Annotated in this window: 37 protein-coding genes, 1 tRNA gene and 1 pseudogene (1 of these 39 running past the window's edge); 15 read left to right on the forward strand and 24 right to left on the reverse strand. The window is 63.9% G+C overall.

All coding sequences use genetic code 11. The features are described from left to right. Positions 1–178: 178 nt before the first annotated feature. From ACVIGA_RS32630 to ACVIGA_RS32640, 3 genes are read right to left on the reverse strand one after another with little or no spacing between them, the layout of a single operon-like run. Positions 179–736, reverse strand: coding sequence for a DinB family protein (locus tag ACVIGA_RS32630; protein ID WP_456669220.1), 558 nt, complete (start codon positions 734–736; stop codon positions 179–181). Between the two features lie 25 nt (positions 737–761). Beyond that, complete coding sequence (locus ACVIGA_RS32635) at positions 762–1,508, reverse strand: LysR substrate-binding domain-containing protein (RefSeq protein ID WP_456669221.1); 747 nt, start codon at positions 1,506–1,508, stop codon at positions 762–764. Continuing rightward, complete coding sequence (locus ACVIGA_RS32640) at positions 1,505–1,651, reverse strand: LysR family transcriptional regulator (RefSeq protein ID WP_456669222.1); 147 nt, start codon at positions 1,649–1,651, stop codon at positions 1,505–1,507. The genes ACVIGA_RS32635 and ACVIGA_RS32640 overlap by 4 nt, the downstream gene beginning before the upstream one ends. Before the next feature lie 185 nt (positions 1,652–1,836). On the opposite strand from ACVIGA_RS32640, the gene ACVIGA_RS32645 reads away from it, so the two are divergent. The 4 genes and pseudogenes from ACVIGA_RS32645 (at position 1,837) to ACVIGA_RS32660 (ending at position 5,202) form a co-directional block, all read left to right on the forward strand. Then, entirely contained in the window at positions 1,837–2,505 is a 669-nt protein-coding gene (locus ACVIGA_RS32645; RefSeq protein WP_456669223.1) for a hypothetical protein, read from the forward strand. A 41-nt stretch (positions 2,506–2,546) separates the two neighbouring features. Then, on the forward strand, positions 2,547–2,948 hold the full coding sequence (locus ACVIGA_RS32650) for a nuclear transport factor 2 family protein (protein ID WP_456669224.1): 402 nt from the start codon (positions 2,547–2,549) through the stop codon (positions 2,946–2,948). A gap of 41 nt (positions 2,949–2,989) precedes the next feature. Continuing rightward, the gene (locus ACVIGA_RS32655) at positions 2,990–3,682 is read left to right on the forward strand and encodes a VOC family protein (protein WP_456669225.1); all 693 of its coding nucleotides are present in this window, start codon (positions 2,990–2,992) and stop codon (positions 3,680–3,682) included. Between the two features lie 219 nt (positions 3,683–3,901). Further along, positions 3,902–5,202: pseudogene (locus tag ACVIGA_RS32660) on the forward strand (IS1380 family transposase). 166 nt (positions 5,203–5,368) lie between these two features. On the opposite strand, the gene ACVIGA_RS32665 reads toward ACVIGA_RS32660, so the two are convergent. Continuing rightward, positions 5,369–5,602: a DUF6894 family protein gene (locus tag ACVIGA_RS32665; RefSeq protein WP_456669226.1), complete on the reverse strand. Its 234-nt coding sequence runs from the start codon at positions 5,600–5,602 to the stop codon at positions 5,369–5,371. 598 nt (positions 5,603–6,200) lie between these two features. On the opposite strand from ACVIGA_RS32665, the gene rpsU reads away from it, so the two are divergent. Beyond that, positions 6,201–6,497: a 30S ribosomal protein S21 gene (rpsU, locus tag ACVIGA_RS32670; protein ID WP_223969835.1), complete on the forward strand. Its 297-nt coding sequence runs from the start codon at positions 6,201–6,203 to the stop codon at positions 6,495–6,497. A 561-nt stretch (positions 6,498–7,058) separates the two neighbouring features. Here the strand turns inward: rpsU and ACVIGA_RS32675 are convergent. Continuing rightward, the gene (locus ACVIGA_RS32675; protein WP_456669227.1) at positions 7,059–8,837 is read right to left on the reverse strand and encodes an acyl-CoA dehydrogenase; all 1,779 of its coding nucleotides are present in this window, start codon (positions 8,835–8,837) and stop codon (positions 7,059–7,061) included. 234 nt (positions 8,838–9,071) lie between these two features. On the opposite strand from ACVIGA_RS32675, the gene ACVIGA_RS32680 reads away from it, so the two are divergent. Further along, positions 9,072–9,146, forward strand: a tRNA-Gln gene (locus tag ACVIGA_RS32680). Positions 9,147–9,462: 316 nt separating this feature from the next. Here ACVIGA_RS32680 and ACVIGA_RS32685 read toward each other — a convergent pair. From ACVIGA_RS32685 to ACVIGA_RS32710, 6 genes are all read right to left on the reverse strand, one after another. Beyond that, positions 9,463–11,355, reverse strand: coding sequence for an HAD-IIIC family phosphatase (locus ACVIGA_RS32685; RefSeq protein ID WP_456669228.1), 1,893 nt, complete (start codon positions 11,353–11,355; stop codon positions 9,463–9,465). Between the two features lie 21 nt (positions 11,356–11,376). Then, on the reverse strand, positions 11,377–11,805 hold the full coding sequence (locus tag ACVIGA_RS32690; protein ID WP_375779590.1) for a MaoC/PaaZ C-terminal domain-containing protein: 429 nt from the start codon (positions 11,803–11,805) through the stop codon (positions 11,377–11,379). Next, the gene (locus ACVIGA_RS32695) at positions 11,802–12,047 is read right to left on the reverse strand and encodes an acyl carrier protein (RefSeq protein WP_157345131.1); all 246 of its coding nucleotides are present in this window, start codon (positions 12,045–12,047) and stop codon (positions 11,802–11,804) included. The genes ACVIGA_RS32690 and ACVIGA_RS32695 overlap by 4 nt, the downstream gene beginning before the upstream one ends. 146 nt (positions 12,048–12,193) lie before the next feature. Continuing rightward, entirely contained in the window at positions 12,194–13,309 is a 1,116-nt protein-coding gene (locus ACVIGA_RS32700) for a hypothetical protein (RefSeq protein WP_456669229.1), read from the reverse strand. A 116-nt stretch (positions 13,310–13,425) separates the two neighbouring features. Next, positions 13,426–14,643, reverse strand: coding sequence for an MBOAT family O-acyltransferase (locus ACVIGA_RS32705; protein WP_456669230.1), 1,218 nt, complete (start codon positions 14,641–14,643; stop codon positions 13,426–13,428). A 27-nt stretch (positions 14,644–14,670) separates the two neighbouring features. Continuing rightward, the gene (locus ACVIGA_RS32710) at positions 14,671–15,525 is read right to left on the reverse strand and encodes a class I SAM-dependent methyltransferase (RefSeq protein WP_456669231.1); all 855 of its coding nucleotides are present in this window, start codon (positions 15,523–15,525) and stop codon (positions 14,671–14,673) included. A gap of 321 nt (positions 15,526–15,846) precedes the next feature. On the opposite strand from ACVIGA_RS32710, the gene ACVIGA_RS32715 reads away from it, so the two are divergent. The 5 genes from ACVIGA_RS32715 to ACVIGA_RS32735 all read left to right on the forward strand — a co-directional run bounded on the left by ACVIGA_RS32715 (position 15,847) and on the right by ACVIGA_RS32735 (position 22,923). After that, complete coding sequence (locus tag ACVIGA_RS32715; protein WP_223969828.1) at positions 15,847–16,287, forward strand: hypothetical protein; 441 nt, start codon at positions 15,847–15,849, stop codon at positions 16,285–16,287. A 29-nt stretch (positions 16,288–16,316) separates the two neighbouring features. Beyond that, positions 16,317–18,506: a hypothetical protein gene (locus tag ACVIGA_RS32720; protein WP_456669232.1), complete on the forward strand. Its 2,190-nt coding sequence runs from the start codon at positions 16,317–16,319 to the stop codon at positions 18,504–18,506. Beyond that, on the forward strand, positions 18,503–21,223 hold the full coding sequence (locus tag ACVIGA_RS32725; RefSeq protein ID WP_456669233.1) for a carboxypeptidase-like regulatory domain-containing protein: 2,721 nt from the start codon (positions 18,503–18,505) through the stop codon (positions 21,221–21,223). The genes ACVIGA_RS32720 and ACVIGA_RS32725 overlap by 4 nt, the downstream gene beginning before the upstream one ends. Positions 21,224–21,593: 370 nt before the next feature. After that, positions 21,594–21,974, forward strand: a complete 381-nt coding sequence (locus ACVIGA_RS32730; protein ID WP_456669234.1) for a hypothetical protein — start codon at positions 21,594–21,596, stop codon at positions 21,972–21,974. Between the two features lies 1 nt (position 21,975). Then, a complete protein-coding gene (locus tag ACVIGA_RS32735) occupies positions 21,976–22,923 on the forward strand; it encodes a UDP-glucuronic acid decarboxylase family protein (RefSeq protein WP_456669235.1) in 948 nt (315 codons plus the stop codon). Between the two features lie 40 nt (positions 22,924–22,963). Here the strand turns inward: ACVIGA_RS32735 and gspM are convergent, their stop codons facing one another. The 11 genes from gspM to ACVIGA_RS32790 form a co-directional block, all read right to left on the reverse strand. Continuing rightward, positions 22,964–23,536 (reverse strand): type II secretion system protein GspM, encoded by a 573-nt coding sequence (gene gspM / locus ACVIGA_RS32740; RefSeq protein ID WP_456669236.1) that lies wholly within the window; start codon positions 23,534–23,536, stop codon positions 22,964–22,966. A gap of 3 nt (positions 23,537–23,539) precedes the next feature. Beyond that, positions 23,540–24,589, reverse strand: a complete 1,050-nt coding sequence (locus ACVIGA_RS32745; protein ID WP_456669237.1) for a PilN domain-containing protein — start codon at positions 24,587–24,589, stop codon at positions 23,540–23,542. Then, positions 24,589–25,530, reverse strand: a complete 942-nt coding sequence (locus ACVIGA_RS32750) for a general secretion pathway protein GspK (protein ID WP_456669238.1) — start codon at positions 25,528–25,530, stop codon at positions 24,589–24,591. Before ACVIGA_RS32750 ends, ACVIGA_RS32745 begins: the two co-directional genes overlap by 1 nt. Continuing rightward, positions 25,527–26,264, reverse strand: coding sequence for a PulJ/GspJ family protein (locus tag ACVIGA_RS32755; RefSeq protein ID WP_456669239.1), 738 nt, complete (start codon positions 26,262–26,264; stop codon positions 25,527–25,529). The genes ACVIGA_RS32750 and ACVIGA_RS32755 overlap by 4 nt, the downstream gene beginning before the upstream one ends. Continuing rightward, positions 26,261–26,728, reverse strand: a complete 468-nt coding sequence (locus ACVIGA_RS32760; protein WP_456669240.1) for a prepilin-type N-terminal cleavage/methylation domain-containing protein — start codon at positions 26,726–26,728, stop codon at positions 26,261–26,263. Before ACVIGA_RS32760 ends, ACVIGA_RS32755 begins: the two co-directional genes overlap by 4 nt. Beyond that, complete coding sequence (locus ACVIGA_RS32765) at positions 26,700–27,149, reverse strand: prepilin-type N-terminal cleavage/methylation domain-containing protein (RefSeq protein ID WP_456669241.1); 450 nt, start codon at positions 27,147–27,149, stop codon at positions 26,700–26,702. Before ACVIGA_RS32765 ends, ACVIGA_RS32760 begins: the two co-directional genes overlap by 29 nt. A 9-nt stretch (positions 27,150–27,158) precedes the next feature. Beyond that, on the reverse strand, positions 27,159–28,364 hold the full coding sequence (locus ACVIGA_RS32770) for a type II secretion system F family protein (RefSeq protein WP_456669242.1): 1,206 nt from the start codon (positions 28,362–28,364) through the stop codon (positions 27,159–27,161). 7 nt (positions 28,365–28,371) lie between these two features. Further along, on the reverse strand, positions 28,372–30,087 hold the full coding sequence (locus tag ACVIGA_RS32775) for a GspE/PulE family protein (protein WP_456669243.1): 1,716 nt from the start codon (positions 30,085–30,087) through the stop codon (positions 28,372–28,374). Positions 30,088–30,158: 71 nt separating this feature from the next. Continuing rightward, positions 30,159–30,791 carry an RNA polymerase sigma factor gene (locus ACVIGA_RS32780; protein WP_456669244.1) on the reverse strand — a complete coding sequence of 211 codons (633 nt, stop codon included), beginning with the start codon at positions 30,789–30,791 and terminating at the stop codon, positions 30,159–30,161. Between the two features lie 251 nt (positions 30,792–31,042). Beyond that, positions 31,043–33,502 (reverse strand): tetratricopeptide repeat protein, encoded by a 2,460-nt coding sequence (locus ACVIGA_RS32785; protein ID WP_456669245.1) that lies wholly within the window; start codon positions 33,500–33,502, stop codon positions 31,043–31,045. Positions 33,503–33,588: 86 nt separating this feature from the next. Beyond that, positions 33,589–35,775: a tetratricopeptide repeat protein gene (locus ACVIGA_RS32790; protein WP_456669246.1), complete on the reverse strand. Its 2,187-nt coding sequence runs from the start codon at positions 35,773–35,775 to the stop codon at positions 33,589–33,591. A gap of 371 nt (positions 35,776–36,146) precedes the next feature. Between ACVIGA_RS32790 and ACVIGA_RS32795 the strand changes: the two genes are divergently transcribed. Next, complete coding sequence (locus tag ACVIGA_RS32795) at positions 36,147–38,087, forward strand: substrate-binding domain-containing protein (RefSeq protein WP_456669247.1); 1,941 nt, start codon at positions 36,147–36,149, stop codon at positions 38,085–38,087. Positions 38,088–38,238: 151 nt separating this feature from the next. Further along, positions 38,239–38,727 (forward strand): type II secretion system major pseudopilin GspG, encoded by a 489-nt coding sequence (gene gspG / locus ACVIGA_RS32800; RefSeq protein WP_456669248.1) that lies wholly within the window; start codon positions 38,239–38,241, stop codon positions 38,725–38,727. A 33-nt stretch (positions 38,728–38,760) separates the two neighbouring features. On the opposite strand, the gene gspD is transcribed toward gspG, so the two are convergent. Then, entirely contained in the window at positions 38,761–41,820 is a 3,060-nt protein-coding gene (gene gspD / locus ACVIGA_RS32805; RefSeq protein WP_456669249.1) for a type II secretion system secretin GspD, read from the reverse strand. Between the two features lie 109 nt (positions 41,821–41,929). Next, complete coding sequence (locus tag ACVIGA_RS32810) at positions 41,930–44,077, reverse strand: hypothetical protein (RefSeq protein WP_456669250.1); 2,148 nt, start codon at positions 44,075–44,077, stop codon at positions 41,930–41,932. A gap of 405 nt (positions 44,078–44,482) precedes the next feature. Between ACVIGA_RS32810 and ACVIGA_RS32815 the strand changes: the two genes are divergently transcribed. After that, positions 44,483–44,989: a hypothetical protein gene (locus ACVIGA_RS32815; RefSeq protein ID WP_456669251.1), complete on the forward strand. Its 507-nt coding sequence runs from the start codon at positions 44,483–44,485 to the stop codon at positions 44,987–44,989. A gap of 291 nt (positions 44,990–45,280) precedes the next feature. Beyond that, a protein-coding gene (locus ACVIGA_RS32820) for a filamentous haemagglutinin family protein (protein ID WP_456669252.1) crosses the window boundary here: on the forward strand, positions 45,281–57,671 show its 5' portion. It continues 926 nt past the right edge of the window; only the first 12,391 of its 13,317 coding nucleotides appear in the window; it begins with the start codon at positions 45,281–45,283; the stop codon falls past the right edge of the window.

Here is a 57,671-nt window from a genome sequence, read left to right on the forward strand (position 1 = left end):
CGTGGCGGCGGCGGGATTCAAGACCTCGTTCCGGATCGGGAACCGGTCCGCGACGCCCGATCGCGTGCGGAACCTGGCGCTCAAAGCGTTTTCGAGCGAAGTGGATACCGGTTCGCGTAAAGAAAACGCGTCAAAACAAGAATCTAGAGCTTCGTTCCGATTCGATCGGAACGAAGTTCTAGCTGCCCCAGACGGTGGCTTCGCGCCAGCCGAGGTCCTTGAACTCGGCTTCCCGCAGCGGCGCCTCGCCGGCAGCGAAGAATTCGTCGAGCTGCGGCGGCTTGACGGTGGTTTCGGAGAGCATCGCGTGGGCCTGGCCGCGATGATGGATCTGGTGCTGAAACAGATGCATCAGAAGGCGGTCGCGCCGCTCGGTCTGCACGGAAGTGTCGCGGTTGACCTTGACCACTTCATCGAGCCGTTCAGGCGTCAGCGCATCGCAGTGAACGATCAGGCGCTGGTCGATCGCACGTTGCGCAGCCTGCAGCGCCGCGACCGACGGCACTTCATTGGCCCACGCCTTCGGCCCGAGCCAGCCTCCTTCGAGCGCATCGACATAGAAGAGGTCGATGACATGGATGTGGTTCAGCGTCGCCTGCAGGCTCGGGAAGAATCCGGTCCACGCGGCGGCGAACTCCGTCTGGCTGAGCCCGGCGCATGCCGTGAGCAGGCGATGATTAGCCCAGGCATTGTTGTAGGCAAAGGCGCGAAAGGTCTGAACGAGGCCTGCTTGCATATTGGTCCTCACTGGATTGAAGGGATCAGGCCGGCGCTCCGGCCAGGCGGCCGACCCGCGATAGCAACAGCTTCAGGATCGGGGACTTGTTGGCCTTGTGATAGGCGAGCACGAGATCGAGCGTCGGCGGCTCTCCCTGCACCGGGCGGGTGGTGATGCTGTCGGGCAGATAGCGCGCCGTGTAGGCCGGCAGCAGCATCACACCGTGCGTCGAGGTGATCATCGATATCGCGTGCACGACGTTGTGCACCTCGTGCTCCGGCCTTGGATCGATGCCGGCGCGGTTGAAATAGTCGAGCACGACCCGGCGCACCGCCGGCGCGGATTTGGACGGCAGATAGAAGGTCTCTTCTGCGATGTCTTCCGGTGCGACGGCTGACCGCGCGGCCAGCCGATGGCTGCTCGGAAACACGAACACCAGCGGGTCGGTGCGCACGCGCTTGTACGCCAGATCCTCCATGTTCTCGTCGGCGCGCATGAAGGCCGCATCGAGCTTGCGCCGCATCAGGGCTTTGGCGAGCAGAGGCGAGTATTCGCTCGACAGGCGGATGTCGATGCCGGGAAACTCCTCGCGCAACAGGCGGCTCACCTGGGGCAGCAGATCGATTTCGGCGCCCGACAGGAAGCCAAGCGAGAAGACAGGCTTCGGCGGCTGGGCTGCGCGCAGCGCCGCTTCCTTGGCGGCTTCGGCCTGCAGCAGCGCCATGCGGGCATGGTCGAGGAATGCCTTGCCGGCGGCGGTCAGCTCGATGCCCTGCGCGCCGCGATTCAAAGTTGTACGCCGACCTCCTCCTCGAGGTCGCGGATCTGCCGGCTGAGCGAAGGCTGCGAGGTGTGGAGCTTCTGCTCGGCGGCGACCGTCAGGCTGCCGGCATCGGCCACGGCCACGAAATAGCGCAGATGCCGAAGCTCCATCGCAGTCTCCCGATCACGGCCTGCCCATCGCGTTGCCATCTCTCGCAGGCATGTCTCGCAAGCATGGGGCCAGCTTACAAAGTCTTTTTCAAGCCGGCCAGCGCCCTCTATAGCGAAGCGTATTCCCAGTGCGGGCCCTGCCTCACAGGCAGAGGGGCCGCGCGAAGCCAGGCCGGACCTTGCGCATGCGGATGAGCCTCAGAGCATTGCTGTTGCCGCTGCTGGTGCTGACAGCGCCCGGCGGCGCCGCCGCGCAATCACCGGGCAATCAAACGAGGGCAAGCGCCATGGAACAGGACGTCGCAACGATCAAGCAGGCACTTGCCGGAAACTGGGAGAGCATCGCGCCCGAGATCCGGCCGAGCAAGAATCCGGATGGCTCGATCAAGCCGTTCTATCTCAAGCGCGCTTTCACCTATCAGTCCTCCGACCGGTTCGAGCTCGTGGTGGTCAACTCGGCCGATCCATACGGTAAGTTGCCGCTGGCGCGGATCAGGATTGTCGGACACATGCAGTGGCAGGGCGCGCATCCGATCGCACCGGGGGCGCAGAAGGTCGACTTCATCGCCGACGAGGCCTACGAGGTCACGCCGCTGGCACAGGGCTTTGTCGATGTCCTCAACAAGGTCGCTGCTGCCGGCTACGCGCCGTGGGCGGTCGAGGCGCCGCAGAGCATCTTCGGCAAGTCGTTCCTCCCGTTCGGTCTCAAGGAAGGGACGAACTTCATGGAATACGACCTGATCTATCTCAGGGGCGATCAGCTGTTCTGGGGCGCCCGCAATGTCGACGGCCGCGGTTTCGACACCGAGCAGAACAGGCCGACCAATCTGCAGATTCCGCTGGTCCGCAAGTAACCCTGATCAAGTAACCCAGACAGCGTCAAGGGAGCGAAGCCATGAACGCGTCGAACCAGGATCGCCGCGTCCAGTTCGTGCTGGACGCGTTCGATACCCTGTTCAACAAGCGCGATTACGCCGCCGCCGAGCGGCTCTGGTCACAGCGCTACATCCAGCACAGCGCGCACATCGCGCCCGGCCGGGACGGGCTGTTCGATCTCGTCAAGGGCTTGCCCGCGACGCTGCGCTATGAGAACCATGTCGGCGCGGCGAGCGGCGATTTCGTCATTCTGCACGGCCGGTTCAGCGGTCATGGTCTGCCGGCGGCATGGGTCGTCGCCGACATCGTGCGCATCGAGGGTGACGTGCTCGCCGAGCACTGGGACGTCATCCAGGACGAGGCGACGCGCGAACAGTCGCGCAGCGGACTGCCGATGTTTGGCGATCGCTTTCCCGGCTGAGCCGGCCCAGCGAGCGCGTGCGGCGGCTGGGGAGACCGGACATGCAACTCGCGAAGAACGTGATCGACGTCGGCCTTTCCACCAACAATCTGGAGCCGATGCTGCGATTCTGGCAGCAGGATGCCGGGCTTCGCTTCGATCATGTGCAACCGATCCGGCGCGGGCAGAAGCAGTACCGGCACGACGCGCATGGTTCGGTCATCAAGCTCAACCATCATGTCGAGCCGCTGCCGGATGCGGCACCGAGCGGCTATCGCGAATTGATCGTTGCGCGCGACGGCGTTGGAGCGCCGCAGCGCATGGCCGATCCCGACGGCAACAGCGTTTGCCTGGTGCCGCCTGGACATGACGGCATCACCCAAATTGCGGTTGCCGTGGCCGTGCGCGACCTCGCCGCGCATCGCAAATTCTACGGCGAAATTCTCGGCTTCGCCGAGCAATCCTGGTCGGGCGGTCCGGCGTTTCGCCTCGGCGACAGCCTGATCCTGCTCAGGGAAGATCGGGCCGCGGCCGTCGATCCGGTCCGGGGCGCGCGCGGCTGGCGCTACATCACGCTGCAAGTCGCCGATATCGACGCGGTGCATGGCGAACTGCGTGCCAAGGGCGTCCGCGAGGGCCTCGCGCCGGTGACGCTTGGCGAGGTCGCGCGAATTTCCATGATCCTCGATCCGGACGGCAACTGGATCGAACTGTCCCGCCGCGCATCGATCGTCGGCAGCCTGTCCGACCACTAGAGCGTCCTCGCGCGAAGTGGAGGCCGGTTCGCGAGAAGACCGGGGGGCCTTTGCCGGGCAAATTTCTTGACGTTCGGTTGCGCGCCGACGCACCTAACCCGTCTTATTCGTCAGAGGGCGCCTGAGAGGCTGGCGAGCGTGGTGTAAAGCGCTGAAGCGGCGTAGGATTCGGTTGCAAAGCCAACCCCATCACCTTCAGCCGCGAACAGCACGGCCGCCATGACCGATGATACGATCCTGCCCTTCTCGTTTCCAGCCGTTCACGCCAAGAAAGTCACAGCTGCCTTCGATGGCGGTCGGCTGACCTCGAACGGGGGCGTGATGCTTCTGGCGATGGCCGAGCGGCGCCTCGGCTTGGCCGACAATTTGGCCCGCGTGTTCCCGGATCGGCGCGATCCGACGCGGGTCGTGCACAGCCTTGTCGATATGTTCCGCGCGCGCATGTTCGCGATCTGCTGCGGCTACGAGGACGCCGACGACCTCGATCATCTGCGGTCCGATCCCGCATTCAAGCTGGCCTGCGGACGGCTGCCGGACACGGGTCGCGATCTGTGTTCCCAACCGACGCTGTCGCGGCTGGAGAATGCTCCGCGCCTTCGACGCATGGATGGATAGCTACCCGCGCGAGCCGGCATCCGTCACGCTCGACATCGATGATACCTGCGATGTCGTCCACGGCCATCAGCAGCTCTCGCTGTTCAACGCTCATTATGACGAACGCTGCTTCCTGCCGATCCACGTCTACGACACGGAGAAGAGCCGGCCCGTGGCGGTCGTGCTGCGGCCCGGCAAGACGCCGGGCGGCGTCGAGGTGCGTGCCCATCTGCGCCGCCTGATACGGCATATCCGGACGCGGTGGCACAACACGCGAATTACGTTCCGTGGCGACGGGCGCTATGCCCGGCCGGAGGCAATGGCGTGGTGCGAGACCAACGGCATCGACTACATCTTCGGTCTCTCCGGCACCAAGCCGCTCGCCAGAAAAGTCGACGAGGCCGCCGACGGCATCCGCACGCGACGCGCCATCGAGAACCTGCCGGTTCTGCGTGGCTATACCGAGACGCGCCACAAGGCAAAGTCCTGGGATCGCGAACGACGTACCGTCGCCCGTATTGAGGCGACGATGCTCGGCCTCGACATCCGTTTCGTCGTCACCAGCCTCGATGTCGGCTCGGCCGAGTGGATCTACGACAGCCTGTATTGCGCGCGCGGCCAAGCCGAGAATCTGATCAAGCTGCATAAGACGCAGCTCGCCTCCGATCGCACCAGCTGCCGTTCGGCGCTCGCCAATCAAGTCCGCCTCGTTCTCGACACCGCCGCTTATTGGCTGATGCTGACCGTGCGCGACGCGATTCCCAAAGCCCGGGAATTGGCCACAGCCGAGTTCGCGACGCTGCGTCTTCGTCTCTTGAAACTCGCTGCCCGTGTCGTCGAGACCACGAGCCGCGTTTGCCGCGGCATGTCCCGAAGCCGACCTGATCCGCGGCTTGCCAGGCGCGCTGCTGCCGCTCGGTCCTTGACCGGCGGGGCGTCCGCCCCCGTTCGCCCAACCTACACCTCAAGCGCGTTGCAAAGTGCCGGTCGTCAGGCGGTGAAAGGCCGAAGGCAATCCCGCGCGCCTCGTCAGAGCAGATGTGCGGCCACATCAATCGGACCAAAAAAACGCACTCTCACGAATAGGACGGGCTAATGCCGCGTTATGCCCCGATTGAGGCTGACCTGAAACAGCGGCCCCTCGTTCGTGCGGACCTCGAACACCAGCAGACTGTGTTTGTCCGACGGCGGGTTGTCTTTCGCCATGCTGAGCAATGACTGCATCGCTTCGTGGGCAGCAGTCTCCTCGTCGCGCAGCTCGATACCCTGCCTGTCGGCATAGAGCTCTTCGCCGTTGCGGATGTCGAAATAATAGCGGGTTGCCAATTGCGGCTCCCTCTTTGCGATGGGAGCTGCCCAGGCTCTCGAGTGCCGGCGCGCTGAATTCACCCGGCAGCGCCGCACTCTGCGTCAAGAGGTCCGAATTTGCTACTCAACAATGATATCGATTCAAGGAACCGCTCACGCAGTCGCTCGGGTGACCCGCTCTCGTCTTCCGGCTACGATCTCAAACGCTTGAACCGCGAGAGATAAGTTCCGGAACTGGCAATTGCACCTTGCATAGCTGAGATAAGTGTATACTTGTGTCGGATCGACTGGCCTTGAGCCTTGTAGATCGGTCCGTGCGGACCCTTTTCCAAAGACATCGTCGGATGAAGGTGAGAACGCGTGCTTGCAGCACTGCGGCTGAGCTTTCGTCATGTTGTTGATCGGCTGCCGTTTCACGGATGTACTGGAATGGCAGTGCGGCCCGCTCTGTCACCGATAGAGCGGGCTTTCGTATTTGTCCGTTCAATGTACCGAGAGCGTTTTCGAGCGAAGTGGGTACCGGTTCGCGTGAAGAAAACGCGTCAAACGAGAAGCTAGAGCTTCGGTTCTGATTCAATCAGAACTGAAAGGGCTCAGCGCCGCGAGAGGTGATCCATTGCAGGTTCTTGTCAGGGACAACAATATCGACCAGGCGCTGCGCGTTCTGAAGAAGAGGCTGCAGCGTGAGGGCGTCTTCAGGGAGATGAAGCGCCGCCGATCGTTCGAAAAGCCTTCGGAAAAACGGATTCGAGAGAAGGCCGAGGCCGTGCGGCGAGCGCGCAAGCTTGCGCGCAAGCAGGCGATCCGCGAGGGATTGATTGCGGCTCCCCCGAGGAAGCCCAAAGTATTGACGCCGAAATTCTCTGCACCCGGGCAATCGCCACCGCGAACAAGCGGCTCGCCGGAGCGTTAGTCCGTACCGCAATCCGGTTGGAGGGAGCGTGCAAGATGACGCAGCGACCTTATCGAGGCAACGGATGCCTCCAGGAACGTCTCTCCGATGAAATCTGCCGTCGGCGAGACCAGGATCGGTATGTTCGATCGAGGGACGAAAAGCGACGGCAGCGTGCGCAGAATCTGGCCGGCGCGGCCATCAACGCAATGGCCGATCATTCGGCCAGCAGGATCGATCAGTCTGCCCGCAAGCGTGATTTGCTGGACGGCCCCAGGGAGTTTCGCTCGTCTCGCTGGGATCGTTGATCGGCATCCGGCTTCCCTGCGCCCTCCGCTCAAGAGAGGGCGGAACGAGAGCTCGGATTAATCGGGTCACTCGAACGCGAAAGTATGGTCCGCCGGCAGCGCAACGTACTCGCCGTCGTCCTGGCGAAAGCCAGGACCCATCACCCCAAATGCTCATTGTTGTATGACGCCGGGCCACGATCTCGTTCACGATCAAATGCGGTGGCTATGGGTCCTGGCTTTCGCGAGGACGACAACGATGAGTTCCGCCTGTGCCCGGGCGAGATTGCGAGGCCTACCCCGCCAGCACCGCATCCGCACCGGTCACCGCCTCGGCGCTCTCCGTCACGGTCTTTTCCAGTGACGGCGCCTGCACAGAGATGTTCTCGGCGAAGAAGCGCGCCAATGCGACGTAGCGCTGCGGCTCGGCTTCGCCGTTGGCTTTCGCGGCCAGCGCCTCGCCGGCAAGCATGCAGCCGCCGAGCGTGGCGCCGAACAGCCGCAAATAGGGCGTCGCGCCGGCCAGCGCCTCGTTCGGCGCGGAGGTCAGCCGCTCGAGCAGCCATTTGCTGCTGCGCTCCAGCGCGGCATGGGCGTCGCGGAGCTTGGCGCCGCTGGTGCCGAACGCCGGATCGTTGGAGGTCTCGACCTGCTTGATGGTGGCGGCGAGCTCGTCGAGCAGCGCCCACACCGAAGCGCCGCCATTGGCGCCCAGCTTGCGGGTGACGAGGTCGATCGACTGGATGCCGTTGGTGCCTTCATAGATCGAGGTGATGCGGGCATCGCGGTAATGCTGCGCGGCGCCGGTCTCCTCGATGAAGCCCATGCCGCCATGCACCTGCACGCCGAGATAGGCGACCTCGTTGCCGATGTCGGTGGAGAACGCCTTGGCGATCGGGGTCAGCAATGCGCCGCGTGCTGCGGCGTCGGCACGGACCTTGGCGTCCTTGGCGCGCACCGAGACGTCGAGCGCGACCGCGGTCGCGTAGCAGATCGTGCGCGCCGCAGCCGTCATGCTGCGCATCTGCATCAGCATGCGCTTGACGTCGGGATGCACGATGATCGGATCCATCCCGTCGCCCTTGTGGCCGATCGCTTTGCCTTGGCGGCGCTCCTGCGCATAGGCCAGCGCCTGTTGATAGGCGCGGTCGGCAATGCCGACGCCTTCGAGGCCGACGCCGAGGCGGGCCTGGTTCATCATCGTGAACATGCAGCGCATGCCCGCGTTTTCCTCGCCGATCAGAAAGCCGATCGCGCCGCCCTTGTCGCCCATGGTCATGGTGCAGGTCGGCGAGGCGTGCATGCCGAGCTTGTGCTCGACGCCGCTCGCATGGATGTCGTTGCGTTCGCCGAGCGAGCCGTCGGCATTGACCATGAATTTCGGAACCAGGAACAGCGAGATCCCCTTGGTGCCGGCGGGCGCATCGGGCAATCGTGCGAGCACGAAATGCACGATGTTGTCGGTCATGTCGTGCTCGCCATAGGTGATGAAGATCTTGGTGCCCTTGATGCGGTAGGTGCCGTCACCCGCACGTTCGGCGCGGGTGCGCAGCGCGCCGACGTCGGAGCCGGCGTTCGGCTCGGTGAGCTGCATGGTGCCGGTCCATTCGCCGGTGACGAGCTTCTCGAGATAGATTTTCTTCAACTCCTCGCTGCCATGCGCATCGAGCGCCTCGATCGCGGACAGCGTCAGCAAGGGGCAGAGGCCGAAGGCGACGTTCGATGCGCTCCAGATCTCGGTGCAGGCGGCGTTGATCGCGAGCGGCAGGCCCTGGCCGCCGAACGCTTCCGGCCCGGACACCGCGTTCCATCCCGCTGCGGTCCAGCGCTGATAGGCGTCGGGCCAGCCGGGTGCGGTCGTCACCTTGCCGTTGTCGAGCATGATGCCGTGCTCGTCGCCGACCTTGTTCAGTGGCGCCAGCACATCGGAGGCGAACTTGCCGGCTTCTTCCAGCACCGCAGCGGTGATGTCGCCATCGAAATCGCCGTAGTGGCCGGCCGCCACGGCGGCAGCGAGCCCCGCACCATGGTTGAGCGACAGCAGGATATCGTTGATCGGCGCACGGTAGGTCATGGCGTTACTCCCGACGAGGCGTTTGGAAATTGTCTTCCCATGAAACAAGCGGCCTCTCAACTGTCCGAGCGGACATCGCCCGGTCCGTTTCGGCCACCGCAGCGTCGCCCTTATAAGTCGCCCTTATAATAAGGGTGCCCGTATCAACCTGCGGCTTTCGTGCCTTTTCGCACGCCGCCCTGTTGAAAAGGCCGGACTCACCCTATAGACCGGCGTGGCCTTCGATCGGCGCGTTGGGGCGTAGCCAAGCGGTAAGGCAGCGGATTTTGATTCCGCCATTCGGAGGTTCGATCCCTCCCGCCCCAGCCATTCGCGCGACATCAGTTAAGTATCTGAAAAATCACATGTATAGGCCAGAATTGGTCGGCTTCCGCAGGTTGGCGTCAGTCTTCGCCATGTCGACGGCGTCCGGGGCGAAAGCCTTGGAAGTGGTTCGCCCGCCGCTGCAAGTTCCCGTTTTGGCGAGCGATCCCGGGGAGGCCGATTCGATCGCGCCTGCCAGCCGAGACAGTCTTCTTCGTTGACTGTCTTCGGCACGGAGAGTGAGGCGCGGCCAGCCGGCGCGCGATCGGGCTGCCGTGGCTACCGCTCCGGGGTCTGCAGCGCGGCGTACGAACACCGGATCTCAGGCATTCGCGGCGTTGTCGCGAATAACCTCGAACGGCAAGGAGGGGACGTCGTATTCGGTGATGTCCAGCTTCCAGATGCGGTGGTCATCCGTGCCGCCGGCCGGCGCAAATCCGAGCTTCTTGTACAGGTCGCGCACCAACCCGTTCTTGGCGGTGGGCAAGTAGCTTCCCTTGAGCGTGTCGACGCCATTCAAACGGCAATGGCGGACGAGCTCGGCAATGATGGCTTCCTCAACCCGTCGTCCGAGGACCCGGCAGCTCATCAACCAGGTGTCGATGTCGTAGGTCGTGTCCTTCTTTCGCGCGATCACGACGCCGATGACCCCGTTGTCACCAAAGCGGTCGCGAAGCCTGATCTGGAAGGTCAGGCAATCGGGCGAACGCGACATGGTCTCGACTTCGGAATGCGTGTAGCGCCGCGTCGTCAGATTGAACTGATTGGTCTTGTTGATGAGCTGCGCGATCCGCCCCAGATTGACGGCATCGAACGCGTGGAATTCGATCGTCATGCCAAGCGACGCTAGGAATTCTTCCATGTCGCGGGACTTCGCCGACAGCTCCGCGCGCTGGGCATTTGCCTGATAGAGGTCGCCGCGCTGACGATCCTCTTCGGAAAACGTCACGGCTTCGAAATAGCCCGCGTTCAGGAGCGTGCGCGCATAGAGCGAAGGATCGGTGGGCAGCTCGGGCACCGCCACCATCGGCAGCGCCTTTCGGACCTGGCTCCGCTCGGCGGGGTTGTCGTCGAGCAGCACCATGGAATCCAGCCCGATGTTAAGCGTCTTGGCGATGGCTTCGATGTTGGTGGCCTTGTCGCTCCAGTTGGCCTGAAAGACCGCAATATGCTCCAGCTTCAGCGACATCTCGGGATGCTCCCGGAACGGCTGTCGCGCGACTTCATCCGTATTCTTCGAGGATACCGCCAGGATGACGCCGCGATCGCGCAGCTGAAGCGCCGTTCGCTGGATTTCGGTGAAGGCCTCGCCGACCCCGTCGCCCTGACCGAGAACGATCCCTTCCAGTCCGTCGTCGCCGATCGTGCCGCCCCAGAGCGTGTTGTCGAGATCGAGCACGAGGCATTTGCGGGCGTTGCCGCGGATGGCGCCGAGCAGCCGTCCGACATATTCAACGTAGACCGGCACCATCGTCTGCGCGAATGGCAGCTTGTAGAGATTCCATTGAACGGGATTGTGCCAGTTCTGGGTGCCGATCGATTCCGCCAGGGCGGCGACGTCGAGGATGTAGTCACCGCGCTTCGCGGCGAGCTCTCGAAGCCCGTCGTTGAAATCCTGGATCTGGCGGCGCATCGACATGGATACTTGCGCGTCCATGCTTCCGAACAGTGGCTGCGGAGGGCAGGCAACGGTCTGGAAAATGACCGGCACACCGGCGCCGCGCTCAAGACCTTCGCGTATCATGCCCACGTAGTCGAGGGCGGACTGGTTCGACGCGCCGCTGCCGCCGTTGTTGAGGGGCAAGCCGTGGAAATCGAGCGCCAGCAGAATGGCGTCCGGTTTGCAGGAGTTGATCGCGGAGGATGGATCGAGCGCTTCCTGCGCAACCTGATCGTAATCAGCCTGGGTGACGCGGAGCATGACGCCATGACGCGCGGCACCAGCGGCAAGCGCAGGGGTGAACAAGCACGTCGTACCGTTGCCGAGCAATCCAAGATGAAATTCGCGAAGCGGCGAAATCGCCTTCTTCTTGGTTCGCGCGCGTTCGATGCTCTTCGAAAGGCGCGTGAGCTGGTCTGTGTTGAGGTTCTTGGCGGCAAGTGCGGCGATCTCGGCGCCGTTGGGCTCATCGGTTGCGTCAAGCGCGCTGCAAAGCGCCTTGAAGTCCGCCGGCGGCGCCTCTAACCAGGGCAGTTCTTGAAGCTGAAACGTCATGGCGTCGACCCCAGGATGGAATCATTCATCTAGAAGTTTGGATCCGGCGGTGCCGCTGGCGATCAATTTCTCACCCGCGTACACCCGAAACTTAAGGCTGACGGTATGAGTGGATTGCGACACATGAGTGAGCTCGCCGTTAAAGGTCGCTTCCTCGTCGATGTAGAGCGGCTTGTTGAAGTCGATCCGCCAGCTCGTCGCCAGCCCGAGGTCACCCGGCAAGTGCATTCCGACCAGATACGAAAGTCTGGCGACCGTGAGCGCGCCGTACACCACGGGCCCTGCGAATCCGCGGCTTCGCGCGAATTCGGAATCGATATGAATGCGGCTCGAATCTCCCGACAGCTTCCGGAAGGTATCCATCTCGCTCTGACCGATCCGGAACGGAAGCGAGACGGTCATGCCTTCCTTAAGCTCGTTCCACAGCAGCACTCGTGGCTGTTCGCTCAACGCGCAGCTCTTTGACGAATGACGTTGACGAACTCGCCGACGTTCTTCAGGGCAGCAACCTCGCCAGTCGAGAACTGGATCTTGAACTCCACCTCGACAGCGACGACCAGCCGAATATTGCTGAGGCTGTCCCACGCCGGCACTTCTGCCGCAGTCATTTCCGGATGCGGCGTTAGCGTGTCGTCGTCGAAGACGTCCCGGAAAATCGGCGTGAGGCGGGAATAGATTTCCTCGTCAGTCATCACAATCATCCCATGATTTGGGTGAGACGGCGGCGTCGAAATTGCCGAGCAAGCCCCGTAAAATCCGCCTTTTCGGCGCGAGAACTAGCAGATGGCTCCGCCATTCACGAGAACTAGCAGATGGCTCCGCCATTCACAAGGCTCCCTCATCGTCTTCCGATCATGGCGTCCAGGGGCGGGCCCAGTTCCGCGCTCAGTTGGGCGTAGCCGGCCTTATCGAGATGGACGTGATCGAGGAATTCGGACGCTGGAAGGGTAGCGAGCGGCCCGACGTAAACGCGCTCCGGAGGTCGCGGTGAGATGATTTGCACGAGTTGAGCCTGCAGCTCGGCAAACTTTTGCTTCGGAAGCAGGTCGGGCAATACTTTGGGATTCTCGGTCGCGTAGAAGATCAGCGTGCGCTGCTTTGCCTCCGACACGCGGCGCAGGATCCGATCCAGGGCTTGTCGTTGCGGGTTGTCCGGGGCCAGATCGATCTTCTCGTACCGCGCTCGTGCCCGCATCAGCAGCACGACATCGCCAAGGTCATCGCTCGTGGCCCCGGTCGAGCCTTGCAGCCATTTGTCCGCGGCATCTCGCAGGCCCACCAGGAAGTTGAAGGGACTGCCGTCGAACCACAGGGCTTGGAGATAATCGCGAGACCGGTACAGAAACCACCAGTTGGCGAGTGCGTCGTGGCTCCATCGCGTGATTCCGCCATCCTTGCCGGTGGAATAGGTACCGTTGGCATCCACGGAGAGGGTGTCCAACCAGAGACGGGTTCTGGTTTCACCTTCCCGATCGAAATCCCGGGAGAAAGACCGCAGGCTCAGATCGAACACGATGGCATCCGGCTTCGAGGGCAGCACGATGCGCACAAGGTTCTCAAGGTCGGTCGGAAGCGTTCCGTTCATGCCGAAGTTGGCGACGAGTACCTTTTGACCGGGATGCTTTTCGGCAAGCCAATTCTGCAACTGGTTCGACAAGGTATGCGCCTGCCAGGCAGCATCGCCCTTGTCCCGCATGGCGCGGCCGAAGATCAAGGAGTCGCCCAGGACGGCAACCTTCAATCCGTCGAACTTTCGAAACTCTTCGAGCTTGGCGTAAAGAGCTGTCGGTGACTGGACGTCGATCGTTGCCCGAAAGATGCCGCTGGCTGGAGCGGCCATTCGCAGGACAACATCCAGACAGGCCAGTATCGCGATCAGCGCGACAACCGTCACTCCCAACCGGGAGAGAACGTCGCGGCCCCGGGATCCCTTTGTTTTTGGAGTCTCGACCATCAGCGTTCAGAAATTCTGGTAAACGAACAGGGCTTGGCCGGTGTTCGACAGCAGCACGATGATGGCGATCTTCGCGGCCAGCCACACGATCTTGAGAATGTCGTCGCGTCCCAATGTCATGGATACAGCCCCAGCATCTTGCCGTAGATCGCGCCCCACTCCGAGTAGGATTTGAGCCAAAGGATCAGCGTTGTCGAGACGAATGCGTAGACGAGAAAGCGGCGAAGATAGATCGAAGGCCCGGTGGCGACCGGCCCCTTCTTGACGCCGACATATTTGCGGACGAGCTGGCTCGCAACCAGCGCTCCGCCGTGCACGGTGCCGAAGGCCAGAAAGCCCCACGTCACCCCATGCCAAAGCGCGATCAGGATCATCGAGAGGAAGTACACGGCCGATATCAGGGCAAACTGAATACTGCGGGGCGCCTTCTTGATGACAATGAAGTTGAGCGGCGTGAAGACGTAGTCCCTCACCAGCGTGCTGAGCGAGATATGCCACCGATTCCAGAATTCCTGGATCGTCGTTGAATCGAACGGCCGATTGAAGTTTTCAATCAACCTGAAGCCCATCAGCGAGGCCGTGCCGATCACGATGTCGCAGTAGCCGCTAAAATCGAGATAGATCAGGCCGAGCTGAGCCAGGGCCCCCACCCACAACATCGGCCCCGACATTTGCGTGGCATTGTCGAATGAAAAGATGCCGAACGCCGAGAGATTGTCGGCGATGACGAACTTCTTGATCATCCCGTTGGCGATGCGATGAAGCGCAGGGATGACGGCCTTGGAATCGAAGGCAGGAGATGCCAGCTGCTGCTCGAAGCTCCGATAACGCTCGATCGGGCCGGCCAGCAATGCGGGAAAGAACAGCACGTAGGTGCAAAATCGAAGGAAGCTCGGCCGTTCGATGAATTCCACTTCCATCAGGTAGCTCACGCAACGGAACACCATGTAGGAAATGCCGATGATGTGGACCGGCATGTAATGGAACGGGTTGGCCCCTCCCAACAGTCGGGGGTCTCGCGCGAGAAACAGGAAGATCCAGAGCAACGCTACGACGAGCAGTTGCGCTTCCATGGTAAAGCGCGCGCCGCGTTGCTTGCGAAACAGGCCGATCCCGTATGAAGCGGCAAGGAAGCCCGCCAGGACGATGATCGACGCCGGATCGAATCCGAAGCTGACGAAGAACGCGAAGCTCAGGAGCAGCAGGGCGATACTGCGCGCCATCTGCAGATTGACGGCGCAGCAGATGACGATGGCGGCCGCCGATATGTACAGAAACTCGAAGCTGTTCAGGGAGGGCCCGCTAACGACGGCGGCCGCTGATTGGAAAAGCATGGCATCCCTTCTCGACGCAACGAGTCCCTAGCGGGGCCGCCGTCCAACAGCCACGCAATTGATCGTCAGGCGGTCCTTCAGGCACCGCTCCAGGCGATAGCCTGTCATCGGGAACAGCTCGCTCTTCTCGATCTCGAAACCCGCCGACGTCATGAGGTCGATCATCTCCGACGGCTTATCGATGAGATAGAGATGATCGGGAGCAGGGCTGTTGGCGGGCATATTCACGAGAATCCGTCCGCCGGGCTTCAGATAGCGGATCAGGGATCGCAGAGCCTTGAGCGGGTCCTCAAGATGCTCGAGCAACTCGCTCACGACGATGCTGTCGAAGGTGTCACGTTGATCGGGTGCGTCGAACATGTCCTGGCGGACCAACTCGATCTCGTCACTGACGCCGATCACTTCCAGCGTGCGCCGCGTGGCCGCGATGGCGCCTTCGCTGACGTCCCACCCCACGATCGAGCCGGATCGGGGATCTGTTGCCGTCAGGTAGAGAAGCGCGCCATGACCGGGCCCGACCTCGAGATGACGATACCCTTCCGGGAGCATCGGCAGATACTGGCTGCGATAGAAGGTCAGCGCGCAGGCGTGGTTGTGCCAGAACACGCCCGACAGCAGCAGCCCGTTCATGTATTTTTCCATGACGTCGGGCTTCGAATAGACGTCGCGAACGGCCTCACTGAATTTGGAGCGCTCATAGCGTCCGTTGCGCCGGAAGAACAATTCGGCTTCCAGGATCATGTTCTCGCAGAAGTACCGGTAGTCGTGGCAAATCTTGTCGATGGTTCCGAAGTGATGCAGCGCGATCTTGGTGACGAGTTGCGACGATGCCTCGGTGTCGCGCATGACCTCGAGCGACCTGTTGCCGAGACTGGTCGCCAAGGTAGCCTCGTGCTGCGGCCACGCGGCAATCTGTCGCTCAACAAGTGCTGTAAGGTAGGGATACGCAGCAATATCGATCTCTGCGATTCTCGACCGCCGCACGATGTCCGTGGAACCAGTCACTTGACCACCCTTTGGTTGAAAACATCGCCCTTCTGACATAGCCGGGCTTGTCCGTGCAAGGCCTTGAACTGGGATAATTCTTCTCGACCGCCAGGCCGTAGGGTATCCCGGCGAGGCAGGGCGGAAGCCGGTGGCCAATTGATAGCTTGACGGAGCCAAAAAGCTCAGCCAGATAGCCCCAAAATCAAGGGCCGGAACATGAAAAGCCGCTTCCGAAGCGCATTTGGCCTGCTGCGTCAGGCCGTCATCATGGGGACGCTGTCGTTGGCAGGAATTTCCTTTGCCTTCGCGGCTGCCGCGCCACTTGTGGTAGAGAAAGAACACCGGGTGGCGGCGGCCAAAGACGACCGCCTCATCCTCGTGTTGGACCTGAAGCCGAACCTTGTCGATTTACAAAAATCCGGCGCGGAGGCTTCCGATCTCATCAGGGCCACCGCCGCCCGCTACGCCAAGGATTACCTCGCGCAACCCGAGTTCAGCTCGAGTCCGAAAGTCGTGGTCTATTTGATCTCGGTCGAAAGCATGGATGAGTACAACCGCGCCAAGTTCGACGGCATGAAGCGGTTTGGCACCATCGCCTTCGAGAAAAAGGGCGACGAGGTCGTGCTAACCGAAGACAAGCTCTCCTTTGGCCCATAAGGGCTACAGCTCTCTCCCTGGGACATCGCTTGCTCAACATGACGAGTTCGAAGCTTAGAAGGACGATTGCCGGTATCATTCTGGTCGTCGCAGTTTGTGGCGGCATAGCGGCAACGGTCGAGAAGACGCGCAGATACATCAATCAGCGGGTCGATCGCATGTTGGCTGAACGCACTCCGCCCAAGCCGGAAATTCCTCCTCCTCCTCCGCCGCCTCCACCTGCTCCAACGCCATCGGCCTTCGACAAGAAGGCGGAGATTGAGCTTCACCAGTTGTCGGCGCGCGTCGCGACGCTGGAGTCGTTGCTGGCCGGCGCCGGAGGCACGCTCGTCGACCAGGCGCCGGATGCGAGTGAGTATCGCGGGCGCGGCGCACCGGTTTTTGCGATGCTTGATGCCGTAGGGCCCTATCGCAAGAACGGGCTCTTCGAGATTTACGGCGGCAACTTTCGCGAAAGGCGCTCTGGCCCAATCAGCGTCACCGAAGCGGATTTCGAGATCACCCATGGACAGGCGTGGCTGATCTGGTCACCCGACTTCACTCCGGCGAGGGATGCCACCCATTTACAGATCAAGTTCGCGGCCCCTCCGACGACAGGTAAGCTGACAGTCGGATTTATTCTCAATGACGGACAATCTCTCGCTTGGGCACTGGATCTGCCCGCCAAGAGCCCGGAGCCGGCAGGTCTGCTTCCGCCGGTTGTTCCCGACGACATCGTCACGCGTGCCAACAACGCGCAGGTGGTCGGAGACATAAAACTTGCCGGGAGCCAGGTGACCGTCCCGCTACCTCCCAACCTCCTCCTGAACCTGAGAAACGGTCAGACGAAGGCGATCTCGCAATGGTTCGTGAAGGTCGATGGTGCGGCCGGAACGACCGTGCGTTTCCAGTCGCTCGCTCTGGTTCGGCCGGCGCCACCGCCAACCAGCAACGGCGTCACGTTGGCAGGCAAGGTCGTCGGGGGCGCCATTGCGCCGAACACGTCGATCGAATTGCTGGACGAATCCGGCACCACGACAAAGGGCGTGCTCGCGACGGACGGTAGCTTCGCGTTCACCGCGGTGGATCCGACGAAGCCGGTATCCCTTCGCCTCAGACGCGAAGAGTTCGAGCATTCCGCGACGCTCGGTCGATGGTTCGTTCCGTCATACGATCGCGGCGATCTCGTCATCGACGTGCGTCCGATCTACGTCAACGAGGACGGCCATGCCCCCGATTCAGCCCGTGCGAAATTCATAGGCGCCCGCAAGCCGTCTCCGTACGCCGCGTTCTACGAACCGCATAGCCGCCAATACTGGCCAGGCGCCGGCACGGTCCAGGAGTACGATTCGACCACATTCGTGAACAATCAGGGTTACGTCGACCGGGACCGCTTTTTCGACAATCCCGATAACTGCATCCGCCTCGCCAGTACGGGTGGCAGCGACATGGTTGCCCTGCAAGTCCGCCCCTTCGAGAAGGTCAATATTCTTCTCGAGGAAAGTCTCGGCGTGGCCATGCATAGATGCGTCGAGGTCATCTCCGCTGCGACCGACAATGGCGACATCGGGACGAACTATCCAAGAATTCGGGACTACACTTCGAAGTTCGGAGTTCAGGGCACTTTGGTATCGATGCTTGCGGGGCTGGTCTCGCAGGTCAGTCCAACGATGCTGCGCGACGGATTGGGATTCGATCCGGAGAACAGCCCGCTTCCGAATTTCCTCCATGATGCAAGCGGTGCATTGACCTTCCGGACCGCCTCGCCGGTTTTTGCGGTATTCACCGTCAAGCCGACTCTGCCGGAATATGTCAAAGGAATTCCATTCGGCACGGCGTTGACAGTGCCTTTCGATGTTATGCCGCAACCCGGCAAGGAGGCATTCCAGTACTGGACCGACATCGTCTCATATATCGAGAAGCACCACCCTGGTCAGAATTTCATATTTCATACCGGGGTCGATCAGGCACAGTGCCGGAACAATTGTGAGATCACGCTGACCTTGGCCGACGGCACCAAAGTTGCCGCGGGCGCAAAGGGCTTTGTCAGAAATATAACAGAGTACTGCGCCAGGAACGGATACACCTGCGTGAACCCCAACTTCTCCGGGAAATACGGGGACGTGCCGAGGCTGCTGACATTTCAACACGACGGACATTACTCGAAACTCGGGCATCAATGGCTTGCGCAGGAGCTGACGGCGCCATTGGCCAAAATCCTTTCCGATACGTCGAGATGAAAAAGCCGGGCGCCTATCTGATTATCCTGCGCCTGATTGTAGCGTTGGGATGCTATGCGCTCGGCCCGGCATCAGCCCTTGCCGATGGCGGGAAACCGGATGCACCGGTTCGCCTGTTGCCGTACCCGTTCTCGCATATCGTCAGCTTTGCCGCAGACACCGACGCGCTTCGCCCCTGGCACGGCGCTGCCATTCATCGCTTCTTCAATGAAGAACTCGGTTTGACGATATCCGACTCGCTTTGGCCGCAGGGTCGCGAGGAAATCTCGGCGTTCTTTGTCGGCCCGGGACAGTTGAATCGATACCCTTCGGGCATCGGCTCAGAACCCACTTTTGCCCTGCTTCTGCGAGAGTGGCATCGCGGAAACATCGATCATTTCCACAGCTGGCACGAGGACTCTCCATTTCCTGTTCGAACGGAGATTCAGCCGGCGCTTTCCATGTCCGCGGCACGATCGAGCCTGAGCATATCTTCTGTTGGCCTGCCTCCTCAGCCAAGCCGTAACGTGAGATTCTATTTCTCTGCGGCTCCGCCCGCCGACCTTTCGATCATGTTACACGATAGCAAAGGCGGATCGAGCATTTTTGGTCCGGGAGACATCGCTCGCGGACAAGACATTCAGTTTGAGGTCGGACCGCTCGGCTGGATCGTCGAGGTGATCGTCCCACTTCAATCGAACAGCGTGGCGCACCCTGTAGATCCGATGTCGCTAGACCGGATTGAATTTATCGCGCCGTCCTGCGCGACCGGCTGTTCCGCTTCCCTCACCAGAGTGGAGCGTGATCACTTCAGCCGGTACACGGTTCTGTCCGAAATCCCGTGGCTGGAAGCGTGGAACGTTCGCCCCGCCATACTGACGTCCCACGGTGGCAACACGCTTATTCAGGACTTCGGCGTTCCAGGACAGGTTGCGAAATTTGTTGCGTTCGACAACCCCGCCCTCGTCGATACGCATGCTCCGCTTGCTGACCAGAAGCAGAGCCATGCCTACCATTCCGACCTTTTGAGAAAGCTTGGTGTGCTCTCGGTCTGGTCCTATTTTCCTGCCGATGTGAAGGACATATTCGCTGTTCCTGACGGACCTGAAGTCCAGCACGGGCTGCTGCCGCTCTCATCGACCTACGAGCAGCTCTACAATTTGCCTCGTGCACAGCCGCCACCGCTCGACACCGACAGCGAAGACAAGTTCGATGCGTCGGCGCGAACCGTGCTCGCGGATATTCCCGAGGACGAAAGGAAGGAGCTCTATTGCGGACCGAGCTGCAACGTGTCCCAGGGCAACGCCCTCGCAATGCTGATTGCATCTCACCTCCAGTCGATCAATCGCGGCAAGAAAGTGAAGGGCCTGATCTACACCCATTTCGGCTCCGAAGAAGGAACGGCGGTTTTTCGGGCCTCGCCGGAGGAGCCGGTGACGCCGGCCGTTCGGAAATGGATGCGACGGTTTGCGAACTACGTCTATGACTTCGACGGCTCGATCGATATCGGCCGACGCATCTGGTCACCTCCGGCGAACACGTGGGTTCGGTACCAGGTGATGCATTCCAACATCGCCTCCCATCTCGCAATCGACAAATCCGCGATCTCGATCACGCCATGGACAGATCCGGTCACGCAAACAACCTGGCCCGATATGCGCGCCGGTACGCGCGACCTTCACGGCCTCACGGTGTATGTTCCGGATGTCGAACATGCCTCGGTGAGGATCGGCGACAAGGAGACGCAATCATTTACCCGCAACCCGCCGGATGAAACCGGCAGGACGTCGATCACATTGGTCGACGATCAGGTGCCGACCCCGATGATCGGCCGGGTACCTTTGAATGACCGCGCAAGCGTCGAAGTCATATCAGGACATTTCACCGACGCATCGGCAGCCAATTCCTACGTCAGTCTTGCAACCGAAAAGTCCGGCGACGCAGGCGTCGTGATCAAACCCTGGCGGCTCGACCTCTGGAACACGAGCCACCTGCAGCTTGCTGTTCGCAAGCGCTGTTCAAGCAAGAATGACGAGAGCTGCCTTGGATCTCGTTTCAAGATCGAACTGCTGATGCAGGACGGCGGCACAGTTTCCATTCTGGAAGATCAGGCGGCGGATCGGCGTGTGCCGTCCAGCACGTGGTCCGTTCCGCGTTTGAAGAAGCTCGACGAGTGGGTGTCGCATACGCTCGATGTGACGCAGTTGGCCTGGTCCAAATTCATCGACGAGGGCGCCGACTGGCGTCGGCCCGGCCTGCCGCTCGGAAGGGTCAAGGAGGTGAGAGTATCGTTGATGAACGCGCCTGCCGGCACGACGCTCGATGTGCAAAATTTCAGGGCCTTGCGGCCCTCCGGGAACGGTCAGGCTTCGGACGGGTCCAAGTTGGTCGCGGGCCGTGTCACCCTGAACGGCTGGACGCCCGCGCCGGGTGTGCAAGTTCGAGTGGCGGCAGAGTCCGGACGCGTCACCTCGACCGCGACCGATCAGGACGGGTACTATTTTTTCCCCGGCCAGCCGAGCGGGCAGATCGTGAGCATCCGCGCCCAACTGGGCGCACGGCAGTGCTTCCCAAGACAGGGGCGCCGCATCGAAATCGGCAAGGACGAGGCCGAGCTCGACATTGAATTGGGGCGGAGCCTGCAATTCTCGAGCAGATCATCTCCGTCTCCGTCCAATACCGTCGTCGATCCACAAGCTTGCGAGGCGATACCTGGGCTTTTGGCGCAAGAGCGGTAGTTGCCCAATATCGCTTGAGCGAGCAGCCCTCCGCTGTGTTGACCTGCGAAATATTTTTGCGGGTTAGGGCACATGAATCGTCGCAGTTCACCGAGCGCTCTCGTGTCGCGCGACGTCGCGTCAACTCATCGCGTGTACCGCAAGCGCAAGCTCTGCCGGATGACCCGCCGCGAACGGTCGGCACTGCGCAGGCATTCACGCATCGCATTGCCGACGAGACAATTACAACGGGAAACGCCACAAAACTGCAATGGCGCGATGCTATCGTTCACCGCCTGCCACGCGGCAGTTGCAATGAATGTACGCAGTGCGTTTGCCTCACATGCATCGCTCATCTTATCAACGGCTCGTTGTGACGGCGATGGCGGCGATGCTCTCGTCCGCGGCGGACGCAGCTGAATTCACCATCGTCAACGCCTCGAACACGCCGCTGCAGCACCTCTACGTCTCGCCGTGCGGCGCAGGGCAATGGGGCCCGGATCAGTTTACCGGGGCATTGCCGCCTTCGCGCTTTCACACGGTCTCGCATATCGAGCCGGGCTGTTACGATATCCAATTCGTGGTTGCTCCCTGGAATAGCTGCGTCCTTGCCGGCGCATCGCTTCGCCGCAACGAAGTCTGGAAGGTGACGCGGTGGACGGTGTTCGGCTCGCAGAGCGGCGATTGCTCGCATGTCGCGGGCTATGTTCCCGCGGCTCGACGTGCGTGGGTCTGGCAACCGGCTTCGAGCTCCGACATGAAGAGAGAGTGACGTGGCAAAGGTGCTGGTGACCGGCGGAGCCGGATTTCTTGGCTCGCATCTGTGCGAGCGGCTGGTCGGGCAGGGCCACGATGTGCTCTGCGTCGACAACTACTTCACCGGCAGCAGGTCCAACATTGCGCATCTGATCGGTAATCCCCGGTTCGAGATCATGCGCCACGATGTGACGTTCCCGCTCTATGTCGAGGTCGACCAGATCTACAATCTGGCGTGCCCCGCTTCGCCGATCCATTACCAGTTCGATCCGGTGCAGACGACCAAGACCAGCGTGCACGGCGCCATCAACATGCTCGGACTTGCCAAGCGCGTGAAGGCGAAGATCCTCCAGGCCTCGACCTCGGAGGTCTATGGCGATCCGGAAATCCATCCGCAGGTCGAATCCTACTGGGGACATGTCAATCCGATCGGGCTGCGCTCCTGCTATGACGAGGGCAAGCGCTGCGCCGAGACGCTGTTCTTCGACTATTGGCGCCAGCACGGCCTGCGGATCAAGGTTGTGCGGATCTTCAATACCTATGGTCCCCGCATGCACCCCAACGATGGTCGGGTGGTGTCGAACTTCATCGTCCAGGCGCTCGGGGGCAACGACATCACCATCTACGGCGATGGCCGCCAGACCCGCAGCTTCTGCTACGTCGACGATCTGATCGAGGCGATGATCCGGACCATGAATACGCCCAACGATTTCACCGGGCCGATCAACATCGGCAATCCCAGGGAGTTCACCATCCGCGAGCTGGCGGAGCAGGTCATTGCCATGACCGGATCAAGAAGCAAGCTGGTGTTCGCGCCGTTGCCGTCTGATGATCCACGTCAGAGGCAGCCGGACATCTCGCTGGCGCGTTCGGTACTCGGCTGGGAGCCGACCATCGATCTCGGCCGTGGCCTCGAGCGAACAATCGATTACTTCCGGGGCCAGTTGAGAGCAGCGGCCGAGTAGCATTCCCAGGGTTCGCCCGCCCTTGCACAGTTGCGACCGATCAAGCCGTCCGGCGGCGCCAGAAAGCGTGCACCGTCAGAGTGACCTTCAAGATCGGATCGCCGGGAGTTCGCTCGGTTGATCCCCCCGGCTGCACCAGCAATGCGTCGACGAACACATAGGGCGCGCCGCTTTCAAGCCGGTAGAGCAAGGTCTGCAATGCCGCCAGCGTGGCATTGAGGGAGATCTGGAGCCTGATGGCGTCGTTCTTGTCGTCGCGATCGGCAGGAATACCGGACGAGACCAGGACCGCGTGCTGGCTCAGCACCAGTTCGGACAGATAAGCCTGAAGCTGCGCGGTGGCGAGGCCCGTGGTCGGTGCATCCAAGAAGGCCGTCGCCGGCGCCGCGAGGCGCTGGGTCTGTGCACGCTTGTTGGCGGCGGGGCGCGAACGCGCCTCGAGCGCCGCCAGCTCGTCGCGCTGTTCGGCCAGGTGCTGCACGGCGCTGGAACGTGCCTGCAGCGCGCCCGCAATCGCGATGGCGCAGATCAGCAGCAGCGCGCAGAAGCCGCCGGCCGCGAAGACTTGCTCGCGGTTGATGTCGAAGTTGAGGTTCAGCTTCGGCTTCAGCACGATTCACTCTCCATCGATCCTGACATGCGGCTCGACGCGTGCCTCGATGTGAAACATGAACCGAGCGCCGTCGGCATTGCGCGTTGTCGGGGCAAAGAAATGCACGTCCTTGAAATGTCCGGAGCGTTCGAGCGGCGCAATCAGTGACGGTGCGTCGCCGGCGAGGCCGACGATGCGCAGCGTCGGGCCATCCAAATTCAGTTCCGTGAGATAGGATGTGTCGGGGAGGGCGCGGGACAGCGCCTCGACGACGACCACCGCGACCGGCGATGTCTCCTTCAGGGCGCGCGCCCGTTCAGCCGGCGCCAGCGAGGCGATCGCCTCTTTCGACGAACTGCCCTTGATTAGGCGCTGCAGCGTCGCAAGGCGCGATCCGATCTCGTCGCTCTCGCCGTCCGCCGATGCCGCACTCATGAAAGCCCAGACGTTGACCACCAGCGTCAGGCAGATCGCTGCGACCAGCAAGCCGACGACCATTCGGCGTGTCCGCGAGAGATTGCCGTCGGACGCCTCAGTGAGGCGGGACCACAGCGTGACCGTTCCATCACCGTGGCCCTTGCCCGCGACGACCCGGTCGACCCGCAGGCCCAACGCGCCGAGCTGGCCGCACGCCTCATCGAGTGTCGCGCGCGAGGTGGCGAGGATCTGCACATTGAGGATATTTGCATCAGCGCTGGTTGCCACGTTGAAGCCGTAGGCGGCCTGGCTCGCCCGCCATGGAAACAGCCGTTCGATCTGATTGCGCACGATGCCGGCCAGCAAGTCTCGCGCCTGCGCCGGAACAGTCATCGCGCGCGAAACGATGTCGGGGGCAGGAAGCTCGAGAATGACGAAGGATTTCTGTGCCGCGCGGATGATCTCATCCGGTAGCCCATTGCCCGCCGACCCCGCCGCGAACGTCGATTTCGCCGATTTCGTCGCGCCTTTAACGACCCAGTCGCTGCCGACCCTGGTTACCTTCAACCAGTGCCTGGCGCGGCGCCGCTCCTGCCAGCCGAGCCACAGGCGGGCGAGGATGTCGATCCAGCGCCGCATGATCATTTCGATGCTCATCAGCGTGCCTCCAGCGATGCGACGACACCTGTCCTTGCGAACCGCGAGATCGGTGTCCAGGCCAGAACCCGATACGGTTGCTTGTCGTCCGGGAGCAGCACGATAAACGCCCTGGCTGCCGCGGTGTATCCGCCGGTCGTGCCGGCGACGAGGTCCACCGCGACCACATGGGTCTGCTGAACCTTCAGGTATTTCTGCGCCGGTCCGAGCAGGAAGGAGAGCCGCTCTGTATCGACGAACGGCGAGCTCCGCATGTCGAGAAAGGCGTCAAGATGCTCCGCATCGAACGACGGCAACGCCCGCAGCACCGCGACCGGCGCGGTGAGCGGGTTGACGCCGTCGCTGCCGAAGACGGTGATCAGGGGCGCCATCGCCGCCATCCATTGCGGCTGCATGCCGGGGATATCAGCGATCTGTCCAATGTCGGTGAACGGAGCCGGAGCGGGCGCTGCCACCGGCTGGTCAGGCGTACCCGGTGCCGATGGCTTCGCCGCATTGTTCGGCCGCGGCTGCGCATCGTTCTGGTGCGCCTGCCCCGCGATGTCGCGAAGCGCCACGATCCGTTGCGCGACGATGCCGGCATCGTCATCCTCGGCACCGACATAGCGGAGCAGTGAGGCGAGCAGTTCGACCGGCGCCTTTCCGATGTCGATGCGGCCGCCCTCATCGCTGACGGTCAGCCGAACGGAGCCGGTCGAGAATGTCAGCGTGGTGCTGCGCTCGGCGAGCGGGGCGTCGCGCAGCACCGCAACGATACCCGCGGCGGTCTCGAGACCCGCGGTCAGCAGTCCGTCGGCTTGCACACGCTCCCGGTCGATCCGAACGATGCCGGCGAGGCTGCGAAACGTCGTCGACGTTGCCATGGCGAGGGCGGCGCACAGCGCGATCGCCCATAACACGGCGAGCAGGACCATACCGCGTTGGGTGCGACGGCTGCTCATCGGCGTGCTCCCGGCGGCGCGTCTTTAGCCGGCGTTTCCTTCGACGACGCGGACTTGCCGGTGACGCAGTCGGCATTGGCTCCAGGCTGGGCACAGCCGATCGGCGCGTCGGCGCGCAGCGTGAACTGCACGCCAGGCAAGAGATCGGCTCCGCTGGCGCGGTCTCGAACGGTCAGCCGCACGAGGCGCGGCAAAAGCGGCTGCCCGATCCATGTCGTGCTCCAGGACAAGGTGCCGTCCGGACCAGGACTTCCGAATGTAAATGCGATGTCGACCTGGCCTTCGATCACACCGACCGGGTCCTGCAGCGCGACGTTCGCGAACGGCGTGCGTTGTCCTCGCGATCGGCCACGGCGCCGGACCAGATGGTTGACGCCATCAGTCTCCTCGACCTGCAGGCTGACCACTTCCTCAGCCCGGCCACCACCCGCGTTGCTTCCGGTGACGAACGTCATCTGGTTGGCATCGCCGTTGAAAGCGGCCGTCGCGTCCGCGCCGTCACCCTGTTTCACCTGCCGGGCGGACCCGATGTCGGCCGCGAGGTGGTCGACCGCGAGCAGCAACTGATCCGTCTTTCCGACCAAACCCGTCCTGCGATCGAAGTTCAGCGCAACGTTGTTAATCAGAACGGCGGTTGCAGTGATCACCGCAGATCCGATCGCAAGCGCGGCCAGCACCTCGATCAGCGTGAAACCGGATGCCGCACGGAGCCCTCTTCGATGCGCTCCGCTCATTCGTCGGCTCCCAATCCGAGCCACAACGTATCCGCGCTGACCATCTGTCCGGGTGCCCACGACACCGTTGCAACGAGGTGGTAGGCGATCCAGTTCGGGCGTTTGGTGCTGGGGTCCTCCTTCTTGTCCGGCGCGGCTGTGGTCGGCATATCCCGCCGCACGGCCATGGCATCGATGAACATAGGCTCCGATGTAACGGACCAGCGCAGACCGGCGGTCTCACCGTCACGCGTTCCATTGGCGAGGACCGAACGGTCGACCGGCGCATCCAGGATCGTGCGCAACATGACCTGTGCCGCAACGCGGCCGTCGATCCGATCCGCGATCCGGCGCGCGTAAAACAGATGCGGACCGAGCACCGACACGAACGCCAGCAGCAACGCCAACGCCACCAGCGCCTCGATCAGGGTGAACCCCGCATTCGCCGAACGAGGTTCAGGGCAGATCGACCGCAACGCGGCCATTATACCAGTTGACGTCCACCTCATAGCGCACATTCTCCCACGAGAATTTCAGCACCGATCCGGTCGAAGCGCCGTCCGGCTCGAACCGCACGACCGCCTGTCGTCCCGACCAGAGCTCGTTCACGCCGATCACATCGACCCGGACGTCGCGAGGGATCGCGATCGTGCCGGCCTGCCCAACGATCGTTCGCGCATTTCCGTCGAGCGACACGCGGCGGCTTTGCCCGGTGAGAATTGCCGCAAGCCGCTCGCGTCGCAGCAGCGCGGCGGTCTGCAGCGTCAACGCCTTCAGGCTGGCGCGCCCGGTGCCTGGAACCATCGTCACCACCAGCGATGCCAACATCGCGATGATCAGCATCACCGCCATCATCTCGATCAGGGTGGAGCCCGCCGTCGAACCGGTGACTGTCGCGCGCGTCATCGACCATCCCTACATCGCAAGCTCGGTGATGCTGAGCAGCGCACTCATGATCGACACCACCAGCGTTCCGATACCGATGCTGACCGCGATGATGGTGATCGGTCCGATCGCACCCATCAGCCGGTCGAGGCCGATCGCGAGCCGCTGCTCATAGAGATCGGCGGCGTGCTGGGCGATGGCCGACAGGTCTCCGGTCTCGTCACCGACCCGGAGCATGCGGACCGCAAGCGGCGGTACCAGGTCGCTCTCGGACAACGCCTCGATGAAACGGCGCCCGTTGCGCACCTGCTCGTGCACCTTTTCGACTGCCGCAGCGTAACGGGGCTCGGTCATGATATCGCGCAGGATCTTCAGCGCGGTCGGCAAGGCGACCCCGTTCTCCACCAGCAGCCCCAGCGTACCGATGAAGCGGGCGGTCCGGCGATCGTGCATCGGGCCGGAGATGCCGGGAATGGTCGCGAGCACCGCCATCAGCGATGCGCGCGCGGCCGGCTGGCGCAGGATCAGCCAACCCAGCACCAGCACCGCGCCACAGCCGCCAAGGAACGTGTCGAGATGGGCGCGCAGCCAGGTGGACAGCGTGAGCGCAAAGGCCGCGCCGGAATTGAGGCGTCCGCGCAGCTCCGTGAATACCGACTCGAATTGCGGCACGACATAGAGCAGGAAGAAAAACAGGATGACGAGCGCCGACCCGACCAGGAACATCGGATAGCGGACCGCCGACGTGATCCGTTGCGACAACTGCTCGCGCCGGGTCCGGTCCTCGACGATCGCCCGCAGCACCACCTCCAGCTTGCCGGACGCTTCGCCGGCACGCACCATCGCGATGTAGATCGGCTCGATGATCTGGTTGTAACGCTCCAGTGCCTCGGCGAAGCCGTCGCCGCCGGAGACCGCGGAGCGCAGACCGCCGGCAAAGCGGGCCACCGCCTTGTTGGTGTCTTCCTCCAGCGTCTGGAGCGCAGCTTCCAGCGTCAGTCCGGAGCGAAGCAACAACGCCAGTAGGCGCAGGAAGGTGGTCAGCTCGCGTTGCCGGGGCAGGCTCCCGCTCGAGACGCTGGCGCGCAGCGCGCTGCGGCCTGCGATCTCGGCCTCGACCGGCAGATGACCGAGATACTCGATTCGCCGCAGCACCTCCTCGCGCGAAGGCGCGTCGACGTCGCCGAGAATGATCTCGCCGGCCTTGGTCAATGCGCGATAACGGTAGTGCGGCATGACCGTCCTACAGGCTCATGGTCAGTCGGAAGATTTCGTCGAGCGTGGTCTGGCCGGCGCGCAATTTTGCGACACCGTCCTCCGTCATCGACGTCATGCCGGCGCGCCGGGCCACGGCTTCGAGATTGGAGGCGTCGGTTTTCGGGCCGATCGACCGTCGCAGCGTCGCGCCGATCTCCATGATCTCGAACACGCCCTTGCGTCCGCGGAAGCCCGTGTTGCTGCACCAATCGCAGCCCCTGGGCCGGCAGACCACTTCGCCTGCCTCGATGCCGAGCGCCGCATAACGTTCGTCTGCCGCGATATCCGCCGCCGACAGGGTGTAACGTTCCTTGCAATGGTCGCACAGGATTCTGACCAGCCGCTGCGCCACGATCACCCGCGCGCACGATGCCAAGAGGAAGCTCTCGATTCCCATGTCGATCAGGCGCGTGACGGCGCCCGCGGCGGTGTTGGTGTGCAGCGTCGTCAGCACCAGATGGCCGGTCAGCGCGGCGTGGACGCCGATATGGGCCGTCTCGGAATCGCGCATCTCGCCAACCATGATGACGTCGGGGTCGAGCCGCATGAAGGAACGCAGCGCGGATGCGAAGGTGAGCCCGATGCCTGGATGCACCTGGGTCTGGGTGATGCCGGGTATCTGATACTCGACGGGGTCCTCGATGGTCAGGATCTTGCGGATGGGCTCGTTGATCACGGCCAGTGATGCCGCGAGCGTTGTCGTCTTGCCGGACCCGGTTGGGCCGGTGACGATGACCATTCCGTAGGGTGCAAGCAACGCCTTGCGCAGAACCGCTTCGTGATGCGCGCTGAGCCCGATCTGGTCGAGCGAGACCAGGCCAGCTCCCTTGCGCAACAGCCGAATGACGGCGCACTCGCCGTGCATCGTCGGCATGGTGGCGACCCGCAGGTCGATCTCGTTGCCGCCGACCTGGATGTGGGCGCGCCCGTCCTGCGCCAGCCGGCGCTCGGTGATGTTCAGGCCGGCCATGATCTTGAGGCGTGACAGGATGCCCTTGGCCATCGCCATCGGCGGTGCCGGCACGTTCTTCAGCATGCCGTCGACGCGCAGGCGAACTTGCAATGTATTGCCGGCCGGCTCGATGTGCAGATCGGTCGCGCGCTGCTCGACGGCCAGGCGGAGCAAATCATCAAGCGCTCGCACCACCGGCGCACCGCGCGCGAGATCGCGCAGATTGTCGAGATCGTCCTCGCCGCCGGCGGTCCCGGGCTGCGCGGCGTCGCTTGTTTGATCGGGCTCGAGCCTTAGCGATAATGCGGCTTCCAGATCGTCGGCGGTCGCCGCCGCAAGTGCGACTGGCTGGCGCAGCATCAGTTCGACCGCGCGCAACGTTTCATCGTCAATCGGGGAGGCCAGTGCGAGACGCAGCGTCCCGGTCGCGCCCTCGTAGGGAAACAGGCGCTCCTCCTTGAGGAAACGGGTCGACATCTCGCCGCCGGCAAAGCGTCCGTCGACCAGATCGTCGCGACGAACCCGGTCGCATCGGTAAAAGTTGGCCAGTTCATCGGCCAGCGCCGATGGTGTCAGCTTGGTGACGGCGCTCCAGTCGACATGGCCGGCCGATCCGTCGGCATGACGCGGCCGAGCGGCCCCTTCATCCTTCTGGCTATCGCGCAACGCGCCCTTGGCGGCGAGATATGTCATGAAGTCGATCGGCGCCGCCGCCGGTGTCGCAGGCGCATCGCTTTCATGCGCTAGCATCGCGCAACTCCGATTGAACCGGCCTGCACAGCTGGTCGATTATGCCGTTCGGGTTGTCGTGCCATTGCGCGTCACCCGCTGCCGCCCAACGGCAATCGCCGGTCGAGCACCGTATCGCCATCGCCGGCTGGATGCAGCGCCGCGCGCTCCCGCTCGGTGAATGGAATTCGGCGCCGAAACGCAGCCCGTGGCATGTGCGCGTTCCGATCGATGCACACTGCGCAATGCACCAGCGCCTGCTTGATCTCGACCTGGACCGTGCGCACGCTGATGCCGAACCGTTTTGCCACGTCTTGCAACGGTACTTCTTCAACACATATCGCCATGAAGATCTCCCGGCGACGGGTCGGTAACTCCTGGATGGCGCGCCGCAGCGCACCGATCTCGGATCGCGCCTCGATGATGCGGTCCGGGCCGGGAGTATCGTCCGGCAGATCGAACAGCGCATCCGCTTGCGGCACCGTGCGACGGCGTCGTTCGGCAACGCGCCGGTTGCTGATGGCGCTCATCGCCACGCGGAACAGATACGCCGGCAAATCGCGAACCGGTCCGATGCCGTCGGCCTTGCTCAAGCGCAGAAACGTATCCTGCAAGGCCTCGTCGGCGAGATCGGCCGACCCGGTCCGGCGCGTCAAACGTTGTTTGAGATCGTCGTAGCTTGTGACGAGGAGCGCGAGCAACGCCGTTCGATTGGTGTCGCTCATTGCAGGGGCCCCATCCCCAACCGCGGCAATCGTCACATTTCAAGTCGGTCGCGACACTTCTATCTGTGGTTGGTGACATGGAAATGAAACCACAACGAGTGCTCACGTCGCGACATGCAGTGCCACAGTCGATGATGCAGAATTGATCTGTGTCCGCGCACGTCACGGCAATGGTCGCGTATCCGCAAGGTCTATTGCAGACGTCGGCTGCGACGTGAGCAGGATCGCGATCACCGGCAACGAAACGCATGTCACGACACTCCGCTGATGACTGTGTTCCGCTGCGTCGTCAGCGACCGTTCAATTCCGTGCAGGGCCGCCGCACTTCCGGCATCAATCGCCAGCGCCTCGCGGAAACTTGCCGATGCTTCATCGGGGCGATCGAGCGTGAGATACACGTCGGCAAGTGCACAATGAGCGGTGACGCGGCGTGGATCGAGCGCGACTGCATGTTTCAGGCTGACTTCGGCGCCCTGCGAATTGCCGCGTGCGGCGCATGCGCGCCCAAGCGCTTCGTAGAATTCCGAAGATTGCTGCTGATTGATCTTCGTCGCTGCCAAAAAATGCAGCATAGCGTTGTCGAGATCGCCAAGCTCGCACAATGCCAGTGCATATTGCGCGTGCAGTGTGTCGCTGGCGGGGGCGAGTTCCAGCGCCTTGCGGTAATGTTGATGAAGTTGGCGCCTCACTATATCGGCATGCATGCCGCTCGCATGCTCATTGCGGCCAAGCTTCCGCAGCGCATTCGCGTATGCCGCGTGAGCGTCGACGCTCGTCGGTGCGAGCTCGATCGCTTTGCGGTACTGAGCAACCGCTTGCTCCGTCCTGTGCGTCGCGATCAGTACATCGGCGAGCGCGATACGCGCCGGCGCCAGGTCCGGCGCGACCGTCACCGCAGTCTGCAACAGCGTGTACGCGCGCTCATGATGGCCGAGGCGGAGCTCGATCGCACCGAGATTGCACAGTGTGTTGACGTGTCCGTGGTCGAGGGAACGGACATGCTCGAACAGTTTCGCCGCGCGATCCAGTTTACCAGCACGATGCTGGCGGCACGCCTCGACGAACAGGGCATCACAGACCAGCGCATCGCCCTCGTCGTGGGCCACCGTCATCTTGAGCGCGGAACTCATGATCGGGTCCGTGATCGCCTCCGCCGGCAACTCAGACCCAGCCCCGGCGAGGGATCTGAGCGCGGAGTTGAGCCGTCCGATCACTTCGGCCCAATCGCCCGGTCTTGTTTGCCGGAATAGCCGGGCTTGTGGATACCACGGTGTATCGTTGCGATCCCGGAGCCAACGCCAATCGCTGCCATTGGCGAGCAGGATCCAGACCGGCTTGCCCATCGCACCGGCCAGATGCGCGATAGCACTGTCGATCGAGATGACGAGGTCGAGATTGCCGATGATCGCGGCCGCGTCGGCGAAGGATGCCGTGTCGATCTGCGCACCGGTATCGAGGATGCGATCGTCGAAGTCGGCGAGCTGCTCACGTCCGCGACCGATCTGCAGGCTGACAAATCGCGCGCCCGGGCAATCGAGCAGGGGGCGCAGCAAATCGAGCCGGATCGAGCGGCGCTGATCATTGAGGTGGCCGGGATTGCCTTGCCACACCAGGCCGACGGACAAGCCGTCGTCGGAGTTGCCGCCGAGACGCTCGCGCCATCGCGCGACCAGATCCGGATCGGAAGTGACATACGGAGTTGCCGCTGGAACCGTGTCGACCTGGGTATCGAAGATCAGCGGCAAGGACAGCAGCGGCAGGTGGACGTCGAATGCCGGCGCCGCGGTCGCGTCGCTGACGACAGCATCAATGCCGGCGACGGTTTGCATCAGGGACAGCAAGACCTGCGGCGTCCGCAGGATCACGCGGCCGCCCCGCGCTTTCACCATCGGCGCGTAGCGCACGAACTGAAGGGTGTCGCCAAAGCCTTGCTCGGATTGCAGCAGGATGGTCCTGCCGGCAAGATCTTCACCCTGCCAACGTGGCCGGTCGGTCGAGATCAAATGCCTGTTGACGCGCGTATCCGACAGCCGCCCTTCATACTCCGCCCAGGCCGCCGACCAGTTGCCGACGCCGAACAAGCAGACGGCAAGCACGGTGCGCAGCTCTGTACGGGTGGGATATCGTTCCAGCGCGTTGTGCAGCAACGCGATGCCTGCGTCGTGCCGGTTGGTGTCGCTGAGCAGCCATCCGAAATCGACGATCGCATCGATGTAATCGGGCGAGCTCGCGATCAGGTCGCGGAATATTTCGTCGGCGAAATCGCTCAGCTCGAGCATCGCCAGCGCGCGGGCGAGGCCGAGCTGTGCCGCCGCATTGTCCGGCCGCAGCGTCAGCGCTGCAGTGTAGGCGGCCAGCGCCTGCGGGTACTGGCGGCCCTTCAGCAGCAGAACACCGAGATTGCCGTGCGCTTCACCGTCGGCGGGATTGAGCCTGACCGCTTCCTCGATCAGCTCTAGCGCGCGCTCGTCCTCGTCCCGCTGCAGCGCGATCACGCCGCGGACATGCAGGACGTGTGACCGCACCTCGGGTTCCTGCTCCATGGTCTCGAGCAGCAGATCGGCGCTGTCAAACTGGCCGTCACGAAACAGCGCGATGGCGCGGTTCATCACCGTCTGGATGAATTCCGCGCGCCGCTCGGACGACGCCTGATTGAGCATCGCCAGCCCCGCACGCATCGTCTGCGCTTCGCTTAACCCGGCCTTCGACATCGACGCACCCTTTGACTGTCGACCTGTGTGTCCTTCGCGATACCGCGGCGGACCCGCACCCTTGTCCGCTTCTTCTGCGATCGCGATTAGGCCGCAGCGTTCGTGCGGGCCTCGCACCACTCCGCCCAGAGCTTCATCAATTCGCGCGAGAGGTTGTCGGCGAAACGGGGCGCGTCGCAGAGCGGCGAGGCGGCTACGCGGTCGCGCAGGGTGCGGCGCAACTCGGCGAGTTCATCGCGCCGGTGCGTCCAGCCGACTGCCATCGCGACGTAGTCGTCGATGCTGTGCGCGCAAAAGTCGCCCAGCCCCGCTGCGGTGAGGTGGGCCGCCGAGTGACGGCCAGCGAAGGTGTCGCCGACGAAAGTCACGGTCGGAACGCCCATCCACATCGCTTCGAGCGTCGTGACGCCAGCAGAATAGGGGAACGGATCGAGCGCGACATCGACCTCGCCATAGGCCACCAGCAGCTTGTCCTGTTCGGTTTCACCGACCAGCTCGATCCGCTCGCGCGAAACGCCGCCCTGGCCGAGCACGTTGTAGACCGCGTCGCGCGTGCTGGTCTCGCCGAGGCCGCCATAAACCATCAGGATGCGCGAGTCCGGCACTTGCGCAAGGATGCGCGCCCAGGCCTTGCCGAGCTCGCTGTTGAGCTTGGCCGGGCGATTGAAGCAGCCGAAAGTGAAGCGACCGCCGCCGAGGCTTGGCAGCGGCGGCACCTCGGGGGCTTTCGCCGGCGGGTGATAGCAGACGTAGCAGTCGGGCATACGGATCGGACGCTCGACGTAGCTCGCGTCATGTTCCGGCGGAATCTCCACCGGATCGGCGATCAGGCCGTCATAGGTATCGAGCCCGACCGTGCCGACATAGCCGGCCCAGCTGAGCTGAATCGGCGCCGCGCGCATTGCGAACAGCGAGAGGCGGTTACCGGCGGTGTGGCCGGCGAGATCGAACAGGACGTCGATACGGTCCTCGGCAATCTGCCGTCCCAGCGCCGGGTCGTCCATCCCGGATACGTCGCGCCAGGAGAGCGAAATCTCCTTGTACCGTTCGCTGAAGTCGTCGTCCTGCCGCTTGCTGTCGGTCTTGTAGCAGAAGATCTCGTAGCCGAGTGCGGCGAGCGCTTCGAAGGCGCGCAGGACGAGGAACGACACCGCATGGCGATGCAGGTCGGCCGACACCAGGCCAAGCCGCGGCTTGCGCGCCGGATCCGGCGCGTTGGCGAACGCAAGACGATTGAGCGGTGCAGTCGGCCGGTAGAGCACGGCCCATCGCCTGTGCTCGCGCAGCAGCTCGGCGCGGGTCACGCCCGGTTTGTGCTGAAGTGCGAACAGCAGGGTTCCGGCGATGCCGGCGCTACCGGGATCGAGCTCGCCTGCGCGCCGATAGGCCGCGACGGCCTCTTCGATGCGCCCCTGTCCGAGCAATCCGAAGCCGCGGCCGACATGATGCTCCGCCTGCAGCGGATCGATTGCGAGCGCGCGATCGACATAAGACAGCCCACGCTCGAACGCGCGATGATTGATCAGGAAGTGACCATAGAGATATTGCGGCAGCGCGACGGTCGGCGCGCTCTCGGCGGCGATCTCGAACAGCCGCGCCGCCTGCTGGTCGCGCGCGGCGATGCCGAAATTCATGCCGAGCTCGATGATCGCCTTGTAATTGTCGCTGTCGATCGTGGAGGCGGCGCGGAGATCGTCGACCGCCTTGTCGAACTGTCCGTCCATCACATAGGCGAGGCCGCGGGTACGGTAGGCTTCGCCATACCCGGCATCGAGCTCGATCGCCTTGTCGAGCGCCGCGAGCGCCTCGCTGCGCCGGTTCTCGGTCAGCAGTGCGAGACCGAGACTGTATTGTGCGAGCGGCATGTTCGGCAGCAGACGCAGTCCATCCTGGAGATAGGGAATGCCGTCCCGGGTGCGTCCGGTGCGGGCGAGGCACGTGCCGATCTCGGCAAGCGCCGGCGCATGCGTCGGTGTCACCCTGAGTTCCGCAGCGAATGCCTCGCGCGCATCGTCGAAACGATCGAACCGGCACAGCGCAACGCCCTTGCAATAATTGAAGCCGGACTGGTCAGGCGCGAGCCGCGCGGCTTCGTTGAATGCGCGCAGTGCCTGGCGCCAGCGGTCCTGTCGTGCGTGCGCCACGCCCTCTTGATGCAGCGCTTGCGCCCGCTTCAGGTTGGTTGATGGATAATTTGCCAGCGGGCGCGCCAAAATTGCATGGCCGCCATGCCCCACACGAATCGCAAGACGTCCGCTCGAGTTGTCTTCCATGTGGGAGGCCTCGCTTGAATGAAAGCCCGCAGAGATTGCTCTATCGATAGTTTGCGATCATACGGCGAGCAGCCGGACGGTGGAGTCCATAGAGCATCCGATGTGGTATTGCCAAGATGTTTTTCGGATGCTGATCGAAAATAATCCCTGCGCAAACCTGATCGTCGAATTGTCTATCAGTCGTGAAGTCAATCATCGGCGGCGGAGACATGACGTCGGCGGGCAGAGATACTTTCCTGATCGTGGATTTGTTCCAACAAATCTTGATTGGGTGGCAAAATAAACTTCTTCTTGTTTGAAGATTACTTTGCGCTCTCATGACGACGCGATGACGATGTGCCGGTGGTGATCAACCCCACAGGAACAGCGCAATGAAAATGCAATCGTCCAGATACATGCTCGGCACCGCCTCGGTGCTCGCCCTGCTCGCGTCCTCGACCATCACGCCCGCGAACGCGCAGGCCTCCACCGCCACGTCCGGCATCTACGCGGGCGGCAGCACGCTCGCCTCGGAAGCCTTCCGGCAGATCTTCGACTGTTACATGGGCGGCATCGTCGGGTCCGGCACCGCCTATCCCGACGGTTTCGCGTTTGACTCCAGCTTCCCGGCCCGGGGCAAATTGCCGACCACCTGCACGCTGGTGAGCGTGCCGGTGCAAGGCATGTATGCCGGTGTCGGCAGCGGCAACGGCGTGCGCGGCTTCATCACCAACAAACCGCAGCAGTGGTACAACGGCACGGTCACGCCGAACGCGTCGGCCAACATCTCGATCTCCACGCCGCTGCCCGCGAACCAGCCCGCGATGATCGACCTCGCCAATCCGGGAAGCCCGGCGACCAAGTTCGGCAGCTATCCCTATCCGCGTGTCGATATCGGCCTGTCGGACTCGCCGCTCGGCAGCACCCTGGCGGCGCTCACGACGTCGTCCGTCAGCTTCACTCCGACGCAGGGCTGGACCACCACCGGCGGTGCGCTGACCCAGATCACGCTGAACAGCACCTCGACGGCCTCGGTCGCCTACAACACCACGGTCTACGGCAATCCGATCCAGATCCCGGCTTTCGAGGTCAACGTCGCGATCGGCGTCAACACCAGCACGATGACGGTGAACTCAGCCGTCTCCGGCACCGGCGCTACGCCCGGCACCCAGGCCAACCAGGGCGCCGCCATCCAGCTCTCGACGGCGCAGATGTGCGCGATCTTCACCGGCCTCGTGACCGACTGGAACAATACGACCCCCAACAACATCCCGTACCTCGACAAGACCGGCGCGCAGCAGCTCGCCGCTTTCGACTACACCAACCCCAACAGCTCGGGCACGGCGCAGGCTTACTCGACTTCGTCGCTGCCGATCAGGATCGTGTATCGCGGCGATGGCAGCGGCACGAGCTTCATCCTGACCAACTATCTCAAGGCGGTCTGCCCGCTGCTCGACACGCCGACCGGCACCTACGGCTACAAGTCGATCTTCAACACCACGACCCTGCCGAGCACCTCCTTCACCAACCTGATCGCCCGTATCGATGCCGTCCGCGGCGCCGGTCCGTGGTCGGTCACCACGACGGTCACGACCAATGCGTGGATCAGCGCAACCGGAAGCGGCGGCGTGGCATCCGCGATCAGCACCGATAGCAGCAAGGCGGGCCGCATCGGATACGTCAGTGCCGACTTCACCCAGCCCTACACCACCCAGGTTGGGACCATCGCCGCGCCGCGTTCGGCGGCTCTGTCGAACGAGCAGCTGCGCGGTGCCGGCACCTATATCCCGCACAACGGGGGATCGACGACCCTGGCGTTCATTGCACCGACGCCGGACGGCGCCGCCGCCGCGTGGAGCGACACCAGGCTCAAGACGCCGGCCACCACCTGGACCTGGAACGACTACAACATCTACGCCAACGTGTTCGGCACTGTGACCCAGTCCGGCGTGACGGTGACCGGCCTGCCGGTGCTGCCGCTCACGAACAAGCTGAACGCCTATCCGCTCAGCGGCACGACGTTCCTCGACCTGTATAGCTGCTACAACGTCCAGGCCGACGCCAACCGCGTGACCAACCTCGTCGGCTCTGCCAGCACGGTCGGCTTCCTGACGTGGTATGTCGCCGGTGCCGATTCCGGCGATGGCAATTTTGATCCGGATGTCTCTGCGGTGGTCCAGAACGCGGGCTTCCACATGGTCCCGGTCAATTATGCCCAGAACATCAAGAAGCAGTACTGGGGCACCCTGACGACCGCCATCTCCGCCGCGGCCGCCACGCAGGCGAACGGCTGCCTGAACGTTGCCAACGGCGCCAGCGGCGGCGCCAAGTAAGTCGACGCATTGCGGAACGGCGCAATTCCGATTGCGCCGTACCGGATGGCGTCACGCACACGACCGGGCGCCTCGATCGAGGCGCCCGGAACTATTCGCGGAGCGTCGACAGTGATGGACCTCCGCTTTGCAGTTCATTGGACGAACAGCGATGTCGAAGCAAAACGCGATCCTCACTTCCGGGCATATCGATGGCACGCGGCAGAGCGAGCGGGGGTTCACGCTTGTCGAGATGCTGGTCGTCATCGCCATCATCGGATTGATCATGGGGTTGGTCGGCCCACGCGTGCTGAGTTACCTGAGTGAATCGAAGGTCAAGGCCGCCAAGATCCAGATGCGGAGCTTCGCGAGCGCGCTCGACCTGTTCCAGCTCGATACCGGCCGTTACCCGTCGACTGCGGAAGGGCTCACGGCGCTGGTGCAGCGGACGTCAGGCGCTGCCAACTGGAACGGCCCCTACCTCAAGGGCGGTATGGTTCCGAATGACCCATGGGCCCATCCTTATCTCTATCGGGCGCCCGGCGAACATGACGCCTACGATATCCTCTCTTACGGCTCCGATGGTCAGGAGGGAGGCAGCGGGACTGCCGGAGACATCTCGTTGGACAAGCTGACGAGTGCCGCCAGCAACGAGCAATGATGTTGCCTGCGATCGCGGGTGAGCGCTTCAGCCTTACTTCTTCTGCCATGGCGATATGTGCTGGCCGGGCTTGCTGGCCTCACGCGAGCGCAGATCGGCCCCTTGCGATCTCGTCGTTCCATCTTCCGGTTGATGATCGAGCCCGGCAAGCCAACGATCGTCAGGCGATATTGGCGGCGGGGCGGGACGTCCCGGCCGATCGGTCATGATGGCGCCCATTGCGCGCAGATCGTCGGGTGTCAGCCACGCGATCTCGTGGGCGTGCGTCGCCAGCATCTGCCCGATGATGCGTGGCGGCACGCCGAACCCGCTTGCGATCCGTGCCATGGCAATGGTCGCCTCTTCGGTTTGCGCAGTCTCGTGACCGAATTTGTCGGACACGCCGTGGACGCCGATCGCGGCCTCGTAGCTTGCGAATTTTTCGTTTCCCGCCGCGAACACGATGAAGCAGGCCGATGCGCAGCGCGATCCGGCCGCGACAATCGTCGGCAGCTTCGCCCTGCGGATCAGGCCGGCGAGCTTGACCGCCTCGGCGAGGCTGCCGCCCGGTGAATCGAGCCGTACCGCCGAGATCAGGCGGTTGCCGTCATTGGCGACCTTGATCAGCGCTTCCGCGGTTTCGGTGTCGCCTTGGGCGACGTCGCCGCTGAGCGCGATGACGGTGACGTCGCCCTTGAGAGTCACGCTGCTCAGCTCGGCGGCGGTCGCGGCCGTGCTGAAGATGGCCGCTCCCAGCACCCTCAGCACGGACGACACCATCGCCATCGCCGGCCTCGGTCTCATTTGCGCGCGACAGGCCGCGGTGCCGCGCCCGGCGCATCGAAGCTCGAAGGTGCGCGTCGCATGCTGTCGAGACGCTCGCGGAATTCCTCGGCAATCACCTGGGCGTCGTGGCCGTTGCGCACCAGCTTCGTCGTTGACGAACACGATGATCTCGGAGCGGAGCTTGGTGTCGCTCTTCTGGCTGAGCAGGTCGCCGAGATATTTGATCTGGTTGAGGCCGGGCAGTCCGGCCACCGAACGCTCGTCGTCCTCCTTGATGAGACCGCCGAGCAGCACGGTCTGGCCGCTGCTGGTGCCGACCGTCGAATGGATCCGCCGCTGCGAGATGGTGGGCGTCAGGTTCTGGGCACTCGCGCCGCCCGGATTGACGACGTTGGAGACCTCCTGCTCGATCTCGAGTTCGATCGATCCGTTCGGATGCACATGCGGCAGCACCTTCAGGATGATGCCGGTGTTCTGCCGGCTGATGCTGCTGACCACATTGAGGCCGGTGACAGTGCTGCCGGTCGAGATCGGCACCTGATCGCCGACCTCGAGGATCGCCGGCTCGTTGTCGGAGACCACGAGCGACGGAGCCGACAGCACCTTGACGGTGGTCAGGGTGGACAGCGCGTTGAGGACCAGCTTGGGATTGGCTTCGGCACCGAGCAGCAGGTTGAATCCGGGCAGCACCCGCGCGAGCAGGGCGGTCTGGGCGGCCGATTGCGCGGCGCCGAACAGGCCCACCGATCCCTTGTCTGGACCGGCGCCAGCGTTGGCGCTGGTCAGATAGGCCTGCACGCCATACTGCAGCTGGTCGGTGAGCGTGACCTCGGCGACCATGGCATCGACGGCGACTTGCAGTCGCGGCCGATCGAGCGACTCGATCGCCCGCTCGATCACGAGATAATCCTCCTGGTTGGAATAGACCATGATCGCGTTGGTCGATTTGTCGGCGGTGACGCGAACGTTCTGAAATATGCCGCGCGGAAGGGAGCCCAGTCCGGTCCCGCCGCCGCCGGGTCCCGCAACCTCCTGGTCGTCGTCCTTGCGGTCGGTGAAGCCGACCTGGGCCGTGCCGCTGCGATTGGTGGTGCCGGAATTGTCGGTGCCGCCCTGGGTGGCCGTCGTCGGATTGTTGCTGTTGCTGAGCGTGCCGGCACCGAGCGAGTCGATCCGCGATGTCGTTCCGCTCTGACCGGGTGCGGTCGGACTGGTCTGGCTGTCACCGGCCGATTGCGAGCCGCGGCCGACGAACATCTCGTTGAGGATGCGGGCAATGCTGCGCGCATTGCCGAAGCGCAGGCTGTAGACCCGCACCGTGGTGCCGGTGGGATCGGAGCGGTCCAGCCGCCGCACCCATTGGGTGGCGCGTTCCAGCACCTTGCTGTTCTTGCTCACCGCCAGCACCGCGTTCATGCGCGACACCGGCTGAAACTTGATCACGCCCTGTCCCTGTCCGCCCTCGGCGGTGTCGAAGACTTTCTCGAGCTCGCGGATCATGGTCTCGGGCGCGGTCGACTTCAGCGGATAGAGCCCGACCGACTGATTGCGCAGCCACTCCACATCGAGCGTGCCGATGACGCCGAGCGCCGCCTGGCGCTCAGAGGCAGTGCCCTGGATCAACAGCACGTTGCGGGCCTGATCGACGCGCACGGCGCCGGGTCGCGACAGGAAACTTTCCGCCGTCTTGCCGATCGCGGCGGCAGAGACAAAGCGCAATGGTACGATCGAGACGCCGTAGCCGGGCTGTCCCGCGCCGACCACCGAAACGCCGGCGCCGGCTGCCTCCGGCAGCGGCACGATGCGGATCAGATTGTCTTCGCGCAGCAGCGCCGCATTCGACATGCGCAGCACGCTCTCGAAGATCGGCAACACGTCCTTGCGCGGAATCCGCTGCGCGGAGGCCAGCGTGATCACGCCCTGCACCCGCGGGTCGACGACGTAGTTCATTCCGAGGGTGTCGCCGATCACGGATTTCACCACCGTCGGAATATCGGCATTGTCGAAGTTCAGCTCGATGCCACCGCCATCGGTAACGACGTCGCTGTCGACGGCATTCGCCAGGCGGGTCGTCGCATTTGTGGCGGCCTCTCGTTGCGTAGGCGTAGGCTCCGGCGCGAGATCCTGATCGGCGCCGGGAAACACCATCGGCTGCGTGCGCGCGGATGGCGTTGCGGCGGAGGTCTCGCCGACCGGGCCGTTCCAGCGCGCCCGCAGATCGGCATCGCGGATCGGGTCGGTCACCTGGTCGCGGCCAGGCAAGTCGATGGCCTTGTCCATCATGCAACCGCCGAGCAGGCCGGCGAACGCAAGCCACGTGCAGGTCACTGCGCCGACCGACGCCATGCGCCGGGGGCAGAACGGTTGCAGACGTCGCTCGACTGGTTCCTCTTGTCCGCCTCGCGGGGATGCCGCGGTGTTACCGGCAGTTCGGTTGTCAATGCGCATCGCTTGCTGCCTTCCAGGGACGATCTGCAGGGGCGAGGCTGCTGCCGGCGAGATCCTCGACCTCGTTGATCAGAGCCTCGGCGCGACCGATCAGTACGCGGGCGTAAGACGGACTGATCGGCCGATGCCCGAAGGCCGCGCCATCGAGTTGCGCGTTGATCTCGCGTGTCAGGGCGCCACGTCTCGTGGTGATCGCGCCGATCGTGTCGAGATAGCGCTGATAGCCGCCGTCGCCGCCCCTGATGGCCTGGGTCGCAAGCGCAAGGCCGTTGCGCCCGAGTTGACCGAGCGGATCGTTGATCGTCTTGGCGGCGCGCGCCAGATCCCTGTACGTCTCTCGATCGTTCGCGAGCTCGGCCGGCAGTGCGTTCGCTTCGAGCGCATCGACAAGCACCACGCCGTCGTGGATGTAGCGGTCGGTCAGGCCCAGCAACGCCAGCACGGTGGGCCGCAGGTCCGCGTGGTGCGAGAGGATGTCCGGTGTCTCGCCGCGGTGAGCGACGCCCGGTCCAGCCATGCCGAACCAGCTGCCGCCGAGAATTTGCGCGATGTCGCCGCGTACCCACGCCGTGTCGGGATCGACCGCAATGCAGGCCGGGGGCCGCGCGCAGTCGGCACGGCTGGTGGCTGTCCGAATGACGTAATCGGGATCGGCGAACATCAGGACATGCGGCGTGCGCGCGGGGCTTGCCGTGACCATGTGCATGAGCTGCATCTGGGCCCGGTCCGCGACCATCGATGTCAGGCGATCGCTTTTGCCGGTGATCGGGTTGACGACGCCAAGCTTGCCGACATCCTGCGCAAGCGTGCGCGTCAGCGGATCGGTGGATAGCGGATTGCCGCGGATGTAGAACGGCGGCGTGTTGCCGGCTTGAACATCGAATGCCGTGACGTTGCGCCATTCGGTCGCGAGCAGCCGATCGATGGCGATGCCGATCGCGCCGATCGGCCCGTAGCTGCACGGTACCGCAACGCCATCGCACGCCGGCGGGCTGGGTGGTCCGCCGACAAAGCGGTCGTTGCCTGTAGGCGCGACGACGAACAGCGTGTTGCGCGTCGTGATCCCGCTTGCCGCGAGCCGGTCGATAAAGGCCTTGAAGGCCGCATCGTCAGCGGCGAGCCTTGCGACATGGTCGCGTTCGCCGGGGCCGAAGGCGCGCCGGCGCGCGGCGGCCCGTCTGTGCGCATTGCCGATTCCGACATAGACCACCGGGACGCCGGCCTCCAGCATCGCCGCGGCATAACCGAGCGATTGGGCGGCCGTTGTCTCCGACGCACCGGGAAAGCCCGGGTGGCCTGTGTCGTCGTCGATGATATCGCCGCCGAGATCCCTGACCGGGCCGTCCGGCGAGATCACCGGCTGTACATTGCGGTTGCCGAACAGCGCGCTGAAGCCGGCGTAGCTACCCGGTTCGTCGGGCAACAGATCGGGACGCGCATTGGCGTTGCTGCACAACGTACTGCCGCGCGCGCAATGGATGGCGATGCCGAGCAGATCGGCGCGCGCCTTGAGCGGATCGCCGGCAGCAGCGCGCGCTTCGGAGGCGCCGAGCGTGGCCGCGACCTCGGAGCCGATCTCCTGCAGCGTCAGACCTGTCATTGCGAACGCGCCGACGTCACAGCCGGCTGATGTGAACGGCACCCACGGCGCGGGCACGGTCTTGCCGGTGTCGGCCAGCATCAGTGGCTTGCCGTCGCTACTGTTCGCGGTCCAGTAGGCGAAGGCGCTGGCATAGCCAACGCTGCCGTCGCTGCGGAACGCAGTGCTGCTGTCGCCGATCGGAACGCCCATGCGGTCGCCATGCAGACCGGTCAGGATCGTGAGCGCGTCCGTGGCCGTCTGGGCCAGCGGCGAGGTCTGGTGATTGCTCCCGATGATGCCGCCGCGCGTGAGGAAATCGCGCAGATGCGGCATCTGCTCGAGGTCCGACGGCACGTTCGGGCTGTCGCGGCGCAGGTGAACGTTGTCGAGCTCGATCTGCACGACGCGCTTGATCGCACCGCCGCGCGAGCGAAGCTCGCACGCCGCGAGCGCCTGTCCGGCCCCGGTGCTGCACGTCACAATGCAATCCAGCGCCAGGAACAGGGCGCCGAGCAGCAGCGGCATGAGGCCGGCACGGATGCGACTCGAACGCATGACGCTACGTCTTTGATACCGGTGTTTCGTCTCGACGATCTTGGTGTCGATGGAAGCCGCCGCATCGGCTGGATGCCGCCTGCTGCACGCCTGGAGTGTGTGCGGCCTGGATGACGCCGTCGTTACACCAGCTCTCGCGCCACGCGCATGGCGACAATGCCCGGCTGTGATTCACGTTCACGGATTTGACGCATACACGCTGCGACGCGCGACACCTTGCGCCGCGTGCAACGAGAAAGCTTGCAACACGCGCGCTGCTGGCGCAGGTTGATTGTCGCACGCGCTGATGACGATCCATCGACGCTGATGCACTCAGACAGGTACAAGCACGCAAATACATACACGCAAATATCCGCACGCAAGTACCCGCCCACAAGCACGCGCAGACAAATGGACGGCCGGCAGATGTCGATCGCATTGCAATCGTTGATGGTCGCTGTGCTTTGTCTTTGCGCGATGTTTGCTCGCGCTGCAGAAGTTCCGGCGGCTGGCGAGGTCATCGTCGACAATCCGGTGGAGCTCCAGCCGCTGCAACAGTTGAGTGCGACCAGGGACAAGCCGCTGTTCTCGCCCGCGCGGCGGCCGCCGGCCAAGCCGGTCGTGTCGGTGGCCCGGCAGGAACCGCCGCCACCGCCACCGCCGCCGCCGAGCGTGGTGGTGCTCGGCATCGTCAGCGAGAACGGCGACGGCCACGCTGCGATCCGGGCCTCGAGCAAAGGCGAAAAGGTGCTGCGCGTCCGCACGGGGGACGACGTGAGCGGCTGGAAAGTCGAGCGGATCGAGCCGCGTCGGCTCGTGCTCAAACAGGGGGAGCGCTCGGTGGATTTCGCCCTGTTCACCGGTGCGGCGAAGCCCCCGAAGCCCGCCGAGCGGCCAATCCGGCAGACCAAGGCCGCAGCGCCAACCAATTGACGCGCCGCTGCTTTTCGCGAGCAGGCGAATTGGCCGGTTCTCGCCGAGGTTGAGTTCCAGCGCAGGGTTAAAACTTTTTTGCGAAATCGCTTCGCGTTAGCCCGTTTCAAACTGTCTTAGAAACAGGAGAGGCGTCCCGAACTGTCGGGCGTGTCCGCTTGGGGGCGGCTGCGCCGGTAGGGTTGCGTGCCTTTCATCGAGTTTGTCGGCATCGGGCCAACTGGTTGCAGGCTGGCCGGTGCCGCGTTGCGTCACGATCGTTCGCATCGCCTGCTGCATTGGAAGGCCCGCATGCATTCGCTTCCTCGCTCGATCTCGCGCCGTGGCCTGTTGCTCGCAGGCGCAAGTTCGATCGCGATCGCAATGGGCTCGCCCGCGGCGGCGCGACCGTTCGGCACGTGGGGTGGCGTCAGCACCGCGGCCACGCAGGCCGCGGTCAGCGCGGCGCAGGCAGCCGCCCAGCAGGCGCAGCAGGCCGCACAGAACACGCAAGCGTCGATGACACGCGCCGCGCAGGCGATCCAGGCATTGCAGGCGGCCCAGAGCGCCGCGCGCGGCCTTGCGGCGAGCGCGCCGAGTACGGTGGCCAACGGTCTCAATGCAGGCGGTCTGGTGCCGAACAGCGGCCTCGCCGCGTCCGGCGTCGCCAATCCCGTCACCACCTGGGTCGGCGCCAACACGCCGACGCAGACCAACAGCGGCGGCCAGACCACGGTCAATATCAACCAGACCCAGGCCCAGGCGGTGTTGAACTGGCAGACGTTCAACGTCGGCAGGGACACCACAGTCAATTTCAACCAGCAGGGCAACGCCAACTGGGCAGCGTTGAACAAGATTGCATCGACCGGCGTGCCGAGCCAGATCCTGGGATCGATCAGGGCTGACGGCGCAGTCTACGTGATCAACCAGAACGGCATCATCTTCGGCGGCACCAGCCAGATCAACGTCCACACCCTGATCGCATCGACGCTGGACCTGCCGTCCAAGCTGAGCGGCAGCAACTATCAGGGTTATCTGCAAAGTGGGCTGTTCTCGCTGCTCAGCGATGTTCCGACCAACCCGAGTGTTACCGTAACAAATGCATCGGGAGCCGCGATCTTCAACCAGGGTAGCGGTGGAAAGGTCGTGGTCCAGCCTGGCGCGATCATTGATACCACGGGCAAGCTGAGCGCGAGTGGCGATGGCGGTTATGTGGCGCTGCTCGCGGATGGCGGCGTCAGCAACGCCGGTGCGATCACCACCAGGAATGGCCAGATCATCTTGGCCTCCGACAGCTCCGTCACGCTCGCTACGCCGCTGTCGACAGCGGTCGGCGTCCAGACGGCAATGCGGGTCCTTGCTGGCGGCGGCTTGGTCACCAGCGAAGCTTCCGGCTTCCTTTCGTCCAGTTCCGGCGCGGTCACGCTGGCGGGCGGATCGATCAATCAGCTCGGTGGCATTGTCGCCACCACCACCACGACGCGCACAGGCTCAATCGGCCTGAGCACGACCTGCGTGCAGGGCGGCTGCGCGGCCGGCGCGAACGGCAATATCGTCCTGGGGGCAGCAAGCTTCACGTCGATCCTGCCGGACGAGACCAGCGGAACCCTGCCGACCGCGACGCTCAATACACCGACGTCGGCGAACGGCGCCAGCAACGCGCCGTACTTCCAGACGGTCCTGCAGCCGCAGATCAACATCACGGCGGTGGGCAGTGTCGACGTGCAGGGCAGCGGCGCGGGCGGTGCCGGAGCCCTGATCAAGGCGCCGGGTGCCGCCCTGACGATCGGCGCCGACAGTGTTATCGGCACGGTCCTGCTCGAGAAGGGCAGCACCATCGATCTCTCCGGCATCGCCGGCGTGACGCTGCCGATGTCGATGAACCAGATCAGCATCCTCGTCACCGCGGCCGAGGTGGCTGACAGCCCGCTCGCCCAGGCCCTGATCGGCAAGACCGTGACCATCGACGCGCGGCTCAGCGGCACACGCGCCGATGGCGTGCAGTGGGTCGGCTCGCCGCTGCTCAACGCGGCCGGCTATGTCGGCCTGATCCCGCAGAGCATCGACCAGATCCTCACCGTCGGCGGCAATTTCACGACGTCGGGAAAGAACGTCGTGCAGCAGCCGGGCGCGAGCATCAACGTATCGGCGGGCTATGTGCAGTACACCAGCGGCCTGATCAGCACCACCCGCCTGCTCGGTGCCGACGGGCGCATCTACGACATCGGCCGTGCCGATCCCACCATCGCCTATGTCGGCGTCGGCAGCGGCTTCACGGTGCTGCACAAGGTCAACGGCGTCGTCGATACGAAGCTGACCGAAATCTACCTCAGCCCTTGGGGCGGCGGCAGCAACACGCACTATGAGGCGAGCTACATCACCGGCGCCAATGCCGGCTCGGTCACCGTCGCGGCCATCAATCCGATCGTCAATGACATCATCGGCAATGTGGTGGCGGGCAGCCGCCAGCGCGCGCTGGCGGGTTCGTCGAATCTCTCGCTGGCCGACCAGATGCCGAAGGGCGCGTCGCTGAACATTACGTTTGCTGTTCCGCCGCAGAGCGACGCCACGCAACATGCGGTGCTCACTCCACAGGCCGATGCTGGATCGGACCCGTACGGCCTGAACGGCTTGAATTTCGCCAACGCATCCAACTGGTCGCCGGCGCTCGCCAACGGCGTATTTCCGATTTTCACCGATGTGCTGTCCAATGCGTCACTCGGCGCGATCTCGATCAAAGGTGCGCGCCGGCTCGACATGGCGACGAACGCCGTTCTGTCGGTCCGGCCCGGCGGCAGCATCACGCTGGACGGGGTTGCCACTATTGACGGTACGCTCAGCGCGCCCGCCGGCCAGATCAGCCTCACCGGCTTCATGTATGCCAGCCAACTGCCGCAGGTGCCGTCGACACCCGCGGTGGTCATCGGGCCGCATGCGGTGCTCGACGTGCGCGGGCGCTGGGTCAACGACACCGGTCTGTCGGAGGATCAGCTCGAGGGGCGCGCCTACGTCAACGGCGGAAGCGTGAGCATCATGACCATCGCCGCCAGCAATGGACCGTCCCAGACCGATGGCATCTTCACCGACGTCACTCAAAGCATTGTGCTATCGCCTGGTAGCGTAATCGATCTGTCCGGCGGTGGTTATGTCGACAGCACCGGAAAGATCAAGATCGGCTCGGATGGTCTGCCGGTCGGCAAGGGCGGCAGCCTGACGATTGTCACCTATTTCGGCGACTTCGGTGGGAAAATCGTCGATCCTAACAATGGCGGCAACAACGGTTTCAATGTTCCCCCTCACGGCACCAATCCCGACGGCACCGTCAACCATCCGGATCAGGCCAGCGTGCTACTGGGTGGTGCGATCTACGCGGGCGGCTTCGATGGCGGAGGGACGCTTGCGCTGAAGGCCTCAACCATCGTGGTCGATGGCGGGACTGCAGAGGTGAAGTCGTATGCTTCGAGTGCGACAGCCAGCGCCGTCGCGAATTACACCGGATCTCCGGTCACGGGTTTCGCCGTATCGGACGCGAAAGCCGGTCAGCTCGTTCTGCCGCCGTCGTTCTTCACCAGTGGCGGCTTCTCTCAATATACTTTGACCGACGCCTATGGCGGCACCACGATCACCGCCGGCACGCAACTATTGTTGCAGCAACAGCCGACCGCACTGCTCTCGGGCCGCGAGGCGCGGATTCCGACCGGGGCCCGCGTGCGCGACTTCGCATCGTTGGGACTGCTGCCGGACGGCCTGCGCAAGCCGGTCAGCCTGTCGCTGGGCGGGACGAATGTCCTGATTGATCGCGGCGCTGCCGTCGTCACCGATCCGCTGGCCACGGTCACACTGAATCCGATTGCAACGGCCGATATTCTCGGCAGCATCGTTGCGCCCGCAGGAACCATTACCGCAACGGGCCAGGAGGTGCGCGTCGGCGCCACCGCCACGCTCGATGTGAGCGGCGTGTTCGTGCCCAATCCGCAGGTGAAAACCTATTCCACCGGCACGGTGCGTGATGGCGGCATCATCTCGCTGTTGGCCACCACCGTGGTGGCGGAGGCGGGCGCACAGTTCAACCTGCAGGGCGCGGCCGTGACCGCGGAAAGCAACCTGATCCAGCTGCCGCAGGGTGGTCTGGTGCCGCGTTTCGTCGGGCAAGCGGCCTGGAGCAACGGCGGCAGCCTGCAGCTGTCCGGCACGACCGTCTATTTTGCCGGTACCGTCGATGCGTCCGGCGGCGCGCCGCTTGCGACCGGCGGCAGCCTGACCATCGGCGTTATCAACAACAATGCGGTTGGAGCCCCGCCGACGCCGGATAGCATCGTCGTGGAGCAGCCCGGCGTGGTCGCAACGAACCTGCCGGCTTCGGGCGCGACGGCGACACCGGGCGCATTCATCGGGGCCGATACGCTGAGCAACAGCGGCTTCGATTCGGTGACGCTCAATGGTCGAACTATTGCGTTCGACGGCTCGCTCAATGTCACGATCCCCGGCGCGCTGACCCTTTATGCGCGCAACGGGCATTTTGCGATTGCGGATGCGTCCGTCGTCAATCTGAACGCCGGCTATGTCCGTGTGGTCGGTGGCACCGGCGCCCTCGGATCGATCGTGCCGGCCGCCGGCGCCGGCGTATTGAACGTGACTGCGCAATGGATCGACCTCGAGCGCGGCATTGGGCTCGACAATGTCGGCAACGCGAACCTCACAAGTGCCGGCGCCATCCGGTTGCTGCCGAACTACTATGGCTTTGTCGACGGCGGTCCAGGCGCAGGAGAGACGATCTTTGGCGGCGCGCTGGTCGTTCCGGGCAATCTGACGCTGCGTGCGGCCGAAATCTATCCGGTCAGCAACACCGCTTTCCTGTTGATGTCGACCGGCACGTTGGCTTCCGCCAGCACCGTCACCATCGCACAGAATGGTGTGCCGACGGCACCGCTCTCGGCCGGCGGAAGCATCGTGGTGAGCGCGCAGACTATCGTGCAGGGCGGCACGCTCTGGGCGCCGCTTGGCAACATCATCCTGGGCTTGCGGACGGCCAGCGACCTCCCGACTCAGATAGGCCGCGCGATCAAGAACGCGACTGGCGTCGACTTTACCCAACAGGCATTAGCGTCGACGGGGAGCGTGAAGTTGACCGCGGGCAGCCTGACCTCGGTCTCGGCGGCGGGCCTTGTGATCCCCGACGGCTACACCATCGATGGCACCACCTGGTACGAGGGCAATAACATCAGCACAGCCATCGTGCCGCCGGTGCTCGCCGCGCCACCCAGCAAATCGATCAGCCTGTTCGGCACCGATGTGGCGACCCAATCCGGCGCCGTTCTCGATCTCAACGGCGGTGGTGATGTCTATGCGACCGAGTTTGTCGCAGGCACCGGCGGCAGCCGCAACGTGCTCGCGACCTATCAGCAGAACCTCGCCAACGGCAGCATCACATCGACCTACGCTGACGGTCGCCAGGTCTACGCCCTGGTCCCGACCTATTCGGCGACTGTTGCCGCCTACGATTCCAATCTTGCCTTCGCTCCATATTATTCCGGCCTCGTGATTCCGGCCGGTGCCAACGCCACGGCCGCAGCCGCTGCCAGGCAGCCGTTCGCGAACGGGATCGCACCGGGCCAGTCGGTGACCATCGGTGCCGGCAGCGGCATTCCCGCCGGCACCTACACGCTGCTGCCGGGAATGTACGCCACGCTGCCCGGCGCCTACCGCGTTGTGCAGGTTGCGAGCAACGTCAATCCGAATGCGGTCGCGAGTACTTCGAGCTCCGACGGCTCGCAATATGTCACCGGCACGCTCGGAAATACGTTGACCGGCGCGCGCTCGTCGCAATCGGCCGCCTTCCAGCTGCAGTCGCAAGCGGTGTGGTCGCGATATTCCCGTATCGACATCACCTCGGGCACCACCTTCTTCCGCAACCAGGCGCTTGCTGCGGGCAAGGCACCGCCGCCGCTGCCGATCGACGGCGGTGTGCTGGTGCTCGGCGCCATCAATTCGCTCGACCTTGCCGGCACCAATCGCTTCGCGCCGGGCACCAGCGATCTCGCGCCCGGCCTCGTCGGCGGCGGCGGACAGGTGCAGATCGGCGGCAGCAACATCCTGATCCGGGCCGCCGACCGGGCAGTGCCGGCGGGCGATTGCCTTGCCGGAAGCGCGCCGGATTGCACCGGTTCGGTCAACTACCTCGTGCTCGATGCCGATCAGATCAGCCGCCTCGGGGCGTCCTCGGTGCTGATCGGCGGCACCGCTCAAGTCGTCAACGGCGTCCAGAACATCACCGCCAGCGCGCTCAATCTCGAGGTCCTGACCGACGCGGCGCATCCGCTGACCGGGCCCGAGCTGCTTCTTGTCTCGCTTGCCGGTGACGGAAATCTTGTTACCGGCAGAGGTCTTGTCATCGGTGACGGCAGCGTCATCAGGGCAATCGGCGCCGTGCCGGGCGGCACCGACCGTGACATCACGATCGGCGCGCTGCCAGTCCAACAGTCCGACGGCAGCTATGTCTTCGCCAGCGGCGACGGCGCGCTGCTGCGTGTCTCGAATGGCGACACGGTGAAGGTCAGCCGGATCTATGTCCCCGGGCAATATGCGGGTAAGGGTCCGCCGCCGAGCAGCCAGACACCGCTCGGTGCCTTCTCGGTCGGCGCCGGCGCGGTCATCGACGGCGGCAATGCGCTGACGCTCGACACCAGCGGCAGCGGCACGCTCGCCTCCGACGCCATCCTGAACGCCAGGAACTACGACATCGCCGGATCGGTCATCAATATCGGCGGCGGCAGCACCGGCATCGTGCTGAATCCTGCGGTGCTGGCGAATTTCAACGATGCGGTCTCGGTCCGGCTGCGGAGCGCGACCGTGATCAATCTGTACGACGCCAACGGGTTGCAGATCGGCGACGCCGTGCATCCGATCGGCACGCTGACCTTCGACAGCGCCGGGCTTTACAGCAAGGGTGGCAGCACCACCGTCAATGCCACCAACATCGATCTCGCCAACACCAGTGGCGCGACCGGCACGGGCATCACCGGCGCCGGCGGTACACTCACGCTCAATGCTTCGCAAGTCATCACCGAGGACGTCGGCGCCAAGCACCTCGGCGGCTTCAGCCAGATCTATTTCAACGCCGGCAGGGCGATCGCATTCAGCGGCAATGGCACGCTCGATACAGGATCGGTTGCGGCTGCTACGCTGACGTTCAATATCGGCGGAGTAACGATCGCGAACCCCGGCACCGGCTATACCAGCGTTCCGGACGTGACCGTCTCGGGCGGCGGCGGATCCGGCGCCCAAGCCACCGCGTTGCTTGGCGTGGTCAGTTTTGCCGTCGTCAGCGGCGGTTCGGGCTACAGCAATGGCGATCCGGTCACGGTGTTCGGGACCGACAATAATGGCAACCCCGTCACGGCGACCGGTACGGCCATCGTCGATGCCAATGGCGCGGTCACCGGCGTCAAGCTCACCGCGGCCGGCTCCGGCTTCCCCGGCTTTGTCGACTCCATCTCCGTCGATAGCGCCACCGGGGACGGCGGTGCCCAGTTGACCGCGTCGCTGGGCGTGGTCGGCGTGACCGTCACCAATCCGGGCTCCGGCTATACCAGCATGCCCACCTTCTCCTTCGCGAACGGCGGGGGAGGCGTGGCCACGACGGCGCAGGCCGTCGTCAACGTGACGGGAATCAATCTGACCAATCCGGGTGACGGTTACCTGAGCACCCCGACCATCAAGATCAGCGGATCCGGCACGACCGCGACAGCCACCGTGTCCGGCGGCGCCGTCACCGGTGTGACGCTGACCAATGCCGGTACCGGCTATTCGAGCCTGCCGACGCTGACGTTTGCGGGCGGCGGCGCTGCGGCCGCGAACATGGTGCTGTCCGCGCCGGCAATCGTCGTCAATAGTGGCGCGACGCAATCGCTGAGCACGCTGGGCAATATCAGCCTCGTCACCGCCGCGGGCACCAAGCCCGCCAGTGTCGCCAGCAATATCGGCGGCGTTCTCGCTGTCGCGGGCGGGTCGATCACGGACAGCGCGACGATCCAGGCGCTGTCCGGCAAGGTCAGCCTGACCGCGACCGCGGGCGACGTTGTGTTGGGTAGCGGCGCTCTCATCGATGCGTCCGGCTCGCGCATCACGATCCTCGACGTGGTCCAGGACGCGCCGGGCGGCAATGTGCAACTCGCGTCGACGACCGGCAATGTGATCGTCGGGCAGGGCGCCACCGTCAGCGTTGCCGGGGCAGGCCGCGGCTTTGCAGGATCGCTGTCGATCCTGGCTGCGAACACCGCCGCACTCGACGGAACGCTCGACGGCAGCGCGGCGTTCAAGGACCTCGGCGGCAGCTTTACGCTGCAGGCCAACAGCGTCGGCGGGGCGGCCGGCCTGCCGCTGACGGCTTTCACTGGCGGCTTCTCGGTGCGGCTCGGCACCGGCGACATCCGCATCGAGGCCGGCCAGACGCTCAATTCCGGCAAGGTGCTGCTGGTAGCCAATAATGGCAGCGTGGTCGTCAACGGCACCATCGATGCGAGCGGGCCGAGCGGCGGCCAGATTTCGCTTTATGGCGCTGGCGTCACCGCGGGCAGCGTGACCACCGGCGGCGTCAGCATCGGCGGCAGCGCAGTCCTCAAGGCGTCGTACGCCGCAGGCGATGCGTCCGATCCGGCCTATGCCGCCGCCAGCCTGGTGCAGACCGGCGGCACAATCACGCTGGGCACCACCGGCACGCCCGATGCAAACGGCGCGGTCAACGCCACCTATGGCTACCAGAACATGTCGACCTCGGGCGCCATCCGCGTCGCCGCGGGCGCCATGTTCGATGTCAGCGGCGGCCCGGGCGGGCCGAACATCAACAATTCCGGCGGCTCGGTCATCATCCGCGCGCCGATCCTCACCAACAATACCGTCAACGTCGATTTCCGCGGCACCGTCATCGGCGTGGTCGATGGCGGCGGCAATCCGATCGGCAAGGGCGTTGTGCTCAATCCCTACGCGGTGTGGAGCACCACCGACAGCTCGACCAGCGCGCAGCATTTCGACGGCATCATCGATCCGGCCGGATGGTTCGACGCCGCCGGCAATCCGTTGCCAGGCACCGATCAGCACGGCAACACGACCGATCAGAACGGCAACACGATCGTGGCGCCGACGCCGCAGGCGCCACTGCCGACCGGTACGATATTCATCGTCACGGCGCCGAATGCCGATCACGTCGGCTTCTACCAGAGCACGCTGGCGAGCTTCGTGCAGAACCTCGCCGTGACGCCGGCAGGAGGCGGAGCGAGCTTCGCCAATATGCATGTGCGGCCCGAGATCGATCTGATCAATCCGAGCCTCGACATCAACAAGGGCAACATCACGGTCGCCAGCAACTGGAATCTGGGCGCAGGCGGTGTCGACGCATCCGGCCACGTCTCGCTGGTGTATCGCACCGCGACCGGCGGCGAGCCCGGGTCGCTGGTCCTGCAAGCGAGGAACAACGTCAACATCAACGCGGCGGTGACCGACGGCTTCTTCGTCAACTACAATCTCGGTGGCACTGACGCGGCCTCTCTGTATGCGAACGAACTCAATTCGAGCCTCTACCAGGCCTATCTCGGCATGTTCCCGGACGGCAACAATCTGTCATACAGCTCAAGCGGCATAGCCGATTATCTCGTCAAGACCAACGGGTCGTGGTCAGGCCTGCCGACGTCTCCGGCTTCGCCCAGCGCCGCATTCTTCGGGCTGTCGGATGCCGCCTATAACGCGCTCGCGCTGCAGTTCAAGCTGGCGCAGCCGGTCGTCATTTCCTCCAGCGACCCGGCGGTGAGCGATCAGTACAATCTGTACTATTCCCAGTATTTGCGGATGTTCCGCGCCTACGAGACCGAGCTGATCGGGGTCAACGTCAACGGGATCAACCCATCAACCGGCGTTTCGGCGCGCGGCGGGATCGTGCTGTCCTATGCCGACTTCGTGGGGTATGCCCAGAGTAGGGGCATTTCGCCGAACTTGTCGACCGTCGTGATCCCGTCGGCGCCCACTACATCGACGGCATACTACAATTTGACGGCCGGTCTCGGCACAATCAGGTTCGTGAATGGCAACGCCGTCGCCTTGACGGGAGATTACGCCACACGGTGGACGGCCTATTTCTACAATGTCATCACCGCAAATCTGCGCGGCAGCAACAAGCAGAGCGTCAACACCTTCGTGCTCCCGGTAAGCCTGGAGACTGCGGCCGGAGCAGACTTCGCAAACGGCGTGCTTGCCGCCATCGCGGTGACGCCACCGGCGCCGCCGCCGGCCTACGACACCTTGCAGAGCACCTACCTGGCGTCCACAGATCCAGTTCCTCCCGCCGACCGGATCGCCAACAACCCGGCGGTCTACAATCCAGTCGGGGGAACTATCAGCACGGTCTTCAACACAACATCGGCGTCGCAGCTGATGTCCGCGGCCGTGAGTGGGAAGGGCAGCTTCTCCTACGACATCGTCGCCGGCGCGGCCTTCACCGCGGCCAACACATCGCCGGCCGATCCCAACGCGGTGATTTCGTTGTCGCCACAGTCGCCGACGGTCACGGGTAGCCTGACCATCGACGGCCACACCTCCTATCTGAACACGCTGTCACCTCTCGGAACGAAGACGGTCTACATCCCGACCCTGGTGCGCACGGGCACCGGCTCAATCACGATCGCTGCGGCCGGCAATGTCGAACTGCGCGACCAGCTGGCTCCGGGCGCGGTCTACACCGGCGGCGCCGCCGCCGCCACGCCGGCCGATTTCAACACGCCGACGGTACCTGCGGCTTATTTCGTTAATCCGAACGGGCTCGTCAGCGCACCGGCATGGGCCACCGGCGGCGGCGCGGTCACCATCACCGCCGGCGGGTCGATCATCGGCATCGAGATGCCGATCGATGCAGATGGCAGCCAGACCGGCGTGACCGGCGGTTCGACCGGCCAGATGTGGAGCGACTGGTACATCCATTATGGCCTCTCCAACGGCACGTCGACGCCGTTCGCGGCTTGCGCGGCTGCGGGTTCGATTGCGTGCCAGACCGCGGCCTGGGTCAACTACGCGACCTTCTTCCAGGGTTTTGGTGCGCTGGGCGGCGGCAACATCACGCTGTCGGCGGGCGCCGATATCATCGACATCGGCGCGTCGCTGCCTGAGACGCTCGTCGTCGGCGGCGGTTTCACATCGGCCAATCCGCCCAAGGTCACCTATTATGGCGGCGGCAATCTCAGCGTGACCGCCGGCGGCAACCTCCTGAGCAGCGACTTCCTGGTCGGCCGTGGCGCCGGCCTGATCCGCGTGGGCGGTTCGGTCCAGACCACCACCAGCAATCTATTGAACCAGGGCCTTCCGACACTTGGAGTTACGCTCTCCGGGAGTTCCGTCTCCAGCACCTACGCACTGCCCTTGCTGCTGGCGGTGCAGGACGGCTTCATCACGCTGGCCGCGCGTGGCTCGGTGACGCTCGGCAACGTCTACGATCCTGCGACATTGCCGCTCAACGCCGCGCTGCAGGCGAGATTTGATCGATACTTGCCTGGCGCGGCGAACGAAAGCAACGCCGCATGGAGCAACATGTTCACCAGCTACGGTCCGGGCAGCGGCATTTCGCTGACAAGCCTCACCGGCGATCTGACAGGCCCGACTGTTTCACCCGCGTCGATCCCCGGGCTTTTTGCGCACAACGCCGACTCCGGCAACTACCAGCTCGGAGTGACCGCGAACGCCTCGATCGTCGGGCTGCTGCTTCCCGCCACGTTCGACTTGGCGGCTCTCAGCGGAAACCTGACCCTGAGCAAAACGGACGTAAGCAACGTACTGCCAAGCAACAATGGCAACGTCAGCCTCGTTGCGGCCGGAACCCTTGACCTCGGACTAGGTCTTGCGATGCCCGATCTTGATCCCAACATCGCGCGTTACATCGGCTCAATCGCCATCAGTGATCAAACCACACTAGCCAGCAACTCCATCAACCCGCTCGGGCTGCCTTGGGCGACCCTGACCAAGGCATTGCACGCGAACGATCCCGTGCCCGTCGTCATCGCAGCCGGCAAGGATATCTTCGCCGTCAACGCTGATGCCGGTTTTGGCTCCAGTTTGACGCTGATCAAGCCGGCGCGGATCGAAGCGGGCAACAACATTTACGCGGGAATCGCCCCAGGTGGTGGCGTTTCCACGACTAGCAATGGCACCCCACAGGCCAATATCAGTTTGACCTTCATCGGCCAGAACAACAACGCGGCCGACATCACCAGCATTGTTGCCGGCAACGATTTGGTCGGCGGCTCCTATCTTCTCTATGGCCCCGGCACCTTCGTGCTGCAAGCCGGGCACGACCTGGGTCCGTTCTCGGCATCCGATACGTCGACCCGTGGTATCGCGACGCTCGGCAACGGCAGCGCGGTCGGCGGCGCATTCGCCGGTCTGCCGACAAGTTCCCTCAAGCCCTATCTGCCGTCGAAGGGCGCGGAGCTCGATCTGTTGTTCGGCGTGAAGCCCGGCATCAACTATGCGGCGGCGATCGCCGACTACGTCGATCCGGCGCATGCCGGCACCGGCGGCATCGACTTCCTCGCCGATATCGCCGCCGTGCTTGGCCAGCCGCGCGATCAGGCCTGGGCCACTTTCCAGGGTCTGTCGCAGGCCCGGCAGCAGCTTCTCGTCAACCGCGCCTTCCTCGATTTCCTGATCCAGGTGGGCAAGGATTTCA

The organism is Bradyrhizobium sp. USDA 3240 (genome assembly GCF_054063295.1).

Coding starts and splice junctions, on each gene's coding strand:
- ACVIGA_RS32630 (WP_456669220.1), bottom strand. CDS start 736: ATGCAAGCAGGCCTCGTTCAGACCTTTCGCGCCTTTGCCTACAACAAT.
- ACVIGA_RS32640 (WP_456669222.1), bottom strand. CDS start 1,651: ATGGAGCTTCGGCATCTGCGCTATTTCGTGGCCGTGGCCGATGCCGGC.
- ACVIGA_RS32645 (WP_456669223.1), top strand. CDS start 1,837: ATGCGGATGAGCCTCAGAGCATTGCTGTTGCCGCTGCTGGTGCTGACA.
- ACVIGA_RS32650 (WP_456669224.1), top strand. CDS start 2,547: ATGAACGCGTCGAACCAGGATCGCCGCGTCCAGTTCGTGCTGGACGCG.
- ACVIGA_RS32655 (WP_456669225.1), top strand. CDS start 2,990: ATGCAACTCGCGAAGAACGTGATCGACGTCGGCCTTTCCACCAACAAT.
- ACVIGA_RS32675 (WP_456669227.1), bottom strand. CDS start 8,837: ATGACCTACCGTGCGCCGATCAACGATATCCTGCTGTCGCTCAACCAT.
- ACVIGA_RS32685 (WP_456669228.1), bottom strand. CDS start 11,355: ATGACGTTTCAGCTTCAAGAACTGCCCTGGTTAGAGGCGCCGCCGGCG.
- ACVIGA_RS32695 (WP_157345131.1), bottom strand. CDS start 12,047: ATGACTGACGAGGAAATCTATTCCCGCCTCACGCCGATTTTCCGGGAC.
- ACVIGA_RS32700 (WP_456669229.1), bottom strand. CDS start 13,309: ATGGTCGAGACTCCAAAAACAAAGGGATCCCGGGGCCGCGACGTTCTC.
- ACVIGA_RS32705 (WP_456669230.1), bottom strand. CDS start 14,643: ATGCTTTTCCAATCAGCGGCCGCCGTCGTTAGCGGGCCCTCCCTGAAC.
- ACVIGA_RS32715 (WP_223969828.1), top strand. CDS start 15,847: ATGAAAAGCCGCTTCCGAAGCGCATTTGGCCTGCTGCGTCAGGCCGTC.
- ACVIGA_RS32725 (WP_456669233.1), top strand. CDS start 18,503: ATGAAAAAGCCGGGCGCCTATCTGATTATCCTGCGCCTGATTGTAGCG.
- ACVIGA_RS32730 (WP_456669234.1), top strand. CDS start 21,594: ATGCTCTCGTCCGCGGCGGACGCAGCTGAATTCACCATCGTCAACGCC.
- ACVIGA_RS32745 (WP_456669237.1), bottom strand. CDS start 24,589: ATGAGCATCGAAATGATCATGCGGCGCTGGATCGACATCCTCGCCCGC.
- ACVIGA_RS32750 (WP_456669238.1), bottom strand. CDS start 25,530: ATGAGCAGCCGTCGCACCCAACGCGGTATGGTCCTGCTCGCCGTGTTA.
- ACVIGA_RS32755 (WP_456669239.1), bottom strand. CDS start 26,264: ATGAGCGGAGCGCATCGAAGAGGGCTCCGTGCGGCATCCGGTTTCACG.
- ACVIGA_RS32760 (WP_456669240.1), bottom strand. CDS start 26,728: ATGGCCGCGTTGCGGTCGATCTGCCCTGAACCTCGTTCGGCGAATGCG.
- ACVIGA_RS32765 (WP_456669241.1), bottom strand. CDS start 27,149: ATGACGCGCGCGACAGTCACCGGTTCGACGGCGGGCTCCACCCTGATC.
- ACVIGA_RS32770 (WP_456669242.1), bottom strand. CDS start 28,364: ATGCCGCACTACCGTTATCGCGCATTGACCAAGGCCGGCGAGATCATT.
- ACVIGA_RS32775 (WP_456669243.1), bottom strand. CDS start 30,087: ATGCTAGCGCATGAAAGCGATGCGCCTGCGACACCGGCGGCGGCGCCG.
- ACVIGA_RS32780 (WP_456669244.1), bottom strand. CDS start 30,791: ATGAGCGACACCAATCGAACGGCGTTGCTCGCGCTCCTCGTCACAAGC.
- ACVIGA_RS32785 (WP_456669245.1), bottom strand. CDS start 33,502: ATGTCGAAGGCCGGGTTAAGCGAAGCGCAGACGATGCGTGCGGGGCTG.
- ACVIGA_RS32790 (WP_456669246.1), bottom strand. CDS start 35,775: ATGGAAGACAACTCGAGCGGACGTCTTGCGATTCGTGTGGGGCATGGC.
- ACVIGA_RS32795 (WP_456669247.1), top strand. CDS start 36,147: ATGAAAATGCAATCGTCCAGATACATGCTCGGCACCGCCTCGGTGCTC.
- gspG (WP_456669248.1), top strand. CDS start 38,239: ATGTCGAAGCAAAACGCGATCCTCACTTCCGGGCATATCGATGGCACG.
- ACVIGA_RS32810 (WP_456669250.1), bottom strand. CDS start 44,077: ATGCGTTCGAGTCGCATCCGTGCCGGCCTCATGCCGCTGCTGCTCGGC.
- ACVIGA_RS32815 (WP_456669251.1), top strand. CDS start 44,483: ATGTCGATCGCATTGCAATCGTTGATGGTCGCTGTGCTTTGTCTTTGC.